The 56,276-nt window shown below is 62.5% G+C and carries 51 protein-coding genes, 1 tRNA gene, 2 rRNA genes and 1 pseudogene; 31 read left to right on the plus strand and 24 right to left on the minus strand.

The features are described from left to right. Nucleotides 1–111, plus strand: a 23S ribosomal RNA gene (locus AB4Y31_RS00005); the annotation flags it as partial. 187 nt (nucleotides 112–298) lie between these two features. Further along, nucleotides 299–411 (plus strand): 5S ribosomal RNA (gene rrf, locus AB4Y31_RS00010). 103 nt (nucleotides 412–514) lie between these two features. Here rrf and AB4Y31_RS00015 read toward each other — a convergent pair. Next, nucleotides 515–1,714: a M20 aminoacylase family protein gene (locus AB4Y31_RS00015; protein ID WP_368672166.1), complete on the minus strand. Its 1,200-nt coding sequence runs from the start codon at nucleotides 1,712–1,714 to the stop codon at nucleotides 515–517. 160 nt (nucleotides 1,715–1,874) lie between these two features. Between AB4Y31_RS00015 and AB4Y31_RS00020 the strand changes: the two genes are divergently transcribed. The 19 genes from AB4Y31_RS00020 to lpxC all read left to right on the plus strand — a co-directional run bounded on the left by AB4Y31_RS00020 (nucleotide 1,875) and on the right by lpxC (nucleotide 25,940). After that, on the plus strand, nucleotides 1,875–3,953 hold the full coding sequence (locus AB4Y31_RS00020) for a molybdopterin-dependent oxidoreductase (protein WP_368672167.1): 2,079 nt from the start codon (nucleotides 1,875–1,877) through the stop codon (nucleotides 3,951–3,953). Nucleotides 3,954–4,086: 133 nt separating this feature from the next. After that, nucleotides 4,087–5,802 (plus strand): long-chain fatty acid--CoA ligase, encoded by a 1,716-nt coding sequence (locus tag AB4Y31_RS00025; protein WP_368672168.1) that lies wholly within the window; start codon nucleotides 4,087–4,089, stop codon nucleotides 5,800–5,802. A gap of 170 nt (nucleotides 5,803–5,972) precedes the next feature. Beyond that, nucleotides 5,973–6,599 (plus strand): 2-polyprenyl-3-methyl-6-methoxy-1,4-benzoquinone monooxygenase, encoded by a 627-nt coding sequence (coq7, locus tag AB4Y31_RS00030; protein WP_368672169.1) that lies wholly within the window; start codon nucleotides 5,973–5,975, stop codon nucleotides 6,597–6,599. A gap of 385 nt (nucleotides 6,600–6,984) precedes the next feature. Beyond that, nucleotides 6,985–7,413, plus strand: a complete 429-nt coding sequence (mraZ, locus tag AB4Y31_RS00035; RefSeq protein WP_368673407.1) for a division/cell wall cluster transcriptional repressor MraZ — start codon at nucleotides 6,985–6,987, stop codon at nucleotides 7,411–7,413. Nucleotides 7,414–7,438: 25 nt separating this feature from the next. Then, a complete protein-coding gene (gene rsmH, locus AB4Y31_RS00040; protein WP_368672170.1) occupies nucleotides 7,439–8,380 on the plus strand; it encodes a 16S rRNA (cytosine(1402)-N(4))-methyltransferase RsmH in 942 nt (313 codons plus the stop codon). Next, entirely contained in the window at nucleotides 8,377–8,760 is a 384-nt protein-coding gene (ftsL, locus tag AB4Y31_RS00045) for a cell division protein FtsL (protein WP_368672171.1), read from the plus strand. Before rsmH ends, ftsL begins: the two co-directional genes overlap by 4 nt. Further along, a complete protein-coding gene (locus tag AB4Y31_RS00050) occupies nucleotides 8,757–10,589 on the plus strand; it encodes a peptidoglycan D,D-transpeptidase FtsI family protein (RefSeq protein WP_368672172.1) in 1,833 nt (610 codons plus the stop codon). Before ftsL ends, AB4Y31_RS00050 begins: the two co-directional genes overlap by 4 nt. Continuing rightward, nucleotides 10,586–12,127 carry a UDP-N-acetylmuramoyl-L-alanyl-D-glutamate--2,6-diaminopimelate ligase gene (locus AB4Y31_RS00055; RefSeq protein WP_368672173.1) on the plus strand — a complete coding sequence of 514 codons (1,542 nt, stop codon included), beginning with the start codon at nucleotides 10,586–10,588 and terminating at the stop codon, nucleotides 12,125–12,127. The genes AB4Y31_RS00050 and AB4Y31_RS00055 overlap by 4 nt, the downstream gene beginning before the upstream one ends. Further along, entirely contained in the window at nucleotides 12,124–13,578 is a 1,455-nt protein-coding gene (murF, locus tag AB4Y31_RS00060; protein WP_368672174.1) for a UDP-N-acetylmuramoyl-tripeptide--D-alanyl-D-alanine ligase, read from the plus strand. Before AB4Y31_RS00055 ends, murF begins: the two co-directional genes overlap by 4 nt. Nucleotides 13,579–13,591: 13 nt before the next feature. Further along, a complete protein-coding gene (gene mraY / locus AB4Y31_RS00065) occupies nucleotides 13,592–14,761 on the plus strand; it encodes a phospho-N-acetylmuramoyl-pentapeptide-transferase (RefSeq protein WP_018442629.1) in 1,170 nt (389 codons plus the stop codon). A 19-nt stretch (nucleotides 14,762–14,780) separates the two neighbouring features. Next, a complete protein-coding gene (gene murD, locus AB4Y31_RS00070) occupies nucleotides 14,781–16,325 on the plus strand; it encodes a UDP-N-acetylmuramoyl-L-alanine--D-glutamate ligase (protein ID WP_368672175.1) in 1,545 nt (514 codons plus the stop codon). Next, a complete protein-coding gene (gene ftsW / locus AB4Y31_RS00075; protein WP_018442627.1) occupies nucleotides 16,322–17,614 on the plus strand; it encodes a putative lipid II flippase FtsW in 1,293 nt (430 codons plus the stop codon). The genes murD and ftsW overlap by 4 nt, the downstream gene beginning before the upstream one ends. Next, nucleotides 17,611–18,717, plus strand: a complete 1,107-nt coding sequence (gene murG / locus AB4Y31_RS00080; RefSeq protein ID WP_368672176.1) for an undecaprenyldiphospho-muramoylpentapeptide beta-N-acetylglucosaminyltransferase — start codon at nucleotides 17,611–17,613, stop codon at nucleotides 18,715–18,717. Before ftsW ends, murG begins: the two co-directional genes overlap by 4 nt. Then, nucleotides 18,714–20,105, plus strand: a complete 1,392-nt coding sequence (murC, locus tag AB4Y31_RS00085) for a UDP-N-acetylmuramate--L-alanine ligase (RefSeq protein WP_018442625.1) — start codon at nucleotides 18,714–18,716, stop codon at nucleotides 20,103–20,105. The genes murG and murC overlap by 4 nt, the downstream gene beginning before the upstream one ends. Nucleotide 20,106: 1 nt before the next feature. Next, nucleotides 20,107–21,045, plus strand: a complete 939-nt coding sequence (locus tag AB4Y31_RS00090) for a D-alanine--D-alanine ligase (RefSeq protein WP_107150212.1) — start codon at nucleotides 20,107–20,109, stop codon at nucleotides 21,043–21,045. A gap of 10 nt (nucleotides 21,046–21,055) precedes the next feature. After that, entirely contained in the window at nucleotides 21,056–21,817 is a 762-nt protein-coding gene (locus tag AB4Y31_RS00095; RefSeq protein WP_368672177.1) for a cell division protein FtsQ/DivIB, read from the plus strand. Nucleotides 21,818–21,843: 26 nt separating this feature from the next. Further along, nucleotides 21,844–23,076 (plus strand): cell division protein FtsA, encoded by a 1,233-nt coding sequence (ftsA, locus tag AB4Y31_RS00100; RefSeq protein ID WP_018442622.1) that lies wholly within the window; start codon nucleotides 21,844–21,846, stop codon nucleotides 23,074–23,076. Nucleotides 23,077–23,181: 105 nt separating this feature from the next. After that, nucleotides 23,182–24,390, plus strand: coding sequence for a cell division protein FtsZ (gene ftsZ / locus AB4Y31_RS00105; RefSeq protein ID WP_018442621.1), 1,209 nt, complete (start codon nucleotides 23,182–23,184; stop codon nucleotides 24,388–24,390). Nucleotides 24,391–25,022: 632 nt separating this feature from the next. Further along, entirely contained in the window at nucleotides 25,023–25,940 is a 918-nt protein-coding gene (gene lpxC / locus AB4Y31_RS00110; RefSeq protein WP_368672178.1) for a UDP-3-O-acyl-N-acetylglucosamine deacetylase, read from the plus strand. A gap of 102 nt (nucleotides 25,941–26,042) precedes the next feature. Here lpxC and AB4Y31_RS00115 read toward each other — a convergent pair whose 3' ends face one another. Then, nucleotides 26,043–26,543 (minus strand): DUF721 domain-containing protein, encoded by a 501-nt coding sequence (locus AB4Y31_RS00115; protein WP_018442619.1) that lies wholly within the window; start codon nucleotides 26,541–26,543, stop codon nucleotides 26,043–26,045. A 238-nt stretch (nucleotides 26,544–26,781) separates the two neighbouring features. Between AB4Y31_RS00115 and secA the strand changes: the two genes are divergently transcribed. From secA to AB4Y31_RS00135, 4 genes are all read left to right on the plus strand, one after another. Further along, nucleotides 26,782–29,613: a preprotein translocase subunit SecA gene (gene secA / locus AB4Y31_RS00120; RefSeq protein WP_368672179.1), complete on the plus strand. Its 2,832-nt coding sequence runs from the start codon at nucleotides 26,782–26,784 to the stop codon at nucleotides 29,611–29,613. A 226-nt stretch (nucleotides 29,614–29,839) separates the two neighbouring features. Continuing rightward, nucleotides 29,840–31,069 (plus strand): bifunctional glutamate N-acetyltransferase/amino-acid acetyltransferase ArgJ, encoded by a 1,230-nt coding sequence (gene argJ / locus AB4Y31_RS00125; RefSeq protein WP_368672180.1) that lies wholly within the window; start codon nucleotides 29,840–29,842, stop codon nucleotides 31,067–31,069. 63 nt (nucleotides 31,070–31,132) lie between these two features. Further along, complete coding sequence (locus AB4Y31_RS00130; RefSeq protein WP_368672181.1) at nucleotides 31,133–31,993, plus strand: ATP-binding protein; 861 nt, start codon at nucleotides 31,133–31,135, stop codon at nucleotides 31,991–31,993. Beyond that, nucleotides 31,990–32,415, plus strand: a complete 426-nt coding sequence (locus AB4Y31_RS00135) for an NUDIX domain-containing protein (protein ID WP_368672182.1) — start codon at nucleotides 31,990–31,992, stop codon at nucleotides 32,413–32,415. The genes AB4Y31_RS00130 and AB4Y31_RS00135 overlap by 4 nt, the downstream gene beginning before the upstream one ends. A 23-nt stretch (nucleotides 32,416–32,438) precedes the next feature. On the opposite strand, the gene AB4Y31_RS00140 is transcribed toward AB4Y31_RS00135, so the two are convergent. The 7 genes from AB4Y31_RS00140 to AB4Y31_RS00170 form a co-directional block, all read right to left on the minus strand. Beyond that, entirely contained in the window at nucleotides 32,439–32,642 is a 204-nt protein-coding gene (locus AB4Y31_RS00140; RefSeq protein WP_368672183.1) for a DNA gyrase inhibitor YacG, read from the minus strand. An 87-nt stretch (nucleotides 32,643–32,729) separates the two neighbouring features. Then, a complete protein-coding gene (zapD, locus tag AB4Y31_RS00145) occupies nucleotides 32,730–33,485 on the minus strand; it encodes a cell division protein ZapD (protein ID WP_018442613.1) in 756 nt (251 codons plus the stop codon). Between the two features lie 89 nt (nucleotides 33,486–33,574). Continuing rightward, complete coding sequence (gene coaE / locus AB4Y31_RS00150; RefSeq protein ID WP_368672184.1) at nucleotides 33,575–34,222, minus strand: dephospho-CoA kinase; 648 nt, start codon at nucleotides 34,220–34,222, stop codon at nucleotides 33,575–33,577. Nucleotides 34,223–34,229: 7 nt separating this feature from the next. Then, complete coding sequence (locus AB4Y31_RS00155) at nucleotides 34,230–35,126, minus strand: A24 family peptidase (RefSeq protein WP_368672185.1); 897 nt, start codon at nucleotides 35,124–35,126, stop codon at nucleotides 34,230–34,232. Between the two features lie 54 nt (nucleotides 35,127–35,180). Continuing rightward, the gene (locus AB4Y31_RS00160; RefSeq protein WP_368672186.1) at nucleotides 35,181–36,413 is read right to left on the minus strand and encodes a type II secretion system F family protein; all 1,233 of its coding nucleotides are present in this window, start codon (nucleotides 36,411–36,413) and stop codon (nucleotides 35,181–35,183) included. A 49-nt stretch (nucleotides 36,414–36,462) separates the two neighbouring features. Next, a complete protein-coding gene (locus tag AB4Y31_RS00165) occupies nucleotides 36,463–37,692 on the minus strand; it encodes a GspE/PulE family protein (protein ID WP_368672187.1) in 1,230 nt (409 codons plus the stop codon). A gap of 91 nt (nucleotides 37,693–37,783) precedes the next feature. Next, the gene (locus AB4Y31_RS00170; RefSeq protein WP_368672188.1) at nucleotides 37,784–39,079 is read right to left on the minus strand and encodes an HlyC/CorC family transporter; all 1,296 of its coding nucleotides are present in this window, start codon (nucleotides 39,077–39,079) and stop codon (nucleotides 37,784–37,786) included. A 229-nt stretch (nucleotides 39,080–39,308) separates the two neighbouring features. Between AB4Y31_RS00170 and AB4Y31_RS00175 the strand changes: the two genes are divergently transcribed. After that, a complete protein-coding gene (locus AB4Y31_RS00175) occupies nucleotides 39,309–42,479 on the plus strand; it encodes a multidrug efflux RND transporter permease subunit (protein ID WP_368672189.1) in 3,171 nt (1,056 codons plus the stop codon). 241 nt (nucleotides 42,480–42,720) lie between these two features. Here AB4Y31_RS00175 and AB4Y31_RS00180 read toward each other — a convergent pair whose 3' ends face one another. The 4 genes from AB4Y31_RS00180 to AB4Y31_RS00195 form a co-directional block, all read right to left on the minus strand. Next, complete coding sequence (locus AB4Y31_RS00180) at nucleotides 42,721–43,134, minus strand: hypothetical protein (protein WP_368672190.1); 414 nt, start codon at nucleotides 43,132–43,134, stop codon at nucleotides 42,721–42,723. Nucleotides 43,135–43,217: 83 nt separating this feature from the next. After that, nucleotides 43,218–44,006, minus strand: a complete 789-nt coding sequence (locus tag AB4Y31_RS00185; protein ID WP_368672191.1) for an ImmA/IrrE family metallo-endopeptidase — start codon at nucleotides 44,004–44,006, stop codon at nucleotides 43,218–43,220. After that, nucleotides 44,003–44,434 (minus strand): hypothetical protein, encoded by a 432-nt coding sequence (locus AB4Y31_RS00190; RefSeq protein WP_368672192.1) that lies wholly within the window; start codon nucleotides 44,432–44,434, stop codon nucleotides 44,003–44,005. Before AB4Y31_RS00190 ends, AB4Y31_RS00185 begins: the two co-directional genes overlap by 4 nt. Further along, nucleotides 44,431–44,997, minus strand: coding sequence for a hypothetical protein (locus AB4Y31_RS00195; protein WP_368672193.1), 567 nt, complete (start codon nucleotides 44,995–44,997; stop codon nucleotides 44,431–44,433). Before AB4Y31_RS00195 ends, AB4Y31_RS00190 begins: the two co-directional genes overlap by 4 nt. A gap of 161 nt (nucleotides 44,998–45,158) precedes the next feature. Here AB4Y31_RS00195 and AB4Y31_RS00200 point away from each other — a divergent pair, with 161 nt between their 5' ends. Beyond that, nucleotides 45,159–45,440: a DUF3892 domain-containing protein gene (locus tag AB4Y31_RS00200; protein ID WP_368672194.1), complete on the plus strand. Its 282-nt coding sequence runs from the start codon at nucleotides 45,159–45,161 to the stop codon at nucleotides 45,438–45,440. A 64-nt stretch (nucleotides 45,441–45,504) separates the two neighbouring features. Further along, entirely contained in the window at nucleotides 45,505–45,786 is a 282-nt protein-coding gene (locus tag AB4Y31_RS00205; RefSeq protein WP_368672195.1) for a hypothetical protein, read from the plus strand. A gap of 309 nt (nucleotides 45,787–46,095) precedes the next feature. Here the strand turns inward: AB4Y31_RS00205 and AB4Y31_RS00210 are convergent. The 3 genes and pseudogenes from AB4Y31_RS00210 to AB4Y31_RS00220 form a co-directional block, all read right to left on the minus strand. Then, nucleotides 46,096–47,027: pseudogene (locus AB4Y31_RS00210) on the minus strand (tyrosine-type recombinase/integrase); the annotation flags it as partial. 22 nt (nucleotides 47,028–47,049) lie between these two features. Continuing rightward, nucleotides 47,050–47,370, minus strand: a complete 321-nt coding sequence (locus tag AB4Y31_RS00215; RefSeq protein ID WP_368672196.1) for a DUF2513 domain-containing protein — start codon at nucleotides 47,368–47,370, stop codon at nucleotides 47,050–47,052. A 66-nt stretch (nucleotides 47,371–47,436) separates the two neighbouring features. Then, on the minus strand, nucleotides 47,437–47,742 hold the full coding sequence (locus AB4Y31_RS00220; RefSeq protein WP_368672197.1) for a hypothetical protein: 306 nt from the start codon (nucleotides 47,740–47,742) through the stop codon (nucleotides 47,437–47,439). 149 nt (nucleotides 47,743–47,891) lie between these two features. Between AB4Y31_RS00220 and AB4Y31_RS00225 the strand changes: the two genes are divergently transcribed. Then, nucleotides 47,892–48,182 (plus strand): hypothetical protein, encoded by a 291-nt coding sequence (locus tag AB4Y31_RS00225; protein WP_368672198.1) that lies wholly within the window; start codon nucleotides 47,892–47,894, stop codon nucleotides 48,180–48,182. A gap of 78 nt (nucleotides 48,183–48,260) precedes the next feature. On the opposite strand, the gene AB4Y31_RS00230 is transcribed toward AB4Y31_RS00225, so the two are convergent. The 5 genes from AB4Y31_RS00230 to AB4Y31_RS00250 all read right to left on the minus strand — a co-directional run bounded on the left by AB4Y31_RS00230 (nucleotide 48,261) and on the right by AB4Y31_RS00250 (nucleotide 53,074). Continuing rightward, nucleotides 48,261–48,347 (minus strand) — tRNA-Arg (locus AB4Y31_RS00230). A 591-nt stretch (nucleotides 48,348–48,938) separates the two neighbouring features. Beyond that, a complete protein-coding gene (locus tag AB4Y31_RS00235) occupies nucleotides 48,939–49,805 on the minus strand; it encodes a hypothetical protein (protein ID WP_368672199.1) in 867 nt (288 codons plus the stop codon). 833 nt (nucleotides 49,806–50,638) lie between these two features. Then, entirely contained in the window at nucleotides 50,639–51,520 is an 882-nt protein-coding gene (locus AB4Y31_RS00240) for an HNH endonuclease (RefSeq protein ID WP_368672200.1), read from the minus strand. 386 nt (nucleotides 51,521–51,906) lie between these two features. Continuing rightward, nucleotides 51,907–52,692: a hypothetical protein gene (locus tag AB4Y31_RS00245; RefSeq protein WP_368672201.1), complete on the minus strand. Its 786-nt coding sequence runs from the start codon at nucleotides 52,690–52,692 to the stop codon at nucleotides 51,907–51,909. A 7-nt stretch (nucleotides 52,693–52,699) separates the two neighbouring features. Further along, nucleotides 52,700–53,074 carry a hypothetical protein gene (locus AB4Y31_RS00250; RefSeq protein ID WP_368672202.1) on the minus strand — a complete coding sequence of 125 codons (375 nt, stop codon included), beginning with the start codon at nucleotides 53,072–53,074 and terminating at the stop codon, nucleotides 52,700–52,702. Between the two features lie 608 nt (nucleotides 53,075–53,682). Here AB4Y31_RS00250 and AB4Y31_RS00255 point away from each other — a divergent pair. Beyond that, nucleotides 53,683–54,312 (plus strand): DUF5343 domain-containing protein, encoded by a 630-nt coding sequence (locus AB4Y31_RS00255; RefSeq protein WP_368672203.1) that lies wholly within the window; start codon nucleotides 53,683–53,685, stop codon nucleotides 54,310–54,312. Between the two features lie 2 nt (nucleotides 54,313–54,314). Beyond that, nucleotides 54,315–54,896, plus strand: a complete 582-nt coding sequence (locus tag AB4Y31_RS00260; RefSeq protein ID WP_368672204.1) for a Swt1 family HEPN domain-containing protein — start codon at nucleotides 54,315–54,317, stop codon at nucleotides 54,894–54,896. Nucleotides 54,897–55,153: 257 nt separating this feature from the next. Here the strand turns inward: AB4Y31_RS00260 and AB4Y31_RS00265 are convergent, their stop codons facing one another. The 3 genes from AB4Y31_RS00265 to AB4Y31_RS00275 all read right to left on the minus strand — a co-directional run bounded on the left by AB4Y31_RS00265 (nucleotide 55,154) and on the right by AB4Y31_RS00275 (nucleotide 56,228). Then, nucleotides 55,154–55,465, minus strand: coding sequence for a helix-turn-helix domain-containing protein (locus tag AB4Y31_RS00265; protein WP_368672205.1), 312 nt, complete (start codon nucleotides 55,463–55,465; stop codon nucleotides 55,154–55,156). A 135-nt stretch (nucleotides 55,466–55,600) separates the two neighbouring features. Continuing rightward, complete coding sequence (locus AB4Y31_RS00270; RefSeq protein WP_368672206.1) at nucleotides 55,601–55,777, minus strand: hypothetical protein; 177 nt, start codon at nucleotides 55,775–55,777, stop codon at nucleotides 55,601–55,603. A 46-nt stretch (nucleotides 55,778–55,823) separates the two neighbouring features. Beyond that, nucleotides 55,824–56,228: a hypothetical protein gene (locus tag AB4Y31_RS00275; protein ID WP_368672207.1), complete on the minus strand. Its 405-nt coding sequence runs from the start codon at nucleotides 56,226–56,228 to the stop codon at nucleotides 55,824–55,826. Nucleotides 56,229–56,276 lie beyond the last annotated feature (48 nt).

Raw genomic sequence — 56,276 nt, forward strand, 5'->3', positions numbered from 1 at the left:
GCTTCGAGCCCCTTGAAGGGTCGTTCAAGACCAGGACGTTGATAGGTCGGGTGTGTACACGCAGTAATGCGCTGAGCTAACCGATACTAATTGCCCGTAAGGCTTGATCCTATAACCGGAGCGTTTTGAAAGGCGACCAGCGAGTGCTTGAGCACTGACTGGGAACCACCCCCGTAGGGGGTAAGCGCAGAAGGTTTGACTCGCGAATTAGTGCCGTAGTCACTACCCATTACTTCCCTTACTCCCCTTCTTCCCAGATTGGCTGTGCCGCCCACCCGCGACACGGCAACAAGTCATGCCTGATGATCATAGCGAGTTGGTACCACCCCTTCCCATCCCGAACAGGACCGTGAAACGACTCCACGCCGATGATAGTGCGGATCCCCGTGTGAAAGTAGGTAATCGTCAGGCTCCCCAACCCCATCAAACCCCCGCCAGCTCCCGCTCGCGGGGGTTTGTGCTTTTTGGACGTCGCGCAATCGGTGTAACGCAAGCAGCGCTACACCGATCGCCGTTACGCCTGAGTTGGCGCGAGGAAGCGCTGCGCCAGCCTTACCCAATAGGTCGACCCGATCGGCAGCAGCTCGTCGTTGAAGTCATAACTGGCGTTGTGAAGCATGCAGGGTCCTTCGCCATGACCTATCTCGCGATGAGCGCCGTCGCCGTTGCCGAGGAACGCGTAGCATCCCGGTTTCTCCAGCAGCATGAACGAAAAATCCTCCGCGCCCATCGTCGGCTCGACGGACGTATTGACGTTCTCCGCGCCGACGATCTCCCGCATGACTTCAGCCGCAAACCTCGCCTCTTCGGCACTATTGACGGTCGGCGGGTAATTGCGATGAAAGCTCACGTTGACCGAGCAGTCGAAGGCGGCAGCCGTCGCTTCCGCGATCTTGCGCATCCTGTCCTCGACCATATCGAGCGTCGCCATCGTGAATGTGCGAACCGTTCCGGCGAGCCACGCGTCGTCGGGGATGACATTGACGGCGTCGCCGGCATGTATTTGCGTCACCGACAGAACGGCCGTCTCGATCGGCTTCTTGTTTCTGGTAATGATGCTTTGAAGAGCACTGGCAATCTGCACGGCGGCAAACACCGGGTCGCGTCCGTTGTGCGGCATGGCCGCATGGGCACCGACTCCCTTGATGTCGATTCGGAATTCGTTGCTCGAGGCCATGATTGGACCTTCTTTGACACCGAACGTCCCCTGCGGCAATCCTGGCCAGTTGTGAATACCAAATACCGCATCAACAGGAAACTTCGAGAAAAGCCCGTCTTCGATCATCGCGCGGGCGCCGGCGCCCCCTTCCTCGGCGGGCTGAAAGATGAAGACGATCGTCCCATCGAACTCGCCCCGACTGGCGAGATATTGCGCCGCTCCGAGCAACATTGCGGTGTGCCCGTCGTGACCACAGGCATGCATTCTTCCGTTGTTTTGCGAGCGATGCTCGAACGTGTTCAGCTCATGGATCGGCAATGCGTCCATGTCGGCGCGCAGACCTACAGCACGCTGGCTCGTCCCGCGCTTCAGCACACCGACGACACCCGTTTTCCCCAAGCCCCGATGCACCTCGATACCCCATTGTTCGAGGCGTTGCGCAACCAGTTCCGCCGTGCGGACCTCCTCGTAGCGCAGTTCAGGATGGGCGTGGATCGTTCGTCGAATTGCCTGAATTTCGTCTCGTGCCGCGAGAACTTCGGGAATGAGCTTCATGATTGGGTTTGCCGACGGAGTATCGAAGATATATGACTGTCTGAGCCATTCTACGCCCAACCGGCAAGACGACGTTTTGGGCCGGAAGGGTGCCGCAAGCGGTTAGAATTTTGGCGTGGCCCGGCAACTTCGCCTGCCCGCTCAAAGATCTAACCCCACGATGAACGCCCCGACCGACTTCGCCCGTGCCGTTTGCCCGCATGACTGTCCCGATACCTGCGCAATGCGTGTGACCGTCAAGGACGGGGTGGCGGTGAAAGTCGTCGGCGACCCCGATCACCCGCCGACGCAGGGCGTGCTTTGCACGAAAGTCAGCCGCTATGCGGAGCGCGTTCATCACCGAGACCGCTTGACCGTGCCGATGAAGCGAATCGGGCGCAAAGGCGAAGGGCGGTTCGAGCCGATCGGCTGGGACGAAGCGTTTTCGATCGCGGCCGAAGGCCTCTCGAACACTGTGCGCCGGGAACCGGAAGCGCTGCTTCCTTACAGCTATGCGGGCACGATGGGCCTCGTGCAGGGCGAAAGCATCGCACAGCGTTTCTTTCACAAGCTCGGCGCGTCGCGGCTCGACCGGACGATCTGCTCGGCGGCCGGCGCGGCCGGTCTGAAGTATACGTATGGCGGCAGTCTCGGCATGCACGTCGAGTTCTTCGAGGAAAGCGAGCTCATTCTCATTTGGGGTGCGAACCCGATCGCCTCCAGCCTCCATTTCTGGACGCGCGCCCAAGAAGCGAAACGCCGCGGGGCGAGGCTGGTTGCCATCGATCCTTATCGATCGCTCACCGCCGAGAAGTGTCATCAGCACATCGCCTTGCGCCCGGGCACCGACGCGGCGTTCGCCCTCGGCATGATGAACGTGCTCATCGACGAAGACCTGCTCGATCACGCGTATATTGAAGCGCATACCTCCGGCTTCGAAGCGCTCGCGGAGCGGGCGCGCGCCTATCCGCCGGCACGCGTCGCCGAGATTTGCGGTATCGAAGAGCGCGAAATCGTCGATGTTGCGCGCCTTTACGGCAAGACTCGCAAGGCCGCGATTCGCCTGAACTACGGCATGCAACGCGTACGTGGGGGCGGCAACGCCACGCGCGCGATCGCTTGTCTCCCATCGCTTACCGGCGCGTGGCGAGACCGTGCGGGCGGCTTACTGCTCTCGTCGTCGAACTGGGCTCCGATCGATCATCAGGCGCTGCAGCGGCCCGATCTGCTGCCGGGCTGGCCGAACCGTCTGCCGCGCGTCGTCAATATGAATGCGATCGGCGACGCCTTGGTTCATCCGGGCGGCGGAAGCTTCGGCCCGAAAATCGAGGCACTCGTCGTCTACAACTCGAATCCCGTCGCCGTCGCTCCCGATTCGGAGCGTGTCGCGGCCGGCTTCGCGAGAGAAGACCTTTTCACCGTGGTGCTCGAGCACTTCCAAACGGACACCGCCGACTACGCCGATCTTCTGCTGCCTGCGACGATGCAGTTCGAGCACCTCGACGTCCACAAGTCCTATGGACACACCTACGTGATGGTCAATCGTCCGTTCATGGCCCCCATCGGCGAAGCGCGGTCGAATACCGAAATTTTTCGGGGAATCGCCCGGCGCATGGGCATCGACGAGCCAACGGTCTACGAGAGCGACGAAGCGGTGGCGCGGGTGTCGCTGCGTTGGGACGATCCGACGCTCGCTGGCATGAGCTGGGAGAAGCTCGCCGCGGCCGGCTGGGCGAAGCTGCGGCTGCCCGATGCGCCATTTGCCGAGGGGGGATTTCAGACGCCCACGGGCAAATGCGAGTTTGCGAGCACATTGCTCGCGGGCCTCGGCGCGGACCCCTTGCCCGACTACCTGCCGCCTTACGAATCGCCGGACGGTTCACCCGAACTCGCCTCACGCTACCCGCTCGCGATGATTTCGCCGCCTGCGCGCCACTTCCTCAATAGCAGCTTCGTGAACGTCGAAAGCCTTCGCGCAACCGAAAGCGAGCCTCATCTGGACATCCATCCCGCGGACGCGGCGCCGCGCGGAATCCATGAAGGCGACTATGTGCGCGTCCGTAACGACCGGGGCTCGCTGACTGCACGTGCCCGTGTCACCGAGCGCGCGCGCGAGGGTGTCGTCGTCGGACTATCAATCTGGTGGAAAAAGCTCTCCCCGGATGGTCGCAACGCCAACCAGGTCACCAGTCAGGCACTGACGGATCTCGGCGGATCGGCCACGTTCTACGATTGCCTCGTCGAGGTCGAACGCGTCTGAATGCGTATGTGGTTCGGCGCCTTGAATTGGAAGTCGAGGTCTAATCCAATTGTTCGATCGAGGGCGACCGGCTAGGATGCCGACTTCCGCACGATCATTCGAAATACATTCAAAAATCACGGGAGGGCGCCGCATGGAAAAAATCTGGCTCAAGTCTTATCCGCCCAGTGTCCCTGCGGAAATCGACGCGTCCGCTTATGCATCGGTCGGCGAACTGCTCGAAGAGAGTTTTCGCAATTACCGGGAAAGGCGCGCTTTTGTTTGCATGGGCAAGGCGATCACCTACGGCGAGCTCGACGATCTTTCGCGCAAGCTCGGCGCCTGGTTCCAATCGAAGGGGCTCGCCCGCGGCGCGCGGATCGCGCTGATGATGCCCAACGTGCTGCAATATCCGGTTGCCACCGCGGCGGTGTTGCGAGCGGGATATGTCGTCGTGAACGTCAATCCGCTCTATACGCCGCGCGAACTCGAGCACCAACTCAAGGATAGCGGCGCCGAGGCGATCGTCGTGCTCGAGAATTTTGCGGCGACGGTGCAGGCCGTCGTGCGCAACACGTCGGTCAAGCACGTCGTCGTTGCGGCGATGGGCGATCTGATGGGCGCGAAAGGCTTCATCGTCAATTTCGTCGTGCGCCGCGTGAAGAAGCTGGTCCCGGCCTGGAGCCTGCCGGGCCATGTGAAGTTCAACGATGCCGTAGCCGAAGGGGCCCGGCAAACGTTCGTGCCGGCCCGGCCGACGCATTCGGACCTCGCCTTCCTGCAATACACGGGCGGCACGACGGGCGTCGCCAAAGGCGCGATGCTCACGCACGGCAACGTCGTGGCGAACGTCTTGCAGTCCGCGGCCTGGCACGAGCCGGCGCATCCGAAAGGGGCCGAGGCGGAGCAGATCATCAACGTCGTCGCGCTGCCGCTTTATCACATCTATGCATTGACGGTCTGCTTTCTGTTGACGGTGCGCGGCGGCGGTCTCGGCATTCTCATTCCCAATCCCCGCGACATAGGCGGCATGATCAAGCAGCTGAAGGGCTACGCGATCAGCACGTTCCCGGCTGTGAACACGCTCTATAACGCTTTGCTCAACCATCCGGACTTCGGCCAGCTCGATTTCTCGAAGCTGAGGTGCGCGAACGCCGGCGGCATGGCCGTGCAGGAAGCGGTGGCGAGGCGCTGGTACGAGCGCACGGGCAAAGCGATCGTCGAAGGGTATGGCTTGTCGGAAACATCGCCGTCCGCGGTCTGCAATCCGGTTACGGCGACCGAATACAGCGGGGCCATCGGCGTACCGCTCCCTTCGACGGAAGTTTCGATCCGCGACGATGGCGGCAATCCCGTGCCGATGGGCGAGGCCGGCGAAGTCTGTATTCGCGGTCCTCAGGTCATGGCCGGCTACTGGAACCGGCCCGACGAGACGGCGAAAGTGATGACGGCCGACGGCTTCCTGAAGACCGGTGACATCGGCGTCATGGATGCGCGCGGATATTTCCGGATCGTCGATCGGAAGAAGGACATGATTCTCGTCTCGGGATTCAACGTGTATCCGAACGAAGTCGAAGATGTGGTCGCGAAGCATCCCGGCGTCTTCGAAGTGGCGGCCGTCGGCGTGCCCGATGTGCACTCCGGCGAGGCGGTGAAGCTTTTTGTCGTCAAGAAGGATCCCGCGCTCACCGAGGCGGACGTGTTGGCCTTCTGCAAGGAGCAGTTGACGGGCTATAAGCGCCCGAAATTCGTCGAGTTCCGCAACGAATTGCCCAAGACCAACGTCGGCAAGATCCTTCGGCGTGAACTCCGTGAAACGGCGGCCTCGGCTCCCGCGAAGGCGCCGCTCGCAACCGCGCGCAACGACTGACGCGGTAGCGACTAGACGCGACTGTCTGGCTTGCTCAACATCGTCTAAAATGCACGGTTAGCCGCCTTTTTGCCAGCAACTTCGCTTTGCGCCGATGCGGCCGCCTGTAGTCGCGGGGCGGACGTGCGTCGTGGAAGGGGGCGTTGGATGGCGGGGCAACGGAGAGATGCATGACGTTGGATGAGTTGATCACCGAATTGGATCGGGGCCTGCGCTCGATGGCGGGCGTGAGCCGGATGAGCCGCCCCGTTCCGTCGCCATCGGCCGAGGCCGGCACGGAAATGACGCTCGCCGAGCAGAACCACGCCGCCGGATTGATGCGAGTCAACCATGTCGGCGAAGTCTGCGCACAGGCGCTTTATCAGGCGCAAAAACTCGCCGCGCGCTCACCTGCGCTCAAGGCCGCATTCGATCGAGCTGCTCGCGAGGAGGAGGACCACCTTGCGTGGACCACGCACCGGCTCAAGCAGCTCGATTCGCGCCCGAGTCTCCTCAATCCGTTCTGGTACGCGGGCTCGCTTGCGATCGGCCTCGCGGCCGGGTGCCTCGGCGACAAAGTCAGCCTCGGATTCATGGCGGAGACCGAACGCCAGGTCGAGCATCATCTCGACGGGCATTTGTCGGCGCTGCCCGAGGCGGATGTCGAATCGCGCGCGATCGTTGAGCAGATGCGCGCCGACGAAACGGCGCACGCAAAGGCTGCAATGGACGCGGGCGGTGTCGATCTGCCGCGGCCTGTCCGCGCATTGATGCGGGTCGCGTCGAAGGTCATGACCCGTACCGCCTACTACGTGTGAACTGTCGTCCCGGCGGTGCGTCCGCGCATCGCTTCTCACTCGCTGTCACTGTTCGTCATCCGCTCATCCTTCCCTCGTTCGAGCCGCTTTCGCGCTTATCACCCCGGCGCTTGCCGCACGCTTCTCAGGTTTCACCTTCAGAACATGCAGTAGTTCATTCATTTATAACGTTTTTCGGTTTGAGCTCTATGTGAGGAAGGGCACGTAAGTCCTTGTTCTTTCAAACAAAATCGCTCGAAAAAACGGTGTTTCTCCCTTGACCCGCCTAGAGCGTTACTCTAAAGTGGGAGACAGTGTGAGAAAGTGTATTTTTGTGGATTGATCGGACCATTTCGGCTGAATTTCGAGAGCGGAGCGGGGCAGGGTGCCCCGAGGGGAAAAGGACGTGTTCCAAGGGGCGTCGGCGCTGACGCTCGATGCGAAAGGCCGTATGTCCGTGCCTTCTCGTTATCGCGAAGCGCTGCAAGGCGAGGCACAAGGACGGGTGACGCTGACGAAGCACCCGGACGGCTGCCTTTTGCTGTTTCCCCGCCCCGAATGGGAAGTCTTTCGCACGAAGATCGCCGCGCTGCCGATGGATGCGCATTGGTGGCGGCGGATTTTTCTCGGCAATGCGTCCGACGTCGATCTCGATAGCGCGGGCCGCATTCTTGTCTCTCCTGAATTGCGTATGGCCGCGGGGCTGGAAAAAGAAGTCATGTTGCTCGGCATGGGAAGCCACTTCGAACTGTGGGATGCGCAGACGTACGCGGCCAAGGAACAAACCGCGATGGCGCAGGGTATGCCGGAAGCGTTGAAGAATTTCACGTTCTGATCGCGGTTTATCGAAGGACGCTGCGATGGGAAACGAGCTGCGACACCAGACGGTGTTGCTCGAGGAAGCGGTAAATGCGCTCGTGACGCGCGCCGATGGCATTTATGTCGACGGCACGTTCGGGCGCGGCGGGCACAGTCGGGCGCTGTTGGCCAGGCTCGGTGCCGCCGGTCGGTTGATCGCGTTCGACAAAGACCCGCAGGCAATCGAGACGGCGCGCTCGATCGGCGATGGGCGTTTCGAGATCGTGCACGACAGCTTCGCCGCGCTTTCGTCCGCGCTTGCCGCTCGCGGTATCGCGCGGGTTTCGGGTGTATTGCTCGATCTCGGCGTGTCGTCGCCGCAGCTCGACGATCCGGAGCGGGGGTTCAGCTTTCGCGCCGACGGTCCGCTCGATATGCGGATGGACCCGACGCGTGGAGAATCGGCGGCCGAATGGCTCGCGCGAGCAACGCAGCAGGAACTGACGGAGGTGATACGAGATTATGGGGAAGAACGGTTTGCTGTTCAGATTGCAAAGGCGATTGTTGCTCGCCGGGCAGAGTCCGACCGTCTCGGGCCTCTCGTCAGCACGGGCGAGCTTGCCGAAATCGTGGCTCACGCCGTCAAGACACGTGAGAAGGGTAAGGATCCGGCAACCCGCACCTTTCAGGCTATACGGATTCACGTCAATCAAGAGCTTGCGGAGCTGCAAGTCGTTTTAGAGGCTGCATTGTCGGTGTTGGAGCAAGGGGGGCGGCTGGTGGTCATCAGCTTTCATTCGCTCGAGGATCGAATCGTGAAGCGATTCATGCAGGCGCACGCGAAAGCGCCTGCCGTCGACCGTCGCTTGCCGATTCGCGCCGCCGATCTGCCGAGTCCCCCGCTCAAAATCATCGAGCGCGTGTTTGCCGGCGCCGCTGAGGTCGAGGCCAACCCGCGAGCTCGTTCGGCCGTGATGCGCGTCGCGGAGCGCGTCGCGCCATGAGCCGTCTCAACATCCTTCTGTTGATCGTCCTTCTGGGTTGTGCGTTGTCCGTCGTCAACGCGACGAACCAGCAGCGGCGTCTTTTCGTCCAGCTGGAGCGCGCGCAGGCCGAGGAGCGTCAGCTTCAGCAGGACTACGCGCAACTGCAATACGAGCAGAGCGCGTTGTCGAAGACTTCGCGAATCGAAGGGCTCGCCTCCGATTCGCTCAAGATGCGCTCGGTCGCGAGCGGCAGCACCCAATATCTGACGCTTGGCGCCGGCGCAGCCGAGGCGCGCGATGCCGCGATCCCGACGGCTGCCAGCGCGCCGACCTTCGCCAATACGGCGCCTCGCGCGACGAAGCGCGCGGCGCCGACGAGCCGCGGAGGCGCCCGATGAAACTGCCGGGCAATCGCAAGAGCGTCACGTTTTCCGCCAGCCCCGTGCTTTCCGTGAGGCTGCCGATGTGGCGTTCCAAGCTCGTCGTGTTCCTGCTGTTCATGGCGTTCGTCGCGCTCGCCGGCCGTGCGTTCTGGATCCAGGGGCCCGGCAACGCGTTCTATCTGAAGCAGGGCGAGAGCCGCTATCAGCGCACGATCGAGCTCGCCGCCACGCGCGGCAAGATTCTCGATCGCAATGGGCTCGTGCTTGCGACGAGCCTACCCGTGCGCGCGATCTGGGCCATTCCCGAATCGGTGCCCGAAGACATCGATCCCGGTAAGCTCGCGGCGCTCGGATCGCTGCTAGGCTTGAGTCAGAAGGAGTTGCGCTCGAAGCTCTCCGGCGACAAGACGTTTGCTTACGTCAAGCGGCAGGTTCCCGTCGATGTCGCCGAGAAAGTCATCGCGCTCGACATTCCCGGTATTTATCAGCGGGACGAATACAAGCGCTTTTATCCTGAAGGTGAGATCACGGCGCACCTCGTCGGCTTCACGAACGTCGAGGACGAGGGTCAGGAGGGAATCGAGCTGGGCGACCAGAAGATCCTCTCGGGGATGCCCGGCATCCGCCATGTCATCAAGGACCGCATCGGCCGCATCGTCGAGGATGTCGACCAGCAGGTCCCGCCGCGCAACGGCAAGGACGTCGAGCTCTCGATCGACAGCAAGATCCAGTACATCGCCTACGCGAACCTGAAGGCGGCCGTCGAGAAGTCGAAGGCTAAGGCCGGAGCCGCAATGGTTATCGACGTGCGGACGGGCGAGGTGCTCGCGCTCGTCAACTATCCGACCTACAACCCGAACGATCGCTCGCACCTGACCGGCGAGCAGTTGCGCAACCGGATCCTGACCGACGTGTTCGAGCCCGGCTCGATCATGAAGCCGTTTACCGTCTCGCTCGCGCTCGACCTGCACCGCGTCACGCCGAACACGCTCGTCGACACAGGTAACGGCCACTTCACGCTCGACGGCGCGACGATCACTGACGATTCCGGCTTTGGCGTGCTGACGGTCGGCGGCGTGATCCAGAAGTCGAGCAACATCGGCGCGACGAAGATCGCCATGACGCTCAAGCCCGAGGAAATGTGGGATATGTATACGAGCATCGGCCTTGGCCAGCCGCCGAAGGTCGGTTTTCCCGGCGCTGCCGCGGGGCGGTTGCGCCCATGGAAAAGCTGGCGCCGCATCGAACAGGCGACGATGTCGTACGGTTATGGGCTTTCGGCATCGCTGTTCCAGCTCGCGCGCGCTTATACGGCGATCGCGCACGACGGCATGTTGCTGCCCGTCTCCATTTTCAGAGTCGATCCGACCCAGCCCGTGACCGGGCCGCAGATTTTTTCCCCGACGACGGCCCGCGAAGTGCGGGCGATGCTCGAATCGGTCGTGTCCGCGCAGGGTACATCGCCCGAGGCCGCGGTGCCCGGCTATCGCGTCGGCGGCAAGAGCGGCACGGCCTACAAACACGCGGGCCGCGGTTACGACCACTCGAAATATCGTGCCTCTTTCGTCGGGATGGCGCCGATGCCCAATCCGCGCATCGTCGTCGCTGTCTCGATCGATGAGCCGACCTCGGGCAGCCACTTCGGCGGCTATGTCTCCGGGCCCGTGTTTGCGTCGATCGTCGGCGATACGCTGCGCACCTTGAACGTGCCGCCCGATATGCCCGTCAAGCAGCTGGTCGTTTCCGACGATACGGCCAAGACGGCCACGATGGCGGCGGCGGCAGGTGGACGGCCGCTCGCCGTATCGGCGAATTCGCGCAACAATCCGGGAGTCGTCCGATGAGCGCGCCGGCCGAACGCCAAATCGCCGACGCGCTCGGCTGGCTGCGCGCGCACGTCGCGCAGGGTTCGCACCTGCATTCGGATACGCGGACGCTCGCCGCTGGGGACGCGTTCCTCGCATACGCCGTCGAGGGCGCCGACAATCGTGCCCATATCGCGCGAGCATTCGAATCCGGCGCGGCGGCCGCGCTCTATCAGCCGGAAGGCTTTACAGGCAACGTCGATGCGACGCGCATGCTCGCGGTGCCCGCGCTGAACGAATGGGCGGGCGAGATCGCGAGCCGCTGGTACGGTTCCCCCAGCGAGAGGCTCTTGACGGTGGGCGTGACGGGGACCAACGGCAAGACATCGTGCTCGCATTGGATCGCGGCGGCGCTGACCGCGCTCGACACGCCGTGCGCGCTGATCGGCACGCTCGGTACCGGGATGCCGGGTCATTTGGTACAGACGGGATTTACGACACCCGATGCGCCACAGCTCCAACGCAGTCTCGCCGAGCTTCTTGCCGGCGGTGCGCGCGCCGTGGCGATGGAGGTGTCGTCGCATGCGCTCCATCAGGGTCGGGTGAACGGAACCGCATTCGATATCGCCGTTTTTACGAATCTCACGCAGGATCACCTCGACTATCACCGGACCTTCGAGGCTTATGAAGCCGCGAAGGCTCGACTTTTCGACTGGCCCACGCTGCGTGCGGCCATCGTCAACCGCGACGACGCGGCCGGCCGCCGTTTGATCGCGCGCACGCAAGGGCGTGTCCGCACGATCGCCTATGGGATCGGCGCCGATAGCGCCGAAAAGGCCCTCGACGAACCGGGCGTCGACGCGCGGCTCATCGCGACGAATGTCCGCGCGACGGCGGCGGCCACGGCGTTTCATCTGTCGTCGGATTGGGGCGACACCGATGTCGAAGTCGGAACGCTCGGCGCATTCAACGTCAGCAATCTGCTCGCGGTCCTCGGCGCGCTGCTCGCGGCCGACGTGCCGCTTGCCGATGCGCTGGTCCAGCTCGCCAAGCTGGAGCCCGTCAACGGACGCATGCAGCGGCTCGGCGGCCGGCCGGCGAGCGACGAGCCGCTCATCGTCGTCGACTATGCGCATACGCCCGACGCGCTCGAGAAAACGCTCGAGGCGCTGCGGCCGATCGCCGAGGCGCGCGGCGGCAAGCTCGTCTGTATGTTCGGCTGCGGCGGCGATCGCGATGCGACGAAGCGCCCCTTAATGGGCGCGATCGCCGAGCGGCTTGCCGACGTGGTCGTCGTGACGAGCGACAACCCGCGCAGCGAGAAGCCCCAGTCGATCATCGAGCAGATCGTCGCCGGCATGCGCGACGCGAGCCGCGCGCGCGCCATCGAGGATCGCGCGAACGCGATCTTGCAAACGGTGCGCGGTGCGGCGCGCGAGGACGTCGTCGTGCTGGCCGGCAAGGGGCACGAAGCAACACAGGAAATCATGGGCAAGAAGCGCGCTTTCTCCGATCAGGACCACGCACGGCTCGCACTCGCGGCCCGGGCGACACACGCGCGCGGAGGCGGCGAATGACGATGCTGACGCTGACCGAAGCAGCGCGTCTCATTCCCGACGCTACGATCGTGGGCAACGGTGCAGCCGCGTTCGAACGCATTTGCACCGATAGTCGCACGGCCGGCCCCGGCGACTTATTCGTCGCTTTGAGAGGCGAGCGCTTCGACGCGCACGACTTTCTTGCCGACGTCGCCGCGCGCGGCGTATCGGCCGTCCTCGCGGCGCGCATCCCCTCGTCCGATTGGAACCTGCCGACGATCGTCGCATCCGACACCCGCGCGGCACTGGCGGACCTCGCGCGCGGCTGGCGCCGGCGCTTCCCGATCCCACTCGTGGCGGTGACGGGCAGCAACGGGAAGACGACGGTGAAGGAGATGATCGCGTCGATCTTCGCGGCGGCGGTGGGCGCGAACGACCGCCTCGCGACGGCCGGCAACTTCAACAACGATATCGGGCTGCCGCTCACGCTCTTGCGCCTGAACGCTACGCACAAGCTCGCCGTCGTCGAGCTCGGGATGAATCATCCCGGCGAAACGGATACGCTCGCGAAGATCGCCGAGCCGACGATCGCGCTCGTCAATAACGCGCAGCGCGAGCACCAGGAATTCATGGAGACGGTCGAAGCCGTCGCGCTCGAGCATGCAAGCGTGATTCATGCGCTCGGCCCGGACGGCATTGCTGTGTTTCCCGCCGACGATGCTTATGCGGGGATCTGGCGTGTCGCGGCGACGGGCAACCGGATCGTCGATTTCGCGCTGCTGACGGCCGGTGAGGCGCAACCCGCGCATGCCGCCGCCGTCACCGGTGAATTCGCCGGCAACCGTTTGCGAGTGCGCACGCCGGCCGGCGAGTTCGAAGCGGCGCTGCAGGTGCTGGGCGCGCACAACGTGCGCAACGCGCTCGCGGCGACATCGGCGGCGTTGGCGGCCGGCGTCGCGCTCGATGCGATTCGTCGAGGCCTGGAGGCGTTCTCTCCTGTCAAAGGCCGGCTGCAGGTGAAGCGTGCCGTTTCGGGCTCGCTTGCCGGCGCGACCGTCATCGACGACACCTACAACGCGAATCCCGATTCGATGCGCGCGGCGATCGACGTGCTAGCCGCCGGACCGGCGCCGCGCGTGCTCGTGATGGGCGATATGGGCGAGGTCGGGGATCACGGGCCGGCGTTTCATCGCGAGATCGGCGCCTACGCGCGCGAGCGCGGCATCGATGCGCTCTTTGGGCTCGGCGACGCGACGCGCGACGCCTGCGCGGCTTTCGAGGTCGGCGCTGCCGCCGCGCAGGCCTCGGCGCGGCGAGCGCGCCATTTCGACGAAGTGGCCGCGTTGATCGACGCGTTGCGGCAGGCCGGCTTCGACGAGAGCGCGACGTTGCTCGTGAAGGGGTCGCGCTTCATGCGCATGGAGCGCGTCGTCGATGCATTGACTCAATTACAACCGAATGTGCCGGGCGCCGAGCCCGGTACGCACTGAGAGAAGGACGAGCATGCTGCTGGTGTTGGCGCAATGGCTGCAGAACGACGCAAGCTTTTTGCGCGTGTTCAACTATCTGACGTTTCGCGCGGTGGCGGCAACGATCACCGCGCTTTTGATCGGGCTCGTCTGTGGCCCGTGGGTCATTCGCAAGCTCACTGCGATGAAGGTCGGCCAGGCGGTACGGACGAATGGGCCGCAGTCACACCTGGTCAAGTCCGGCACGCCGACGATGGGGGGCGTGCTGATCCTCATCGGCATTGCGGTGTCGACGTTGCTTTGGGCCGACCTCACGAATCGCTTCATCTGGATCGTGATGCTCGTGACCTTCGGCTTCGGCGTGATCGGCTGGGTCGACGACTACCGCAAGGTCGTCTACAAGGATCCGCGCGGGATGTCCTCGCGCGAAAAGTATTTCTGGCAATCGGTGATCGGGCTCTTCGCGGCGGTCTACCTCGCATTCAGCGTTTCTGAGGCGAGCAATGTGCGCGTCTTCGATCTGTTCATGGCGTGGGTGCGAAGCGGGCTTTCGATGGGATTGCCGGCGAAGGCGGACCTGTTGTTGCCGTTTCTGAAGTCGGTCACCTATCCGCTCGGCGTATGGGGTTTCATCGCGCTCACGTACTTCGTCATCGTCGGCGCGAGCAACGCGGTCAACCTGACGGACGGTCTCGACGGCCTCGTCATCATGCCGGTCGTGCTCGTCGGCGCTTCGCTCGGCGTGTTCGCCTACGTGATGGGCAGCTCCGTTTACTCGAAGTATCTGCTGTTCCCGCACATCCCGGGCGCGGGCGAGTTGATGGTCTACTGCTCCGCAATGGGCGGCGCGGGGCTCGCCTTCCTCTGGTACAACACGCACCCCGCGCAGGTCTTCATGGGCGACGTCGGCGCGCTGGCCCTGGGCGGTGCGCTCGGCACCGTCGCCGTGATCGTGCGACAGGAGATCGTGCTGTTCATCATGGGCGGCATTTTCGTTGCCGAGACGCTGTCCGTGATGCTGCAAGTGACGTGGTTCAAGTTTACGAAGCGTCGATACGGCGAAGGGCGGCGCATCTTCAAGATGGCGCCGCTGCATCACCATTTCGAGCTCTCCGGATGGAAGGAGACCCAGGTCGTCGTGCGCTTCTGGATCGTGACGTTGATGCTGTGCCTGTTCGGACTCTCCACTCTCAAGTTGCGTTGATAGGAAGGAAAAGCAAGCGATGTTCGGCGAGATGTTTCGTGATCGGCAAAGTCCGACGGTGCTGGTACTGGGGCTCGGTGAATCCGGCCTCGCGATGGCGCGCTGGTGCGCGCGCCACGGGTGCCGGCTGCGCGTTGCCGACACGCGCGAGGCGCCCCCGAATCTGTCGCTGCTCGAAGCCGAGCGTATCGAGGCCGAATTCGTCGGCGGTGCGTTCACGCCCGCGCTCATCGAAGGCAGCATCGAACTCATCGCGGTGAGTCCCGGTCTTTCTCCGCTCGCGCCCGATCTCGCCGCGCTGCTCGAGAGCGCGCGCGAGCGCGGCATTCCCGTGTGGGGCGAGCTGGAACTCTTCGCATCCGCGCTGCGGCATCTCGGTGAGAGCGGCTATGCGCCGAAGGTGATCGCCATCACGGGCACGAACGGCAAGACGACCACCACGAGCCTCACCGGGCTGCTCTGCCGGCGCGCCGGCAAGCGCGTCGCCGTCGCCGGCAACATCAGTCCCACGATGCTCGATACGCTTTCCCAGGCGATCGACAACACGGCGTTGCCCGACGTCTGGGTGCTCGAGCTCTCGAGCTTTCAGCTCGAAACCGCGCTGACATTCGACCCCGACGCGGCCGCCGTGCTCAATATCACCCAGGATCACCTCGACTGGCATGGCAGCTTCGATGCGTATACGGCCGCGAAAGGGCGCATTTTCGGCCCGCATACCACACGCGTGCTCAACCGCGACGACGCTCGCGCGATGACGCTCGCGGGCGCGGCGGATTCGGCGAAAGCAAGCGGCGCCGAGCGCCTGATCACATTCGGCCTCGACGAGCCGCAGCGTGTCGGCGACTATGGCCTCGTGCACGAGAACGGCATCAATTGGCTTGCGCAAGCGCAAGAGCGGGATCCCGCCGACGAGCCGGCCTCGACGTCGCGGCGGCGCAGGCACGAGGGCGCCGCGTCGGCGGCCCCGGTCGATCTCACCCTGAAGCGCCTGATGCCCGCCGATGCCCTGCGCATCCGCGGTTTGCATAACGCGGCGAATGCGCTCGCCGCGCTTGCACTCGCTCGGGCGATCGGCCTGCCTGCCGCGCCCGTGCTGCACGGTCTGCGCGAGTATCGCGGCGAGCCGCATCGCGTGGAGCTGATCGGCTCGCTCGACGGTGTCGACTTCGTCGACGACAGCAAGGGAACGAATGTCGGTGCGACGGTCGCCGCCCTCGACGGGCTCGCGCAACGGACGGTGCTGATCGCGGGCGGCGAGGGCAAGGGGCAGGACTTCGCGCCGCTTGCGCGGCCCGTGGCGCGCTGGTGCCGCGCCGTGATGCTGATCGGCCGCGACGCGCCGCTTATTCGCGCGGCGCTCGCCGAGACCGGCGTCCCGCTCGAAACGCATCCGACGCTCGAAGCGGCGACGCGCGCGGCGGCCGCCGTCGCGCAAGCCGGCGACGCCGTGCTGCTTTCGCCCGCCTGCGCGAGCTTCGACATGTTCAAGCACTACGCGCATCGCGCCGAGGTATTTCGCGGCGCGGTCGACGACATCGCGGCGGAACGGGGGACGATGCTATGAGCTGGACCGAGCGCACCGGACAACGATTCTTCACCGAACGCAGCGGCGCATCGCTACGGCGTGGCGACCCCAAGGCAGGCGCGGAGTCGGACGCGAGCAGGCGCACGGGCGGCCTCGCGAGCGTCGTGAGCGGCATGCGGCCGACGCGCTCGCGCATGCTCGATTACGATCATTCGCTGCTGTGGGCTGTCATTGCCTTGCTCGGGCTCGGCGTCGTCATGGTCTACTCGGCCTCGATTGCGATGCCCGACTCGCCGAAGTACGCGTCGTATCACACGTACGCGTTCCTCGTGCGTCACATTGCTTCGATCGCCGTCGCGACGATCGCCGCCGTCGTCGCGTTCAAGATCCCGATTTCGGTCTGGGACAAGCAGGCGCCGAAGTTCTTCCTGATCGCCCTCGTCGGGCTCGTGATCGTGCTGATTCCGCACATTGGCAAGGGTGTGAACGGCGCGCGCCGTTGGTTGCCGCTCGGCCTCATGAACATGCAGCCGTCCGAGATCATGAAGCTTGCGGTGACGATCTACGCGGCGAATTACACCGTTCGCAAACAGGAGTACATGGGCAGTTTCGCGAAGGGCTTTTTGCCGATGGCGTTCGCGGTCGGCGTCGTCGGCGCGCTGTTGCTGCTCGAGCCCGACATGGGTGCGTTCATGGTGATCGCGGCGATCGCAATGGGCCTGCTTTTCCTGGGGGGCGTGAACGGCAAGCTCTTCGGCGGGCTCGTCGCCACGGCCGTCGGCACGTTCGGGCTGCTCGTCTGGGCGTCCCCGTGGCGGCGCGAGCGGATCTTCGCCTACCTCGATCCGTGGGACGATCGCTACGCGCAGGGTAAGGCTTACCAGCTCACCCACTCGTTGATCGCGTTCGGCCGCGGCGAGTGGTTCGGCGTGGGGCTCGGCGGCAGTGTCGAGAAGCTCAATTACTTGCCGGAAGCGCATACCGACTTCATTCTCGCCGTAATCGGCGAAGAGCTCGGCTTCGTTGGCGTGCTCGCCGTGATCCTGCTTTTCTACTGGATCGTGCGCCGCTCGTTCGAGATCGGCCGGCAGGCGCTCGCGCTCGACCGTACGTTCGCCGGGCTCGTGGCCAAGGGCGTGGGACTTTGGTTCGGCGTGCAGACGTTCATCAACATCGGCGTCAATCTCGGCATCTTGCCGACGAAGGGCCTGACGCTGCCGCTCGTCAGCTATGGCGGCTCGGGCATCGTGCTCAATTGCTTGGCGATCGCGCTCCTGATGCGCGTCGATTACGAAAATCGTGTGCTGATGCGCGGGGGGAAGGTATGACTTCCACGCCACAGCGCACGCTCATGGTGATGGCCGGCGGCACCGGGGGACACGTCTTCCCCGGGCTCGCGGTCGCCCACCGCATGCGCGCCTGGGGCTGGCGAGTGGTCTGGCTCGGCAATCCGGCCGGCATGGAGGCGTCGCTCGTCCCGAAGCACGGGATTCCGATGGAGTACGTGCGCTTCGGCGGCTTGCGCGGCAAGGGGCTCAAGACGCTGCTGATGTTGCCCGTCAATTTGTTGCGCGCTTGCCTGGAAAGCCGGCGCGCATTGCGGCGCGTGCGGCCCGACGTCGTGCTCGGCATGGGCGGCTACATCACGTTTCCGGCCGGCGTCATGACGGCGCTCGAGCGGCGGCCGCTCGTCCTGCACGAGCAGAACTCGGTGGCCGGTCTCGCGAACAAGGTGCTGGCAAAGCTCGCGCGGCGCGTGCTCGTTGCGTTTCCCGACACGCTGCCGAACGCGGAGTGGACCGGCAATCCGCTGCGCGATGCGCTCACGCATGCACCCGAGCCGAAGGCGCGCTATGCGGGCCGCATCGGTCCGCTGAACCTGCTCGTCGTCGGCGGCAGTCTCGGCGCCGCCGCATTGAACGAAGTCGTCCCCCGTGCGCTCGCGTTGCTGCCGCCGGATTCGCGTCCGCGTGTGGTGCATCAGGCGGGCGAGAAGCATATCGACGCGTTGCGCGCCAATTACGAAGCGGCAGGCCTCGCGACGGGCGAAGGGCTCCAGCTCGTTCCATTCATCGACGACATGGCCGCGGCTTACGCCGATGCCGATCTCGTCATCTGCCGCTCGGGCGCGATGACGGTGGCCGAAATCGCGGCCATCGGCGTGGCGGCGCTCTTCGTGCCGTTTCCCTACGCGGTCGACGATCATCAGACGACGAACGCAGAGTTTCTCTCGGAGCGGGAGGCGGCGGTACTCGTGCAGCAGCGCGACTTGTCGCCCGAAGCTCTGGCCGATTGGCTGCGCGCGCAAACGCGCGAAACGCTCGCCGAGATGGCCGGGCGCGCGCGCTCGCTCGCGAAGCCCGAGGCGACGGATCGGGTCGCGCAGGTTTGCGCGGCCGTGGCGCAAGCGCGCCAGCAAGGAAAGCAATGAAACACATCGTCAAACACATCCATTTTGTCGGGATCGGCGGTGCCGGCATGAGCGGCATCGCGGAAGTGCTCGTGACGCTCGGCTACCGGGTGAGCGGTTCAGACCTCGCGCGCAGCGCCACGACCGATCGCCTGGCATCGCTCGGCGCGCGCATCGCGCTCGGCCATGACGCCGCGCATATCGAAGGCGCGGACGCGGTCGTCGTTTCGACGGCCGTGCGCAGCGACAACCCCGAGGTGCTCGCCGCACGCCGCCTGCGCGTGCCGATCGTGCCGCGCGCGGTCATGCTGGCCGAGCTGATGCGCCTGAAGCAGGGTATTGCGATCGCCGGCACGCACGGCAAGACCACGACGACGAGCCTCGTCGCGAGCGTTCTCGCCGCGGGCGGGCTCGATCCGACGTTCGTGATCGGCGGGCGCCTGACGAGCGCCGGTGCGAACGCTCGGCTCGGCACAGGTGATTTCATCGTGGCCGAAGCGGACGAATCCGACGCGTCGTTCCTCAATCTGTTGCCCGTGATCGAAGTCGTGACGAACATCGATGCGGACCATATGGATACGTACGGGCACGACTTCGCGCGGCTCAAGCAGGCCTTCATCGAGTTTACGCAGCGGCTGCCGTTCTACGGCATCGCGGTCCTCTGCGTCGACGACTCGAACGTGCGGGAAATCCTGCCGTTCGTCTCGAAGCCGATCATCCGCTACGGCTTCGCGGCCGACGCGCAGGTGCGCGCCGTCAATGTGCTCGCGCGCGACGGCAAGATGTATTTCACGGCGATGCGCGAGGACGCGCCGGCGCTCGACATCGTGCTCAACATGCCGGGCATGCACAACGTGCAGAACGCGCTGGCGGCGATTGCGATCGCCACTGAACTCGAAGTCGCCGATGCCGACATCCAGCGTGCGCTCGCCGAGTTCACGGGCGTGGGCCGGCGCTTCCAGAGGTACGGCGAAATCGAGATCGGCTCGGGCGGCCGCTACACGCTCGTCGACGACTACGGCCATCACCCGGTCGAAATGGCAGCGACGATCGCGGCCGCTCGCGGCGCGTTCCCCGAGCGCAGGATCGTGCTCGCGTTTCAGCCGCACCGGTACACGCGCACGCGCGATTGCTTCGAGGACTTCGTCAGCGTGCTCTCGAGCGTCGATGCGCTGGTGCTGACGGATGTCTATGCGGCCGGCGAGACACCGATCGTCGCGGCGGACGGGCGCGCGCTGTCGCGCGCGATCCGCGTGGCGGGCAAGGTCGAGCCGGTATTCGTCGAAACGGCCGACGACGTGCCGGCGGCGCTTGCGGCGCTAGTGCACGACGGCGATGTGGTGATCACGATGGGCGCGGGCTCGATCGGCACGGTGCCGGCGCGGCTCGTCCAAGATGCAAAGGCATGACATGAATATCGATCCAAAACGTTTCGGCAAAGTGGCGGTGCTGCTCGGTGGCGAATCCGCCGAGCGCGAGGTCTCGCTCAATTCCGGGCGCCTGGTCTTGCAGGGACTGCGTGCGGCCGGCATCGACGCGCATCCATTCGATCCGTCCGAGCGTCCGCTCTCCGCGTTGAAAGACGAGGGCTTCGTGCGTGCGTTCAACGCACTGCACGGTGGCTATGGCGAAAACGGCCAGCTCCAGGGTGCGCTCGATTTCTACGGCATTCGCTATACGGGCAGCGGCGTGCTCGGCTCGGCGCTCGGTCTCGACAAGTTCCGCACGAAGCTCGTTTGGCAGCAACTCGGCATTCCGACGCCGCCCTTCGAGGCGGTGATGCGCGGCGACGATTACGCGGCGCGGGCGCAAGCCATCGTCGCCAAGCTCGGCTTGCCGCTCTTCGTGAAGCCGGCGAGCGAGGGGTCGAGCGTCGCCGTCACGAAGGTGAAGAGCGCCGATGCGCTGCCGGCCGCGCTCGCGGAGGCGGCGAAGTTCGACAAGATCGTGCTCGTCGAGAAGAGCATCGAGGGCGGCGAGTACACGGCCTGCATCGCGGGCAAGCTCGAGCTGCCGATCATCAAGATCGTGCCGGCCGGCGAGTTCTACGACTATCACGCGAAGTATGTCGCGAACGACACGCAATACCTGATTCCGTGCGGCCTCGCGCCCGAAGAGGAGGCGCGCCTGCAGGCGCTTTCGCGTCGCGCGTTCGACGTGCTCGGCTGTACCGACTGGGGCCGGGCCGATTTCATGCTCGATGCGGCCGGCAACCCGTACTTCCTCGAAGTGAACACGGCGCCTGGCATGACCGATCACTCGCTGCCGCCGAAGGCAGCGCGCGCGGTTGGCATCAGCTATGAGGCGCTCGTCGTCGAGGTGCTCGCGCTGACGCTCGACAAGGACTGACGCATACATCATGTGGAACAACGTTCGCCAGCTCAATCTCGCCGCCAACGCGCTTTATGCGCTGGCGCTCGCCGCGCTCGTCGCGTCGGGCGGGATCTGGCTCGCGCAACGTCCATCGTTTGCGCTTTCCGCCATTCTCATCGGCGGCGACACCGATCACATCAACACGCCGACCGTGCGCGCGAGTGTGATCGGCCACCTGAAGGGCAACTTTTTCACGGTCGATCTCGACGCGGCGAGGCAGGCGTTCGAGCAGATGCCGTGGGTGCGACGCGCAAGCGTGCGGCGTGTGTGGCCGAACGCGCTCGCCGTCACGCTCGAGGAGTACAAGCCGCTCGGAACGTGGGGCAGCGATCAACTCGTTTCCGCCGACGGGGAGCTTTTCACGGCGAACCAGGGCGAGCTCGACGACGAACTGCCCGCGTTCGACGGTCCGCCGGGCACGGCGAAGGAAGTCGTCGCGCGCTACTTCCAATTCAAGCAGTGGCTGGCGCCGATCGGGGCGACGCCGGAGGAAGTGACGCTTTCGCCGCGTTATGCGTGGACCGTGAAACTGTCGAACGGCACCGAGATCGAATACGGCCGTGAGCGTAACGCGTCGACGCTCGAGGAGCGCAGCCGGCGGTTGACCGCGGCATGGAAGGCAGTGACGGCGCGGTGGGGGAACGACATCGAATATGCGGACTTGCGCTATCCGAACGGCTTTGCGATTCGCGCGGCGGGGATGCGTTTCATCGGCGACGCATCGAGCGCCGCGCAGCCCAAGAGGTAAGAGAAAGAACCACACATGAGCACGCTATGAGTAAAGACTACAAAGATCTGCTGGTTGCTCTCGACATCGGCACGGCCAAGGTCGTCGCGATCGTCGCCGAGCTTCGGGGCGAAGGCCATTACGAAGTGATCGGTCTTGGGCAAAGCGAATCGAAGGGGCTCAAGAAAGGCGTGGTGGTCAATATCGAGGCCACCGTGCAATCGATCCAGCGCGCGCTCGAAGAAGCGGAACTGATGGCCGATTGCAAGATCACAAACGTCTTTACCGGCATCGCGGGCAGTCATATCCGCAGTTTCAACTCGAGCGGAATGGTCGCGATCAAGGACAAGGAGGTCACGCAGACGGACGTCGCGCGCGTGATCGAAACGGCCAAGGCGATCAACATTCCCACGGATCAGCAGGTGCTGCACATCCTCACGCAGGAATTCATCATCGACGGGCAGGAAGACGTGCGCGAGCCGATCGGCATGAGCGGCATTCGCCTCGAGGTGAAGGTGCACATCGTGACGGGCGCCGTGTCGGCCGCGCAGAACATCGTCAAGTGCGTGCGCCGCTGCGGCCTCGAGGTCAACGATCTGATCCTGCAGCCGCTCGCGTCGTCGCTCGCGGTGCTGACCGAAGACGAGAAGGAGCTCGGCGTCGTGCTCGTCGATATCGGCGGCGGCACGACCGACATCGCGATCTTCAGCGAGGGCGCGATTCGCCATACGGCCGTCATCCCGATCGCGGGCGACCAGGTGACGAGCGACATCGCGATGGCGCTGCGCACGCCGACGCCCGACGCCGAGGACATCAAGGTCGGCTACGGCATCGCGAAGCAGGCGCTCGCCGATCCCGATGAAATGATCGAAGTGCCCGGGCTCGGCGAGCGCGGGCCGCGCACGCTTTCGCGCCAGGCGCTCGCGGCCGTCATCGAGCCGCGCGTCGAAGAACTCTTCTCGCTCGTGCATCAGGTCGTGCGCGAGTCCGGCTACGAGGAGCTCTTGAGCTCGGGTGTCGTGCTGACGGGCGGCGCATCGATGATGCCGGGCATGGTCGAGCTCGGCGAGGACATCTTCCTGAAGCCGGTACGCATCGGCGTACCCGAGTACGCGGGCGGCCTAGCCGACGTCGTGCGCAATCCCCGCTATTCGACGGCGATGGGGCTGCTCGTCGAAGGCTCGTCGCAGCGCATGCGCGGCCGCAAGGTCGCCGTGCAGTCGGGATCGATGGGGCAGGTCTTCTCGCGCATGAAGGATTGGTTTTTGGGCAATTTTTGAATTTTCGAATTCGCGCCGGTGCCGGCGGCTTGCGCGCGACAGGGGATTGCCCGATCCCTTGCCGAATAACGGCCGAGAGCGGGATTTTTTCTTGACGGAGGCAATATGGAATTCCAGATGTTGGAAACGGAAACCAGCGGCACCATCATCAAGGTGGTCGGCGTTGGGGGTGCCGGCGGCAACGCCGTGCAGCATATGATCAACAAGGGGGTGCAAGGCGTCGATTTCGTCGTCATGAACACCGATGCGCAGGCGCTCGCGCGCTCGCGCGCGTCGCACGTGATCCAGCTCGGCAACACGGGCCTCGGCGCCGGTGCGAAGCCCGAGATGGGGCGCGCGGCGGCCGAAGAGGCGCGCGAGCGGATCGCCGATGCGCTGCGCGGCGCGCACATGGTCTTCATCACGGCCGGCATGGGCGGCGGCACGGGTACGGGCGCGGCGCCCGTGGTCGCGCAAATCGCCAAGGAGATGGGCATCCTGACCGTCGGCGTCGTCAGCAAACCGTTCGAGTTCGAGGGCGGCAAGCGGATGCGCGTGGCGGAGGCAGGTTCGCAGCAACTGGAGGATCACGTCGACTCGCTGATCGTCGTCCTGAACGACAAGCTGTTCGAGGTGATGGGCGATGACGCCGAAATGGACAAGTGCTTCCAGTGCGCTGACGATGTGCTCAACAACGCGGTGGCCGGCATTGCGGAGATCATCAACGTCGACGGTCTCGTGAACGTCGACTTCGAAGACGTGAAGACGGTGATGGGCGAGCAGGGCAAGGCGATGATGGGCACGGCGACCGTGGCCGGCGTCGATCGCGCACGGCTCGCCGCCGAGCAGGCCGTCGCGAGCCCGCTGCTCGAAGGCGTCGATCTGTCGGGTGCGCGCGGCGTGCTCGTCAACATCACGTCGAGCCGTTCGCTGCGCCTGTCGGAAACGCGCGAAGTCATGAACACGATCAAGAGCTACGCGGCTGAAGACGCGACCGTCATCTTCGGCGCCGTCTACGACGATGCGATGGGCGATGCGTTGCGCGTGACCGTCGTCGCGACGGGTCTTGGCCGTACCGCCGCGAGCGCCGCGAAAAAGCAGCAATCGGCGCCGATGACGCTCCTGCGCACGGGCACGGACAACCAGCCCGTCAGCGCCGTGCATCACGGCTATGCGACGCCGCACGCGACGTCGTCGGCCGATTACGGCGCGTTCGACACGCCGGCCGTCTGGCGCAACTCGCGCGAAACCGCCGCTTCGCACGTGCAGGCGCTGCAGGAAAAGGGCGTCGACACGTACGACATCCCGGCGTTCTTGCGCAAGCAGGCGGACTGACGCGCGCGGCGCCGGACGGCGTCGCGCGATGAGCGCTTGCGAGCGCACGAAGGGCTGAGCATGTTGAACGGCAACGGCGCAAGACGGCCGCGTCTTCTCGGACGCGCGGCCGGGGCGACCGTGCGCGGCACATCGGCGAAGCGGGTCGGCAGGCTGTCGGCTCGTATGCGTCCGGTGGCGGCGCGCGGCGGCGCACGGCGCACGCGAGTCTGCGAAGCGCCCTGCGACAGACGGATCTGGCAGCGGGCCGCAAGATAAGTTGGCGGCGCGCGGTCTGCGTCGAGGCTCCCTGCCGTGCGAAAGGCGCGCATCTCGGGCAAGATGCGCGGAGTGCGATCGCGCGGACGGAAGACGTCGACGGCCGTCGGTTCGACGAAAAAACCGGCGCAAAGCGTTGCGCCGAGGCCACGTCTGCCCTGCTCTTTCGAGTCGCTTTCCAACGTTCGATGACCGCAAGCGTTTCGCCGGCGCCCGGGAATGCCTCCGTTCCGGGCGCCGGATGCCGTTACTCCCTCGGGTAACGGGAAGAAACACACTGATACGTACGGCAGCAAGACAGCGGCACGCCAATACGGTATAATCCGTACTATGAAATAAGAAGCGCGATTGAGAATTCCAATCGACGAATGACCATGCTGAAGCAACGCACTATCAAATCGATCGTCAAGACAGTCGGCATTGGCCTCCATTCAGGACGCAAGGTCGATCTGACACTCCGTCCCGCTGCCGCGAACACCGGCATCGTGTTCGCGCGCGTCGATTTGCCGAGCCCCGTCGACATTCCGGCTTCGGCGCTCGCGATCGGCGACACACGTCTTGCTTCCGTGCTGCAAAAGGATGGCGCGCGCGTTTCGACCGTCGAGCATCTGATGTCGGCCTGCGCCGGCCTCGGCATCGACAATCTCTATGTCGACGTGACGGCCGAAGAAATTCCGATCATGGACGGCAGCGCGGCATCGTTCGTCTTCCTGATGCAGTCGGCCGGCATTCAGGAGCAGGACGCGCTGAAGAAGTTCATCAAGGTGACGAAGCCTGTCGAAGTGCGCGGCGGCGACAAGTTCGCGCGCGTCGAGCCCTATTTCGGCTTCAAGCTCAAATTCACGATCGATTTCCATCACCCGGCTGTCGACAAGACGGGACAGGCGCTCGAAGTCGATTTTGCGACGACGTCGTATGTTCGTGAAATTGCCCGCGCACGGACTTTCGGCTTTGCGCACGAAGTCGAGATGATGCGTGAGCTCGGCCTCGCGCGCGGCGGCAGCATGGACAATGCGATCGTGCTCGACGAATACCGCATCCTCAATAACGATGGACTTCGTTACGACGACGAGTTCGTAAAGCACAAGATGCTCGATGCGATCGGCGATCTTTATGTCATCGGCCATCCGCTATTGGCGTCTTACACCGCGTACAAATCGGGGCATGGCCTCAACAATGCGTTGCTGCGCGAGCTGCTCGCTCGGGAAGACGCTTACGAGATCGTCGCGTTCGAGGATGCGCAACACGCGCCGCGCGGGTTCGGCTACGACGCACAGACGGCTTTCGCCTGAAAGCCCTGCGGATTGCCTGTTGCGCGCTTTGCGTCAGTGCCGAGCCACTGATTCGGCGATAGTCATGACACACCAAGGCGGCCTTGCTCCGAGCATCGCCGCCTATTTGTTTTTCTTGCCGTCTCCGGCGGATTGGCCCGCGCCGTGGCGCGCCGCCATGCGGGCGAGCGCCGCCGTCAGTGGCGAGGGCGGCAGCGTTTCGCTCAGCGTGCGCAACGCGGCAGCGCCGATCGGCGTCATGCGTGCCTCTTTCGGTCGCGGTGCCCGCGCCTCGGTCTTGGGCCGCACCTTCACGGCAAGCGTGCGCACGTTCCAGCCGCGTTGCTGCAATTCGGCGACGAGCCGCGGCTCGAGGTGCCTGAGCCGCGCCGCGAGCGCGCTATGCGCGGCGAAGAGCGTCAGCGCGCCGTCCTTGATGAAGCCGGGCTCTACGCTCGTTGCCAGATAGTCGGGCAGCAATTGCGCGAGATCGCGCTCGAGCGCCGAAATCTGCTCGACGCCGGCGCGCAGCGCCGCGAACGCATCGGTACGGCCGAGCACCTCGGCGAGCGGTTGCGGCCGGGCCGGCCCGGCGGGGGGGGATGATCGCGAAAAACGGCTCATGGGCGCGATTGTACCTTCGCCCTCGCTTCACGCCGCGCTCGCCGCCAGAGCGGGGCGCCGCCGTGTCCGGCCTGCCCCGCCACTGACACGGCACATTAAGTCTCGCGTGCTAAAATCCGCGATTCGAATTCACTCATGGATAAGCCGCCGAGGCCATACGATTCGGCATCCCGCGGAGCCCTCTCCGCGAGCCGCACTTCGCGTGCGGACCGACCGAAGCCGCGACGCAAACCGACCGATGACCACCGGTTTTCTCCAAAAGATTTTTGGCAGCCGCAATCAGCGGCTGATCAAGCAGTACCTAAAGACCGTTGCGGTGATCAATTCGCTCGAGCCGCAGATCGAGCAATTGACGGACGAGCAACTGCGCGCCAAAACGGACGAGTTCCGCCAGCGCGTGGCGAGCGGGGAATCGCTCGACAAGCTGCTGCCCGAGGCGTTCGCCGTCTGTCGCGAGGCGAGCCGACGCGTCTTGAAGATGCGGCACTTCGACGTGCAGTTGATCGGCGGCATGGCACTCCATTACGGCAAGATCGCCGAAATGCGCACGGGCGAGGGCAAGACGCTCGTCGCCACGCTCGCCGCTTATCTCAATGCGCTATCGGGGCGCGGCGTACACGTCGTGACGGTCAACGACTACCTCGCGCAGCGCGATGCCGAGTGGATGGGCAAGCTCTATAACTTCCTCGGCCTCGGCGTCGGCGTCAATCTGTCGCAAATGGATCATGCCTCCAAGCAGGAGGCTTATGCGGCCGATATCACGTACGGCACGAACAACGAGTTCGGATTCGACTATCTGCGCGACAACATGGTCTACGAGACGAGCGCGCGCGTGCAGCGCTCGCTCAACTTCGCGATCGTCGACGAAGTGGACTCGATCCTCATCGACGAGGCCCGTACGCCGCTCATCATCTCGGGGCAGGCCGAAGACCATACGGATCTTTACGTCCGCATGAACGCGCTGCCGCCGCTGCTCGAGCGGCAGATCGGCGAGGAGCGCGCCGACGGGACGGGCGTCGAGAAGCCCGGTGACTACACGCTCGACGAGAAGTCGCGCCAGGTCTATTTGACCGAATCGGGCCATGAGAAGGCCGAGCGGATGTTGTTCGAGTGGGGCTTGATCGCCGAGGGCGAAAGTCTTTACGCGCCGCAGAACATCACGCTCATGCACCACGTCTACGCGGCACTGCGCGCGCATACGCTGTTCTTCCGGGACCAGCACTACGTGGTGCAGAACGGCGAAGTCATCATCGTGGACGAGTTCACGGGCCGGCTGATGCCGGGCCGCCGCTGGTCCGACGGGCTGCACCAGGCGGTCGAGGCGAAGGAGCACGTGAAGATCCAGAGCGAGAACCAGACGCTCGCCTCGATCACGTTCCAGAACTACTTCCGCATGTACGTGAAGCTCTCGGGCATGACGGGCACAGCGGATACCGAGGCCTACGAGTTCAACGAGATCTATGGCCTCGAGACGGTCGTCATTCCGACGAACCGGCCACCGAAGCGAATCGATCTTCAGGATCAGATCTACAAGACGGCGAAGGAGCGTTACGACGCGGTGATCCGCGATATCCGCGAATGCTACGAGCGCGGGCAGCCGGTCCTCGTCGGCACGACTTCGATCGAGAATTCAGAGCTGCTCTCGAACCTGCTGACGAAGGCGGGCCTGCCGCACGAAGTGCTGAACGCGAAGCAGCACGCGCGCGAGGCCGGGATCGTCGCGGAAGCGGGGCGACCGAAACGCATCACGATCGCCACGAACATGGCGGGCCGCGGCACCGACATCGTGCTCGGCGGCAATGCCGAGAAGCAAGCCGCGCTACTCGAGGCCGATCCGTCTCTCTCTCCGGAGGAGAAGGCTTCCCGCGCCCAGGCACTTTATGACGAGTGGCAGGCGCTGCACGATCAGGTGAAGGCAGCGGGTGGCCTTCATATCGTCGGCACCGAGCGGCACGAGTCGCGCCGCATCGACAACCAACTGCGCGGCCGCGCGGGCCGTCAGGGCGACCCGGGTTCGTCGCGGTTTTACCTTTCGCTCGAGGATCCGCTGCTGCGCATTTTCGCGGGCGACCGCGTGCGCGCGATCATGGACCGCCTGCGCATGCCCGAAGGCGAGGCGATCGAGGCCGGCATCGTCACGCGCTCGATCGAATCGGCGCAGCGCAAGGTCGAGGCACGCAACTTCGATATTCGCAAGCAACTGCTCGAGTACGACGACGTCGCGAACGATCAGCGCAAGGTTATCTATCAGCAGCGCAACGAGTTGCTCGAGGCGCACGACATCACCGAAACGATCGCGGCAATGCGCCATGCCGTGATTACGGACGTGGTCCATCAATTCATCCCCGCGGGCAGCATCGAAGAGCAGTGGCAGGCGCCCGAACTCGAAGAGGCGCTGCGCAGCGACTGGCAGCTCGATCTCGCGGTCCAGGAGATGATCGGCGAGTCGCAGTCGCTCGATGCCGAAGACATCGTCGAAGCCGTGCTCGCGGCCGCGGACGAAGCCTACGAGGCGAAGGTCACCCTCGTCGGGCGGGAAGCGTTCAGTGCATTCGAGCGCTCGATCATGCTGCAAACGCTCGATCGCTTCTGGCGCGAGCATCTCGCCGCGCTCGACCATCTGCGGCAAGGGATCCATCTGCGCGGCTACGCGCAGAAGAACCCCAAGCAGGAGTACAAGCGCGAAGCGTTCGAGCTCTTCGAGGCGCTGCTCAATATCGTCAAGACCGAAGTCACGCGCATCGTGATGAACGTGCGGATCCAGTCGCCCGAGCAACTCGAGGAGGCCACGGAGCAGTACGAAGAGCAGGGCGGCCACATCGAGAATGTCGAGTTCCGCCACGCCGAGTTCGCCGATGAGGCCGCGACGGCGACGGCCGCGGCCGCGGTCGCGGCGCCCACGGCGGCCGATGCGACGGCCCAGATGGTTGGCGAGGCGATGAGCCACGGTGCTCATGCCACCGCGGGCGCGCAATCCGCCGCGAGCAGCGTGCCGAAGGTCGGGCGCAACGATCCGTGCCCGTGCGGAAGCGGCAAGAAGTATAAGCAATGCCACGGCAGGCTGGCATGAAGTTGCTGAGGGCTGCGCCCACGCTCACTGCGTTCGCTGCCCCCTCCCGCAAGGGGACTTCCTTAGGGAGCCCCCAAAAGGGTGCGCCCTTCGGGGCGCGAGGGGGCGACGCCTCGCTTGGGGCGGCCCGGCCCGAGGCGCTGGCAATCACCCGCATGCACGCATTTGGCCCCTTGAGGGCGCGAGACGTTTTCACCTTTCACGGCTTCCGATAGGTCTTCAGACGATGGCTGTCAATTTTCCTTCGATCGATCCCGAGCAACTTCATCCCGTCGCGGGCGTCACGCTCGGGTGGGCCGAGGCCAACATTCGCAAGCCGAATCGCAAGGACGTCCTCGTGATGTCGATCGAGGAGGGCGCGACGGTGGCGGGCGTCTTCACGGCGAACCGGTTTTGCGCGGCACCGGTGACGGTCTGCCGCGAGCACTTGGCGAAAGGCAACGGGATTCGCGCGCTCGTCGTCAATACGGGCAATGCCAACGCCGGCACCGGCGAGCCCGGTCTCGCGCACGCACGTGAGACCTGCGCCGAGCTCGCGCGCCTCGCGGGAATCGCGCCCGAACAGGTGCTGCCGTTTTCGACGGGCGTGATTCTCGAGCCGCTGCCGATCGATCGGCTGAAGGCCGGCTTGCCGGTTGCCTTGTCGAATCTGCGGGCCGCACACTGGTATGAGGCGGCGCACTCGATCATGACGACCGACACGCAGCCGAAAGCCGCCTCACGCCAAGTGAGCATCGACGGCCATACGGTGACGCTCACCGGCATCAGCAAGGGCGCGGGCATGATCAAGCCGAACATGGCGACGATGCTCGGCTTCCTGGCGTTCGACGCGGCCGTGGCTCAGCCCGTGCTCGACGCGCTCGTGAAGGACGTCGCCGATCGTTCGTTCAATTGCATCACGATCGACGGCGACACGTCGACCAACGACTCGTTCATCCTGATCGCGTCCGGCAAATCGAGCCTGCCGCCGATCACGTCGACGACGACGCCGGCTTATGCCGAGCTGCGCAACGCGGTCGTGGAAGTCGCGCAAACACTCGCGCAATTGATCGTGCGCGATGGCGAAGGGGCGACGAAATTCATCACCGTGCGCGTCGAGGGTGGAACGAGCGTTGCCGAGTGCCGCCAGATTGCCTATGCGATCGGTCACTCGCCGCTCGTGAAAACCGCGTTCTACGCGTCGGATCCGAATCTCGGGCGAATCCTCGCGGCGATCGGCTACGCCGGCGTGACCGATCTCGACGTCGCGAAAATCGATCTCTATCTCGACGATGTTCATGTCGCGAAGTCGGGCGGCCGTCACCCGGAGTATCGCGAGGAGGACGGCCAGCGCGTCATGAAGCAAAGCGAGATCACGATCCGCGTGCTGCTGGGCCGTGGATCGGCCGACGCGACGGTCTGGACGTGCGACCTGTCGCACGAATACGTGAGCATCAACGCCGACTACCGCTCGTAACGCTGGAAGCCGCCGGCGGTGGGTTTTTTCCCATGCCGCCGCGGCACGCAGGCTCTTTCTCTCATGGACAAACTCGAACAGTTTCTCGCTCGCGCCGAGTCCCTGCTCGGCCGCCTCGAGGCGATGGTGCCGCCGGCCGCTCCCGAGGTGGACTGGTCGGCCGCGGTGGCCTTTCGCTGGCGCAAGCGCCAAGGGCGCGGCTATGTGCAGCCCGTCCAGGCGATTTCGCCCATCACGCTCGGCGATTTGCAGAACATCGATCGGCAAAAGGCTCTCATCGAGCAGAACACGCGCCAGTTCGTGGCCAAGCGGCCCGCGAACAATGTGCTGCTGACGGGTGCCCGCGGCACGGGCAAGTCGTCATTGATCAAGGCATGCCTGAACGCGTACGCGGCGGATGGCCTGCGCCTCATCGAGGTCGACAAAGACGACCTGCATGACCTCGGGGACATCACCGAACTCATCGCCCCGCGCCCCGAGCGGTTCATCGTCTTTTGCGACGATCTCTCGTTCGAAGAAGGCGAATCCGGCTACAAGGCGCTGAAAGTGGCACTCGACGGATCGGTTTCAGCACAGTCGGACAACCTGCTGATCTACGCGACCTCGAATCGCCGCCATCTGATGCCCGAGTACATGAGCGACAACGAGACGTACAAGCACACGGCGGACGGTGAGATTCACCCGGGTGAAGTCGTCGAAGAGAAAATTTCGCTGTCCGAACGTTTTGGCCTCTGGGTCAGCTTCTATCCGTTCAAGCAGGACGATTATCTGACGATCGTCGCGCACTGGCTCCGCCATTTCGGTTGCGACGATGCCGAAATCGAGGCGGCTCGCGGCGACGCGCTCGTCTGGGCCCTCGAGCGCGGCTCGCGGTCCGGACGGGTGGCCTGGCAGTTCGCCCGCGATTGGTCGGGCAAGAAATGACGAGCGCAGGCCCGATGCCGGGTGAGAAGTCGCCGAGGCCGGTCACCGAAGTGGCGGTCGGCGTGCTCGTGCAGCCGGACGGTCGCTACTTGCTCGCGCAGCGTCCGCCCGGTAAGCCGTACGAGGGCTATTGGGAATTTCCCGGCGGTAAGCTCGAGATCGGCGAGACCGTCGAAGCGGCGCTCGCGCGCGAGCTGCATGAAGAGCTGGGCATCTTCGTCGAGGAATGCCATCTCTGGCACACGCTCGAGCACGATTACCCGCACGCCTACGTGCGCCTCTACTTCTGCAAAGTCACTCGCTGGCGCGGCGAGCCGCATGGCCGCGAGGGGCAGGCATTCAGCTGGCAGGGTTTGCCCGTCGCCGTCTCGCCGCTGCTGCCGGCGGCGATTCCCGTGCTCGAGCTCTTGGCGGCGGACTGAGCTGGCGCGGCTCGCTTAGCGCTTCAGTTCTTCAAATCGTCGCCGCCTGGGGCATCGTCGGCCGACGGCGCTTCATCATCGTCCGCGCCGCCGATCCGGTACCGCTCGGCGGCCCAGGCGCCGAGATCGATTTGCTTGCATCGCTCGGAGCAAAAGGGGCGGAAGCGGTTTTCAGGTACCCAGCGGACTTCCCTGCCGCATGTCGGGCATTTCACAACGGTGGTCATCGCTCAAGCAATCGTCGAAAAACAGGTTCGGTCGAGCCGTGTCGAGCGGGGCCGCGACCGGCGAACCGGCTATTCTGCCCGCACGCTTCAGAGGCTGCAAAGCGTCAGATGGAACGGCACGTCGACATCGACGGCCCGCGGACGCATGTCGCCGTCCTGCACGGTGAAGCGCACCCAGAGCATGTATTTATTGGCGCTCGCTTCGGGTATGACGCGCAACTCCGGTGAAACCCGAACCTGCATCAATTGATAGGTGCGACCCGACAGCATCTGTTGATAGCTGCCCTGCGTTGCCATGACCTTTGACGCCTGCCCCGATTCACGGGCAAGGCGCAGGACGATCATCGCCGCATCGCGTAACGGCAAAAGCGGCATGATCCATTTGGCGATGTCTTGCCTGCGCTGGTCTGGGTGCGTCTGCTGCCAGGCGTAGTACGACGGCAGATCGAACTTGCACGTCCCACCGGGGATGATGGCGCGGCTGCGAATGCTCGAGAGCCACTCGTTGTCGGTCAGGTGCTGGCCCGTCTTGCCCTGCATCTGCGCTAGGCCGTTCAGGGTCTGCTCGATCTCGGTGAGCACCGTTTCGAGCGCGTTCTGTTCGATGCCGGGATTGCCGCGAAACGGCGCCAAAGTCTGGCGCTGGCGCTCGAGCTCTTTCATCAGGTCCGACTTCAGGTCCGCCCGCCCCGTGACTTCGGCGATTTCGAACAGCGTCGTCAGCGCGACGTGGTGCTCTCTCGCGTCGTCTTGGCTCAGGAAGAACGTGAAGCGCTCGAATAGATCTTCGAGACGCAGCAGCGTGCGAATTCGCTCGTTGAACGGATACTCGTAAAGGATCAAGCGCGCTCGCCTCTGGCGTCGTGGGTGATGGATTGCAGGACATTCTAATGCCGTGCATTGACCGTCGCAATCGCGGAATCGAGCGCTTTTTACGAACCGGGGTGCCGGCGGGACGTGCTTTTCGCCAACGACAAATAGCTTTCGTGCAATCGACGTACCTCGTCGGCGAGGGCTTCCGGTGTCCGATCCTCGTTGACCAGTACGTCGTCGGCGGCTGCAAGCCGGGCTTCGCGGGTGGCCTGACGCGCGATGATCGCCAAGACTTCGTCGCGCGCGAACCCGTTGCGCCGCATGACTCGCGCGATCTGGGTCTCGACGCTGCAATCGACGACGAGAACCCGATCGTAACGCGATCGCCATTCGCCCGCTTCGACGAGCAGCGGAACGACCGTGATGACGTAATGACCGCTTGCCGCAGCGACCTCGCGCTGTGTTTCTTCACGGATGAGCGGGTGCGTGATGGCCTCGAGGCGTGCTTTCGCTTGAACGTCGGCAAACACGAGCGTGCGCATCTTCGCGCGATCGAGCGAGCCGTCGGGCGCGACGAATGCCTCGCCGAACTCGCGAGCGATGCGCGGCATCGCGGCCCCGCGCGGTGCCGTGATACGGTGCGCGATCGCGTCCGTGTCGACGATCGAGACGCCATGCAGGGCGAACAGATCGGCGACGAAGGTCTTGCCGCTACCGATGCCGCCGGTCAGCCCGACAATGAAACGATCAGCGTCTACCGAGCGCATCGTCACCTCAGGTCCCGAACAAGTGAAAGAGCGGCGTTCCGCAAAAGAGCGTCGCCGCGCCGCCCGCCGCGAGAAAAGGGCCGAACGGCAGCGGCTCCTGAAAGCGCATCCGGCCGAGCCCGGTTGCCAGCAGTCCGACGAGCGCCCCTGTCACGGCCGAGATGAGAACGACCTGCGGCAGCGCCGCCCAGCCGAGCCACGCCCCGAGCGCCGCGAGCAGCTTGAAGTCTCCGTACCCCATGCCCTCGATGCCGCGCACGAACCGGAACACCCAATAGACGCCCCACAGGAACAGATACCCCACGATGGCACCGGCAACGGCTTCGCGCAAGTTAGCGAAGGTATCGGCGAAATTTACGATAAGTCCGGCCCACAGCAGCGGCAGCGTGAGGGAGTCGGGCAGCAGACGCGTCTCGATGTCGATCGCGCTCATCGCAAGCAGCGCCGCGCAGAGCCCGAAAGCCGCGAGCGCGGCGCCGGACGGACCGAAGCGGAAGAGCGCGAGCGCCGCCAATGCACCGCTCGCGAGCTCGACAGCGGGATAGCGGACGCCGATCGGCGCGCGACATGCCGAACAACGCCCACGCAGCAGCAGATAGCTGAGCAGCGGGATGTTCTCCCACGCGCGCAGCACATGTCCGCAGTGAAGACAGGCGCTGCGCGGCACCCAAAGGTTGTAGCGGACCGGCAGTCCGTCCGCATCCGGGGGCTCGCCCGTCGCCTCGCTGACTTCCAGGCGCCAGGCGCGCTCGAGCATGACGGGCAGCCGATGCGCGACGACGTTCAGAAAACTGCCGATCACCAGGCCGAAAACGATCGCGAAGGCGTATTGCCAGCCGGGCGGCAAATGGGCGAGGGCCGCGCCGAAGCTCGAGGTCGGCTCCGAGAACGGGGCGCTGAACATGAAGGTGTACACGGATGGCAATGGCGACGAGCAGAGGGTCGAATGGGCTGGATGCTACACCACGTTGCCGAGCTCGATGACGGGCAGGTAGAGCGCGACGACCAGGCCGCCCACGAGCGCGCCCAGCACAACGACGACGACCGGCTCCGCCAGCGCGGTAAGCAGGGTCAGCTTTTGACGCGCTTCGCGCTCGGCGAGCGAGGCCATGTCGAGCAGCATCCTATCGAGCGCGCCCGATTCTTCGGCGATCGCGACGGCTTCGACGATCGAGCGTGGGAAACGGCCCGCGGCTCGTATCGCGGCAGCGAGCCGTTCTCCGCGGGCCAGGCGGGCCGCGATTTCGGTGCCCGCATGATCGAAATGAGCGTTGCCGGTTGCCTGCGTGAGCGCGCCGAGCGCCTCGGCGAGGGGCGTGCCCGCGGCGAGCAGCGTACCGAGCGCGCGGCAAAAGCGTGCGACGGCAAGCGCCGTGCAAAGCGGTCCCACGATCGGTGCCGCCAAGGCCATCTCATGCAACGCAAGACGTGCGCGCCGCGATGTTCGCAGTAGGCGCGCCGCAAGCAGGTAGCACGCCGCGATGGCAGCGGCAATCGCGGCGCCTGCGTCAGCGAGCGCCTCGGACATCGCTATGACCATGCGCGTGGGGGCGGGCAAGCTGCTTCCGAAGCTCTCGAAGACATGCTGAAATGTCGGTACGACCCAGACGAGCAACGCGGCCGTGACGGCGATTGCGAAAAGCAATACGGCCATCGGATAGGCGAGCGCGGCCCACGCTTTGGCGCGTAAGTCCGCGGCGCGCTCGCGCTCTTCGGCGAGCCGCCCGAGCGTCGCGGCCAGCGACCCCGACGCCTCGCCGACTGCGGCGAGCTGGCAGTAAAAGGCGTCGAACTGTACAGGGAACGACGAGAGTGCCGCCGCGAACCGGGTTCCGTCCGTGATGCCGCGTGCGAGCGCCTCGGCGATGCGCGCCATGCCGCTTGCGTCTGACGCTTGCGCGATGAGATCGAGCGCTTGCGCGAGCGGCACACCCGCGTGCAACAGGCTCGCCAGTTGCCGCGTGAAGCCGGTAACTTCGCGCTGGGTCGCTTTCGGTCGAGGGGCTTCGCCGCGCTCGGCGAGCGCGAGCACGACGACGTTGCGCCTGCGCAACCGCGCGCGTGCCGCCGCCGAATCGACAGCTACGACCACGCCGCGCCGGCGCCGGCCGTCGAGTTCGATGCCTTGCCACGCGAAGCGCCGCTCGGCGCGGACCGCGCTTGTTTCTAGCAACTCGCCCCGTGCGTTCATATCGCCTCCCGTCCCGCCGCCCAGCAACGGAATGCGAGCGTGCGCTCGCTCATCCGGCCTCCGTCGCGGCGACCGCCTCGGTCAAGCTCGTCGTGCCGTCGCGCACGCGGGCAAGCGCCGCCTGGCGAAGTGTTTCCGTCCCCTCGGCGCGAGCCTGGCGCGCTAACGGCTCGCCCGTTGCGCGCGCAAGGATGAGCTCGCGCATGGCAGGCGATACGGGCATGACCTGGTGGATGCCGACGCGCCCCTTGTAGCCGATACCGTGGCAGTCTTCGCAGCCACAGGCGACATAAGGCGTCCAGCCGCGGATTTCGTCTTGCGCGAATCCCGCCGCGCGCAGCGAGGCATCCGCCGCTCGAGCAGGTTTTCTGCAGCTTGTGCAAAGGCGCCGAACGAGGCGCTGCGCCGTTACAAGCTTCAGCGCGGCGGCGAGGTTATAGGGGGCGACGCCGATGTCGAGAAGGCGTGCAATCGCCCCTGCCGCGTCGTTCGTGTGCAGCGTGGAGAGGACGAGGTGCCCCGTTTGCGCGGCCTTGAACGCCACGTCCGCCGTTTCTCCGTCGCGGATTTCGCCAACCATGATCACATCGGGGTCCTGCCGCAAAAACGCGCGCAGCGCCACGGCGAAGGTCAGTCCGGCCTTCTCCCGGACATTGACCTGATTGATGCCGGCAAGCTGAATTTCGGCCGGATCCTCGACTGCGCAGATATTGCGCGACTCCGCGTTGAGCATCTGCATGAAGCAATGCAGCGAAAGCGTTTTTCCGCTGCCGGTCGGCCCCGTCACGAGAATGAGGCCGTGCGGTGTGCGGATCGCGGCCTCGACGACGGCGCGTTGCTGCGTCGTGAAGCCGAGCGCATCGAGCGAAAACTCGTCCGGCAACGTATCGAGACGCCGCAGCACGAGCTTTTCACCGAAGAGGGTGGGGAGCGAACTCACCCGGTAATCTTCCGTCTTGCCCGCCGCCGAGGCGAGCCGAAGCCGTCCGTCTTGCGGCACGCGGCGTTCGGCGATGTCGAGGCGGGCGAGCACTTTGACGCGCGTGACGAAAGCGTCGCGCAGATGCGCGGGCGGCCGGGCCGATTCGTGCAGCGTGCCATCGACGCGCAGTCGAATGCGCCAGCCGCGTTCGCCGGGCTCGACGTGGATATCCGATGCGCCGAGTGCGCAGGCCTGCGCGAGCGTCTCGGCGAGGAGCCGGACCGCGGGTGCATCATCCATTCCGGACGACTGCGGCAATGCGGCCGCGATCGAAGAAGAGAGAAGCGAGGAAGACATCGAATGTCGGCAACCGCCGCCGTTGAAACACGATGGCGCGATCATCGCGCGATTGGCGGCGGGCCGGTACTCGGCCGGATGGCCAGGACACTCAGACGCGCGCGCTTTTCGCGACGGCGAGGCCCCTCGGCTTGAAGACTTTGACCGTGCGGATGGTCTGGTCGTCGCTTTGCAAAACCTCGATTTGCACGTCGCCGATCTGCACGCAGACATCGCCCTCGGGAATCTCCTCGAGGGTCTCGAGAATGAGGCCGTTCAACGTCCTGGGGCCATCCGTCGGCAGGCTCAGCTGAAGCCAGCGATTGAGTTCGCGCAGCGGCATGCTGCCCGCGACGATGCACTCGCCTTGTTCGTTCCAGCCGCGTCGCGAGCCGACGCCGCGCGGGATCGACGTCGTGAACTCGCCGATCAGTTCCTCGAGGATGTCCTCGGGCGTGACGAGTCCTTGCAGCTCGCCATACTCGTTGACGACGAGCGCCGTGCGTTGCCGCGACTCCTGAAAAAATTGCAGTTGCTGAAAGACGGGTGTGCCCGCGGGCACGAAGTACGGCTCGGCGAGCAACTCGCGCAGCGATTCCCGCTCGAGCTCCTGCTTGTGCAGGGCGGCGAGCGTCTTGCGCACGTGGAGGACGCCGAGTACACGATCGATGTCGCCCTCGTAGACGATGAGCTTGTTGTGATAGCAGGTTTCGAGCTGATGAAGGATCTCGTCGAACGGCGCGTTGAAATCGAGCGCCTCGATGCGCCGGCGCGGGATCATCACGTCGTCGACTGTGATGTCTTCGAGATCGAACAGATTGAGCAGGATGCTGCGGTGCTTGGTCGGCATGTAGCTGGCCGATTCGAGCACGATCGTGCGCAGCTCGTCGGTGGTGAGCCGTTGTTCCCGTCCTCCCCTCGGATTGATATGCAGCGCGAAGAGGATCGCGTTCGAAAACAGATTGACGAACCAGATCACAGGCTTCAGCACGCGCATGAGCGGCGCGATGACGAAACTGGCCGGGAGCGCGATTTTGTCCGGATAAGTGGCGCCTACGATCTTCGGCGTGATTTCGGCGAATACGATGATGAGAAACGCGACGATGCCCGTGGCGACCGAAAGCACGACGTTGTCGTTGCCGAACGTGCGCAGGGCGATCGAGGTGGTCAGCACCGGGATGATCGTGTTGAGCAGATTGTTGCCGATGAGGACCACGCCGAGCAGCTGGTCGGTGCGCGCGAGCAGGCCCTGCGTCGTTTTGGCGCCGAACGCACCCTTGTTGGCGAGATGTTTCAGGCGATGGCGGTTCAACGCCATCATGGCTGTTTCGGAGATCGAGAAGAAGCCGGAGCAGAAGAGCAGAACGATGACGGCGCCGATCTGCGCCCATAAAGGAATTTGTTCCACGCGTTACGCAAAAAGCGGAAGGGATGAGGATGCACAGAATATAGCAGAGACCTTTTCGTCAGCCCGACTGGCCGAATGGCCAAGTCTGGGAAGACAAGATTTGTTTTCATCAAACTTTGTTTGACGGCGGTAATTTGGCTCGCTAGCATCCACCGAATGCGCTTGCGAGCAACGGCAAGTTCACGTTTTGCGAATGCCCCGCCATTTACTTTCACGGTGAGGTGAGCGCGTGCCTTCTTTCTTTATCGACCGTCCTGTATTCGCGTGGATCGTCGCGCTCGGAATCGTGCTGGCCGGCGTGCTTGCGATGCCGATGTTGCCGGTCATGCAATACCCGAAGCTCACGCCGCCGCGCATTGTCATCAGTGCGTCGTACCCGGGGGCTTCCGCCGAGGTGGTCGACAGCAACGTCGCCAGCGTCATCGAGGAGAGCCTCGATGGGGTCGACGGCCTGCAGTACTACGCGACATCGAGCGACGGTTTCGGCAACCTTGAAATCGACGCGATTTTCGCGCCAGGCACGAATCCCGATATTGCGATGGTCGGCGTGCAAAATCGCATGAAGCAGGTCGAGCCCCGGCTGCCGCAGCAGGTTGTGCAACAGGGTATCGGCGTCTTCAAGGCGACGAATACGTTCCTCATGCTCGTGAGTCTGGTTTCGACCGACGGCACGCGCGATTCGACGGCGCTCGGCGACTATCTGAGCCGCTACGTGCTGCGCGAGCTGAAGCGCGCGCCCGGTGTCGGCAATGCCGAGCTCTGGGATGCCGACGAGGCGCTGCGGATCTGGCTCGACCCAATGAAGCTGCGCGAATATGGTCTTGCCCCGGCGGACGTCAACGCAGCCATTCGCGCGCAGAACGCGGCCGTCACTGCCGGAGCGATCGGCAATACGCCGTCGGGGCCGGGGCAGGCGATCACGGCCTCGGTTAGCGTGCGCGGGCAACTGCGCACCCCTGCTGAATTCGCCAATATCGTGCTGAAAGCCCAGCAAAACGGTGCGCTCGTGCGGCTCGGCGACGTGGCGCGCGTCGAGCTTGGCCGCAGCGACTACACGTTCTGGTCGCGTCTCAATGGGCATGACGCGGCGACGGTCGGCATCTCGCTAGCGCCCGACGGCAATGCGCTCGCGACTTCGAAAGCCATTCGCGCGCGCCTCGCCGAGATCTCGAAACAGTTACCGCCCGGCGTCGCCGTTTCAATCCCGTACGACGGCGCGCACTTCGTGAAGATTGCGATCGACGAGGTCGTCGTCACGCTGCTCGAGGCGATCGTGCTCGTCTTTTGCGTGATGTGGCTTTTCCTGCGCGACTTGCGCTACACGCTCGTGCCGAGTGTCGTGATCCCCGTCGCGCTGATGGGTGCGCTCGCCGCGATGGCCGTATGCGGGCTGTCGATCAACGTATTTACGTTGTTCGGCCTCGTGCTCGCGATCGGCATTCTCGTCGACGATGCGATCGTCGTTGTCGAGAACGTCGAACGCATCATGCGGGAAGAGGGCTTGAGCGCGAGAGCGGCGACGAAAAAGGCGATGGCGCAGATCGGCGGCGCGATAGTCGGTGTGACGGCCGTGCTGACGACCGTATTCGTGCCGATGGCTTTCTTCGCGGGGGGCGTGGGCGGCATCTATCGGCAATTCGCGATTGCGATGATCGCGGCCATCCTCGTTTCCGCGTTCATGGCGCTCTCGCTCGCGCCGGCGCTATGCGCGAGCTTGCGCATGGCGCCCAAGCCGGCGGCCGATCATGCCAAGGGTTTCGGCGGTCGTTTCGTGGCGTCGTTCGATCGCGCTTCGGGCCGCTATCGGAACCTCGTCGCGCGATTGCTCCGGCGCTCACGGCCCGTCTTCGGGGTTCATCTTGCGTTGATCGGTGCGGCGGCGCTGATGTATGCATCGCTGCCCGACGGCTTTCTGCCGACGGAGGATCAAGGTCAGTTGCAGGTCATGGTCCAGCTTCCGCCCGGGGCGACGCAAGGGCGTACGTTCTCGGTCATTCGCGAAGTCGAAGACGTCCTTCGGCAGGAATCGGCGGTCTCGAACGTCACGACGGTCATAGGCTGGAGTTTCAACGGGAGCGGGCAGAATGTCGGTATGGCGTTTGTCGACCTGAAGGATTGGAAGAATCGCGACATCGACGCTCAGACGTTGCGCGACCGGCTCAATGCGAAGTTCGAGAAGATTGTCGCAGGCCGGGTAATCGCACAGTTGCCGCCCTCGGTGCCAGGGCTCGGCAAGTCGGACGGCTTCACGTTCCATCTCGAGGACAGGGGTGGCGTCGGCAATGACGTGCTCGATACGGCGCGCGAGCAGCTGTTGCAACTGGCCGCGCGAAGCTCCGTTCTCGCGGACGTGCGTTCGGAGACGCAGCCCGACGCGCCGCGCGTCGTACTGAACATCGACCGCGCGAAGGCTTACGCGATGAACGTGTCGTTCGACGCGATCGACGATGTGCTTGCCAACACGTTCGGCACCTCATATGTCGATGACTTTCCGGCGGGCGGCCGCATGCTGCGCGTAATGGTCGGCGCCGACGCGTCGATGCGCGCGACCGATGCCGATCTGCTCAAGCTCGATGTGCGTAACGCGAATGGACAGATGGTGCCGTTTGCGGCGTTCGCGTCGCTCGAATGGACGCGCGGGCCGACCATGCTCACGCGCTACAACGGCTACCCGTCGCTAGACGTGACGGGCCGCGCGGCGGACGGCTACAGCTCGGGCGAGGCGATGGCCGAGATGGAACGGCTCGCCGCCCGTCTGCCCGAGGGCATCGCGTATGACTGGGCCGATGCGTCGCTCGCTCAGACACAGGCGACGCGTGAGACGCCGCTCTTGATCGGCTTGTCGATGCTCGCCGTATTCATGGTGCTGGCCGCGCTTTATGAGAGCTGGACGATTCCATTCGCGGTGCTGATCGTCGTGCCGCTCGCCATGACGGGTGCCGTGGCGGCCATGTTCATGCGCGGTCTGCCGAACGATATCTATTTCAAGATCGGCATGGTGACGGTCATCGGCTTGGCGGCGAAGAACGCGATTTTGATCGTGCAGTTCGCGCGCGATCTGCATGCGCGCGGCATGCCGCTTGTCGACTCGATCGTCGAAGCATCGGCGATGCGCTTCAGGCCGATCGTGATGACATCGGCGGCATTTCTGCTCGGCGTCGTGCCGCTCGTGCTTTCGCAGGGCGCGGGTGCGGAAAGCCGGCATTCGCTCGGGACTGGCGTGTTCGGCGGCGTCATCGCCGCGACGTTGCTCGGACTCGTCTTTACGCCGGTGGCCTTCTATCTTGTGATGCGCGTCACGCAGGGACGGCGAGCCGTGCAGAAGGAGGTTGCCGATCGGACCCACCGTGAAGGTGACGATGCCGAGGCGCTACGCGGTCCTGAGGTCGAGGCGTCGTGACGAATCCGCGCAGCGCGCGATAAGCAGACAGAGATTGCCAGTGATTGCGGCACAAACAAAAACAGCGAGTTAAATAACTCGCTGTTTTTGAACAGAAACCTGGTCGGGGTGAGAGGATTCGAACCTCTCTGTATCGACCATGGAATAAGGCTTTCCGGGCACTTCGTCAATGTCAAACGCGCGTCGAATTGACAAGGTAACTGGCCGTCAGCTTACCACGGAAGGCGCCGGTTTTTCCGGGTTAGTCGAGAAGGCGGTATGAGATTTTTTCATTGATGTCGCGCGGGATTTTCCAGCCGCTGGGCTGGGAAACCCAATGGCCGGCTTCATTCTTGACCGGTTGCCGGGTTTCCAGACCCGGCGCAAACGCTGCCTGATAGCGTTCGAGGATGCCTTTGCTTGTACTTGCGATGATCAATCTGGTGAACAACGGCGCATGGCCCGTCTGAGCTTCGTCCCTGTATAGCTGCATGGTTGAGTCGTCGACGAACTTGAGCAGGTCATCGCCGTGCTTATCGCTCAACTCGACCTCAACCCCTACAACTTCCCCACCTGGCAGGTGCCACAGCACCTCGGGACGTTTCTCGTTTTTCTCTGACTTTTCACCGAACTCGGCCTCGGTCCGTAAGTCGATAATCTCACCATAGCGCGGCACAAAGGCGCTGGCTGTCTCCGCAATGGCACTTACTGCGTGAGCGGGCCTAACTTCAAAGTTTTAACGCCAGCTCATCAAACATTTCAGTATCGGCCGCTGTCGTCCAACATCTCATTGTCTTCAATCCACAGCAAGGCGAGCACCTGCCCATTCGAAATGCGAATTGCGTCTTCCACGATATTGAATCGCTCAGCCCCTCTCCGATCGAACCAGGCCTCTGCCCCAATTTTCTGGGCCCGGGTCCGGTCCTTCTCGCCAAACAGACGGTCGAATGCGAGCGAATCCGAATCCAGTTCGCCCTGGGGAAACCAGCGGTCTGGGACATCGCGCGAACGTTTGAACCAGAGCCGCCCCCCCTTGGCATGACAAACGAGAAGCAAAGGCCAGACATTGACATCAACCATCCGTATGGCTGTTGCGGTAATGCTGGTATTGAACTTCTCGGCGAGCTCGCTTACAGCGTCAAACGTCGGCCGTTTAACGTTGCGCACGAGCGGCTGAAACATGTATGCGGGCATGAGCAGGTCAGCGGCATAGCTGTCCGCCTCGCGCTCCTCTATTGGCTTGCTACTGAATTTCTCGACCATATCGTCGGCGCGGCACTCGAACGATCGGCCCCGGTGATAGTTCCAATGCCCCAGTTCATGCGCCAGAGAAAACCTCTTGCGTCGGTCATCCGTTGAAGAACGGATGGTGACGATCGCACGGTCGCCAACGCCGACGAGTCTTGCCTCACAGCCGCTCAAGTCACTGTATTGAACCCGGACCCCTTCGTCCCAGGCGATTGCCTCGAGATCGATGTCCTCAGGCGCCGAAATACCAAGCGCCTGCAGGCGTTGCTCCGCGCGTGAATATGGGTTGATCGCACTCATTGGTCGGCATCGTCAGGCAGTACGCCCAGACTCCTAAGATCCGTCATGATGGAAACGATCTCGACGTCGCTCAGTTCTTCCAGATTGCGGGCCGCCAGTGTGAATTTCCCCTTGAATGCAGGGTCGTTGGCGGAGATTCTCTTTAAGAGTGTCCGGGCCTTCTCTATGTCGACAGCGGGCAAAGGTTTGGTGCCGTCCGATCTGTGCTGGTCCACAGCCTGCCGAGCCGCTGCCAGTCTATGCTTGCCCGCTAGCTTCTGAGCCTGCAGGTACGCCTCCCTAGCCATTATTCCGGCTATGCCCAGCGCCGGGTCTGATCGGGCATCGTCTAGCAGGTCTTTTTCGGGTGTCTTCAGAAGCTCGTCGATATAGAGATCGGCGAGCTTCCTGAGCGCTTCTCGAGGGTCCACCGGTTCGATAGCCATCATGCATTTCCCCCCAGGTTCAATTTATCAAGCCGGCGCCGGATCAACCGCAAAACGCTTGCGTATTGCACCGGCTCGAGTCCAGTAATCGCCTGGATTTCCTGGGGACTCAGGCCATCCGCCTGCCCCATCAAGACCAACTGCGCCGTCTCATGATCGCTAAACGCCTCTTCGATCGCGGCCATGGTTTGTTTTGCCATCAGGATCTCGTCAGGGGTTGCGATATCCTGCTGCTGCGTCAGCAGCGCCGCGTTGGCCTCGTCATCCGGATCGACCGTTACCGCCTGTGTCAGGACATCCGCCTCTCGCGCCCGGAGCAGGGCGTCGAGATGGCTTCTCATCGCGTTGACCAGGAAAACCGTCACCGGCACAGTTCGAGGGCAGCGCCGCGTGCCTGCTAGGGCCCGCGTGATGACCTCCTGCAGCATGTCCTTTCCTTCCTTCGCGAGTCCCCAGCATAGGGCGTCCGCAACCTTCCCCAGTTTGATCCAATCGCCTTCCGAAAAGGCTTCGAGCATGCTTTTCAGCTCGGACGGCGAATAAGTCCCGTCTTGTTCTTCACTCATGGCCCCCTCTCTCTATTCTTGGCTCTCCCGCAGGTCTTTACGGACAGACGAAGAGATTTCCTGCCCCGATGTCTGAATCAGCCTTCCGCCCAAGCCATCGCTTGTAAGGGCTGCTCTTTCCTGCCCTCCCTGGATCGTATATCTATTGCCGAGGAACCGCTATGGCTGACGTTCGAATCACCTGCATTACCAAATCCATCCCGCACGGGGGCCACGAACACATCACGCATGTGGGCAATCCGGCTGGAAACTGGAGATGGCCAATCGAAGACGTCATCAACAGCATCGACAACAGGAGCAACACGTTCTTTGTCCTGGACCCGCGTACGGGAAAACGTGCTGACGTTGGCGTGGTCAGGCCTACCGGGTACCGTCCCTTCCTGCGAACTCACGCCGACGGCGTGTGGAACGACAATTTGCTCGCGCAATCGCAGTGCGCTTGAGCTAGCTCATTGCCCGAACGGGGCGGCAAAACCGCCCTGTTACAACCCGTCTAACGAGGGTGCTATGCCGCGTTTTAGAGTCGCACATGTCCGAGAGCAAGGTATCGACCTGATCATCGTCCCGCTAGCCGCATCGTTCGGCCAGAAGGCGAACACGGAGCAAAGAGAGATCATTGCGGAGCTGCAGGGCCAAGCGCGATCTGCCGGTCTTGCAGGAACCGTAGTACCGGTATGGAGCTCTGGCGGCCGATCGCATTTCATCGCGCCGTCCAACTGGCACCCCTTCTTCCGGAGCCTGAGCCCGGCTGCCATCGAAGCCAGCATCAACAAAGAAATCTACTGGTAGCGAATCGTTTCGCGCAGCTGTGTATGTGCGCCAATGGTATGCATCGCAGCGATTCCTTGTGAGAAAAGAACCCCATCCTTGAGAGGTAGCCATGTCAACTGGAAAGAAAGCAGCATCCGATGCTGGCAAGATCCTGCGTGACCCGAAGTCGACGAAGAAGCAAAAGGAGGTGGCGGCGTCCGACCTGGTTCAGCGCAAGGGCGCTAAGCCAAGCAAATCGAAGCGGAAAAAATAAGTCGTCGACGTATACAGTGTGCCGGTTTCAGCCGGATACGCGGCGTGGCACCCATCGTGATGGAACGCTCCCCATAGGCGGATGCGCTCGATCTCGTCGGGGCTGACGTCGTCGCTACGGCGGTCGTAGAGCTGCGTGGTGCGCGTCGAAGCGTGGTTGGCCATCGCCGCGGCGTTCTCGATCGTGCCGCCGTTCTTCAGGTAGGTGGTGATGCCGGTCGCCCTGAACGTGTGGTCGCCGATCTTGGTCGCGATGTCGGCGGCCACCGCGCGCCGGCGCACCATCGCGTGCGCGTTCGCCTGCGGCAGCGGCGCATCGCTGAGCCGCCCGGTGCCGCTCGCAATCATGCGGAACAGCGGCCCCTTCGGATCACCCGCGAGGCCGGTGCCGCTCAGATGCTCTAGGTAGGCGTGCAAGTAGATCTCAAGCGTGTGGTGACACGGCATCTCATGGCGCCTGCCGCCCTTTTCGTGCAGGCGCACCCACAGGCGCCGGTTCTGTATGTAGACATCCTCGACGCGCATCGCCACGGCCGCGCCCACCCGCGCGAACGAATACACCATCAGCCCGATCAGCGCGCGATCGCGCAAGCCCACCGACGAGCTCACGTCGATCGCGTCGAGCAGCTGCCGCGCCTCGGCCGCCTTGAGCATCGGTGTCTTGCCCTTCTTCACCACGTGGCGCGGCCCGCGCACCGGCGCGGCAGGATTCACCGCCACCACCTGGCCGGTCACGAGCCAATCGAACAGGTGCCGCACGGCGGCTAGGCGCTGCTTGACGGTGGGAGCCGCGTGCGCCTGAGTCTGGAGCTCGGCCCAGGCCGCCATGGCAGCGGCCGCAGGGCCGCGAGCGAGGCGACGCCCGCGCCTGCGCACCAGGCGAGGAAGTCGGCCGCGGCGCGCGCGTAGGCACTGCGTGTGTGCGGGTTGCGGATCGCCGAGGCGAAGAACTCCAGAAAGCGCACGCTGGCGCGCTCGCCAGCCGACGCAACCAGCACCTGCACCACGACACCGGTCGGGACTAGATGGTCAGTGCGAACCACCCATCAGCTCCTTGAACTTGAACTCGAGGTACGCCTTGGCGGAAGCGGCCAGGAGATCCATCGTCCAGCCTCCGGCCGCCGAGGCGACGCGCTTCGTTCGGTCCCACACGTCGGGGCTGCGCACGCTATCGAGAAAGTCATGGCCGGCCCAGCTCAGACGCCGGAAGCCGTACCCGGTCATCGAGCCTGCGTCCGCGGTATCAATCAGGCCAGCTTCCTCGATCAACGACAGGTGGTAATCGATCTGGTTGCCCGTTGTAGCCCGGTATCTGAAGCGCCTCATCGTCCGCGCTGATGTTGAAGACATCGCCACGCTCGATGGGCAAACTTTCGAGCTTAAGCAGCAGCTCACGGATCAGGTCCACGTCACGCTTCATGGCTGTCCCGTGACGACGGCGCCATGTGCAATTACGGTCCTGGATGACGGCGCTGTATCTGCGACCGCGCCAACCATACCGTGGATCTCAACGGTGCCGCCTTCATTGATCACAGTCCCGTTGACCTTGCCATGAACCGTAGCGTGCGCACCCGGCTCAACCACCAGATCGCTTGTCGCCATCCCGTGCAGTAAGAGCTTGCAACCTGGGCGCACCGTGGCGCGTCCAGCAACCATTCCGTGAATCGTCAGATCCCGGTCAACCGTGAAAGGCCCTTCGATTTTGCCGCCGTGAACTTCCATAGGTCACTCCGTTTATGTTTGATAAAGGACATTATCAGACGTAAGATCGGGTGGTTGGCGCCGCTTGAACATCCTTTTTTCGGCGCAACGCAGGCAGGGCGAGGTATAGCCACACTCGTGGTTAGCCGCCGACATGACAGGAGGCCTCCATGGGCGTAGTCAATGCAGAACTTTTGAGCAAAAATCTGGAGCGTTTGAATCGCTTGGCAGAAGATTTCTCGCCTGAAACTATCGCGAGCGCCGCCCGCGACAGAACCGGAAATAACGCGATCACGCCAGCCGCAATCGAAAATTTTATTGAAATTGGGAATTTGGCGTCCAAGAAGATGCTCGTGTCTGCGAAGCAGGAACGTCGCCTAAAGACGTTTGCGCGTGAGCTAACGGAAGAGACCCTGAAGGCTACGCAGGAGCATCCTGCCGAAGACGAGATCAAGAAGTAACACTCGACAGCAGCACCGCTAGCAAGGCTTGGTGAGTCGTAAAAACGACGAAGGGCTGCTCACTGAGCAGCCCTTCTAAATAAGATGTGGGATTCGAACCCACGAAGCGGTTTCCCGCTCGGCCCTTTCGTAGAGGGCTGCCTTCGACCACTAGGCTAATCTTCCGTTTTTAATATCTCATAAAAACACTATTGTGTCAATAGTCTGATAGGGGCTCGTCATAGTTGTCGCTCCTTCCGATTCGGGTTGGGGTAATTGACGCCCCCGCGCGCTGACTCGAAGGGGGTACAAGAATTTCAGCGCGACTGCGCGGTGCCTGAAAGAAGCCAACCGCATCGTCGCGACCATCGAGTACGCCTTGGCATCGTTGACCCGGTTGAAGAGGAAGTCGCGGCTGAGGTCGCAGGTTTCGTGACGTGGACGAAATAGCGGCTGCGGTTGTTGATGCTCGCCACGCGAGTCTCTCCGGTAGTGGAAAAACTCGTGTAGGGAGCGCGGGTTATACCGCGCCGATGCGATGAGAAGGCGGGGCAGGGCGGTTCACGCAACCGCCAAAAACAAAAAAGCCGCCCAGCTGATTGGACGGCTTTCGCCTTGATTGCTCAAGAAAATTCTGGTCGGGGTGAGAGGATTCGAATCTCTCTGTATCGACTATGGAATAAGGCTTTCCGGGCACTTCGTCAATGTCAAACGCGCGTCGAATTGACAAGGTAACTGGCCGTCAGCTTACCACGGAAGGCGCCGGTTTTCCTCTAGTTAGTCGAGAAGTCGGTACGAGATTTTGCCAACGATGTCGCGCGGGATTTTCCAGCCGCTTGGCCGGGAAACCCAGCGGCCTGCTTCATTTTTTACCGGTTGCCGGGTCTCCAGACCCGGCGCAAACGCTGCCTGATAGCGTTTGAGGATGCCTTGGCTGGTACTTGCGATGATCAACCTGGTGAACAGCGGCGCGTGGCCCGTTTGGGCTTCGTCCATGTACAGCTGCATGGTGGAGTCGTCGACGAACTTGAGCAGGTCATGGCCATGCTTTTCGGTCAACTCGACCTCAACCCCTGTGACTTCCCCACTTGGCAGGTGCCACAGCACGTCGGGGCGTTTCTCGTTTTTCTCCGATTTTTCGTTGAATTCGGCCTCGGTCTGGAAGTCGATAATCTCGCCGTTTGAGACGGCGTTCAGTGTCATCAACTGGGCATAAAAATAATGCCTCAGATGGAGCAGATTTATGCTGCTAAAGCTGCCCTTGTACTTGACCAAGTTAGTGGCTTTTTCCACTGCAAAACAGAGGCCCAGATCGGTCAGGGTAAGTATCTTTTTGGGCCGGTTTTTGGTGCCGTCCCAGCCCGTTTCTGTGGTCTTCAGAAGGCCCTTTTTGACCAGGTTTGTGGACGTGTTTCTATTCGCCGCGCCGCACCACAAATCAATAATTCCTGGCGTCGACCAGCCCCATCTGTACACCCAATTTAATGCTTTTTCCTCCTTGATTCTTCCGCGAGCACGCATATTGCCCCCGGTCGTTTCAACGATTTCCGCCAGCCGAGCCCGCGCGGCCTGAGTCTGCTCTCGGCGCTCGTTGTCTTTTGCCATGGCTTCGCGGAACGCGGCCTGTCTGTCGATATTATCCATACGCGTTATGTGCTCGATCTTATGTTAAGCATGTACTGGATCATACACAATAATACGGACAATACGGCGGGGCCGATGCCGGCCCCTGCGCCCTCCGGGAATCGACCACAAAGGCGCCTTCGGCGTCCGGCCGAGAGGGCCGGATTCCCTTTGCTGGCGGGCTGGACGCCCGCCTCGATTCCCTCCAGTTGCCTTCACAGCCGCGCTCGTTGGCGCGGCTTCCAGCGGGCCGCTTCGCGACCCTCGGGGGAGCGCCGGCCAAAGCCCGGCTACCTGCTTGTTTTTGAGGTCTGGACGACCTCACCGGTACCCACAGGTGGGCACCTAAAACAAGCAGGTAGCCGGGCTTCGCCCAGCGCTCGGGCTCCGCCCCCACCAGACTGCCGGCCGCTAGGGCGGCCTCTGGGCGCTGGGGCGCCCAGCGTCTGGCGGCTCCCCCATCTGCCCGCGAGGCGGGCAGAGCTTCGGGCCGCTTGGCCCTGCGCCCCGCTTCGCGGGTCCCCGGTAAACCAGCGGTACACGAAACTTGTACCAAAGAAATAACGTAATCGAGTCGCCGGCATCAGCGGACGGCTTGTTCTTGCTTCGGATCGTACGTCTCTGTGTTTGCTCTTCCAGAATGACGACGATTTAGAGCGGTCGTGCGGCCGTCTCCGCCTGGCCGGATATCACTTGGCGGGCTTCGCATGAGCCAAGGTGCCATCGAAGTAGGGCGGCCGGCTGAGGTGCGACTCGCTACCGCCGTTCGCTTTGACTTTTCCTCGACTCAGCTTCTCGAGAGCGGCCAATCGCCCCGTTGCCTCACCAGCGTTCCCCGAACGACTATTCCCATACTAGAACGGATTGACGGGCGACCAATGTTCCTTCCCGCGTGTGTCTAAGACTATGTTCTCTGCCCCCTCTTTCTGCTCTAGCTTGTGCATAGCGCGACGCACGTTTTCCTCTCCGCTAACGTCGCCAACCACAACGTGATAAGCAGGTGACGCGGTGTTGGCATAGAGACGTATGGTGGCAACGAGAATCAATCGCTGTAGGCTGCCGAACCCCGCCGTTTGCAAGCTATACCCAACATCCATTGGGGTTTGGTCATCCATTGAGCCACCAACAACAAACGATACGTTCGTCTTCGTGCCGAGGATGTACGGGAGGCAAATAGGTCTGAAATCGCCGGGATCGAGCGAAGTCAATATCTGTCCGTACCCGATCTTGGCCAGCATCCGGCCAAAGTCATACGGTACATGCCGAAATTTTAAGAGCAGGTTGTCCGGGTGCTTTTCCAGAAAGCTCTCGCGACGGTCAGAATCGTCAATCACGGACATCTGCCAATGAACGGTCAGATCTATATCGTCGGGCAGGTCCAGAAGAAACCCTGCCTTTGTCATCTTGTAAAAAACGAAGCCAGCGGGATATTCACCTACGGGGAACTTCAAGGTCCTACCGAGATTCTTACGGTCTTCAACTTCGATGTGCGTCTTACGCTCTTTCCTTCGTCGGGTCGGAGCGTTGAACGCAGCGCGCGCATCTCCCCAAAGGTCTCGGCTAACCTTCTGTTCGAACTTCTTTGTGATATCGGCGCATCGAGCACAACTCGCCTTCCGCAGGACGTGCGCGCCACCCAATGAAAACGGGACGATATGCTCGTCCGACAAGTTTTTTGTCGCACTGCAATATATGCAAAATCCCCGGCTTTCGTAGTAGGTCGGCCCGTGCGTCATTTGCTTCGCCAATAAGTTGAATGGACAATCCTGCATGGCCCGCGGTGTCAGCGAGTCTGCCGTGAAGTATATCCGACGCGAAACACGTAAGCCCTCCCAAATCGGCGCTCATTGCGGAAGTGCCGACGGTCGAATTGACGTCCCTTTAGGGGACGGAGCGGCCAAGCGAGCGCGCCGGCGAGTGCCAGAAATTGCCGACCAGTGCCCTACGGAGTTTGCCAGAGGCGACCCCATTCCGGCCGTTCTCGTAGACAGGGCTCTAACGGCCGTTGAGTTTCTCTATTCAGGCATTCGTACCCATGTTGGGTATTTGTGGAGCGGGTCGTAACGTTATGTCTGCCGCCCGCTATTTTTCAGCATGAATATTCAGGGCCGCTGCGGGCACCTTAGGTACCTAGTACGTTATTCTGAGTTCGGCGTTGCTGAAGAACCGTCCTCAAAAGCATATCCTTTAATTTTTGTGATAAATCGCCGACGTCTTTGTAAAGAATGATGCGCTGTGATTGAAGATCAAATGTTAAATCCGCTTTGTCGCGGGAAACCAAAATCGCAGATTTCCCCAGCGCTTGGGCAATGCCTAGCTCGTAATAGACATTCGGATTTCGAGAGCTTATGTTGGCAATCACGAAATCTGACTTCGCGATTAATTTTAGAATATGAGAAAAAATATCTCCAGACGCGTGCTCCTCGTCTCCTCGAACACATCGAAGGCCAACCGATTCGCACGTCGATTTTACAGAGTAGAAATCGTCAATAAATTCCTTGTCGAATGGAGTAAGCACAAAAACGAGATCCGTTTCTACGTCGATCTGAGTGTCTCCAACCCCCATTTCTTTAAGGAAATCAGGAACTGACGACGACCGCCGATTATTCTTGATCGGCTCCCTTTCGAAGGTTTTTGCTTGACGCTCTTGCGCGGATATCAATAGATGGTTGACTTCGCGCCAGCGCTGTTCACTCGATAGTAGCTGCGCCGTAACCATTTCTAGTCGTCGCTCGAATGACTCTCGCATCGCAGAGAGCTCCGCTCGCTGCGTCTCGATGTTGTAGTCAGATTTGGACCGATCGCGCATGGTACGCATAAGGATCACCATAAGCATTGACATTATCGCTGTCAATGCCGAAACAACCGCGATCAGCGTTCCCCACTCTCCACTGTCAAAGGTCTTCATGCTCGTATCACTGGATATAGATTGAATATGCAAGAACGCTGAATGCCAGCAGGTAGTTTCCTGTTGCCCAAGCTATGGGGTTTCCATTCTGATCTCTGTTGAAGAGAATGTCAGACCATCGGCAAATCAAAGCTATTGCGGATGCGAATACAATATATGAAAAAAAGGCGAGACAAACGGTTTCCGTCGATGCGGATGGATGATGCTTGGTCTGCATTGTCAGAATATAGACGACGCCAAAGGATAAGCCCAAAAAAGCGAGATCTAAAGGAAAGTTCAATATGGCTTTGAGTATATCGACTCGGTTCATCGAGCGTCCCGTCGCCACTTTTAGTATCAATTTGAAAACGACAAGCAAAATCGCAAAAATATAGTGCGTCATGTCCATATTCTCGTGGTACGGTGTCGACCGACGGTCGCTCAAAGTGCGATTGCTAAAATTGAGGCTGGCAAGTCGAGTCAGGAGTATAGCTTACGCTGTGCGGCGTCCCGTACCGCTTGGTAGTTCCTGCAGCCCACGCGCACAGTTGACTCCGAGCAGTCGGCTAGCCGAGGATAAATGTCTAATGCTTGATGCCGAGCAGCCACGCAAATGGCGGCCTCGGTGACGCTGCGAGCTTCCGCACTTGGCCGAACCCGGTCCGACGCGGGGTCGACAAACGTATCTGCCCCGGACCGACTTCGTCCGGCAGAAGTCGGACGCGTTCCAGCCGGTCGAGCAGTTGTCGCTCTGAGGGCCGGAATCAGACGGGGAACGGTCCATCACGCAGGAACAACTCGTCGACCGTTGCGGATGTTCAGCCATATTGCCTTGGCTGGAACTTCATCGTCCGTTTGATTGGGTGCGGCCGCACGTGTCTAAGGCATAATGTGTCAGGCTCTCATGCCCCGCAGAGTGTTTTTTAGCTACCACGACGCGGGAGGTAGTCGAGAAAGCTTGAGGGTGAGAAGCGAGACTGGAAACCAAAGAAAGTCCATTTCGGGAATACCATGGCAAAAAACTATCCGGCATTTATGAATTCCACGGGTCTGACCAAAAAGATACTGGAAAAAATCAAGGTCGCTGCAACGCCTGAACGCTTCACTCAAGACTTCTTGGCAACGGAACTTGGGTTTTCTAGTGGAAGCGCACGAGCCTTTGTTCCTCTCGCTAAGAGGTTGGGTCTTATTGCTACCGACGGAACCCCAACAGATCTGTATCGACAATTCCGGAATACGAATCAGGCGGTTTCAAAATCTGCCATGGCGAAAGCCATTAAGACTTGTTATGGCGATATATATTCGCGAAACGAGTATGCTCATAGTCTAAGTAGGCAGGATCTGGAAGGACTCGTGGTTGAAATGACTGGTCTTGAGAAAGGTAATGGCACAGTTACCGCGATCGTTGGGACATTCGAGGCAGTTAAAAGCTTTGCTGATTTTTCGACAGACAGCGAGCCTCAGCATAATAACAAAGAGGAGCCAATCGAGAATCCCCCAGCGTTGCCAAATGGCGCCGGAATCGAAGGAGTCAAGCTTGGTTTAGCGTACACAATAAATCTAGTGTTGCCGAAGACAGATGATGTTGCTGTCTTCAATGCGATTTTCAAAAGCTTGCGTGATAACCTCCTTCAGAAATAGCTATGCACGAAAAAGTGAAAGTCTTTGCCTTGTCCAATCAAATGGCCGAGCGAGCTTTGGATTCCGTTGAGAAGGAGTTAGAGCTGAATCTTGGTCGCGACTCTGTTTTCGAGGCCGAGGAAGAAGATGACGAATACTATCCGCAGTTCGATCAAGCGATTCGGCGACAGGCCAGGTTTATGGCAGTCCACTATGATTTGTTTTATTGCCTTGAAGTATCAATTCGCAGCCTGATCAAAGAGAAACTCCGAGCCGAGTTAGGCGAAGACTGGTGGTCAAAAGCAGATATTCCAGAAAACACCCTAAAAAACGTCAGAGATAACATGCAGCGTGATATTGATTCTGGGTTCACGCAGCGATCCGAAGACGAACTGGATTACACAACGTTTGGTGAACTTGCCGATATTGTCAGAAAAAACTGGGTGCATTTCGCGGACATTTTTAATAGTGAGAAAGCGTTTAATCGTGTGATGCACAGTTTGAACCTGCTTAGGGGGCCAATTGCGCACTGCAGCATGCTAGCTGAGGACGAAGTGGTCAGGCTGAGGCTAACGGTAAAAGACTGGTTTCGCTTGATGGAGTAGTAATGATAACGTCAGTGAAACAATGGGAACTGGTAGCCCCTCGCGGAACTGCGATCAATGTCGGCCATAGTCGACAAGCTCCTTCTATTTGCCGTGGGGCAGCGTCCGAAGCGAATCGGCCATTGGAATGAAAGTCTTCGGTGTTGCGTGAAAGGCAGCTCTTGGGCCGTTCCGAGACATCCAGCAATCCTGCCATTCTCATCGAATTATTGCGTTGTGCAATAGCAAACCGACCGAAAAATACAGATATCCGTAATCTACAGCTCGCGCGCAAGAGTCAGCAATATTGATCGCGTTTTCTCAGTGGCCTGTCCATAGAGCAAAATCAATTCGGCGAGCTGATCGTCCTCGGCATAAAAGTAGGCGGCGGGCACTGATAGCGCAGCAGCAAGCTGGCGGGCAAACGCATAGTCCACCTTGTGGAGACCCAGTTCGTAGCGATTGATGCGGGTGCTGGCGACAGAGGGATCAAGGCCAGCGACGATGCCGAGCTTTTTCTGCGACAGGCCCGCGCGCAGGCGGGCTTCCTTGAGCCTGCCTCCGAAAACGGTATGTCCTGCTGCAGCCATTGCGTAACCCTGTGAACTGAGTTACGAATGTCGTAGCTAGGTGATTTTTTGCATACTGCAAATATCGTAGCGTTTTAGGGGCTCGCGGCCGTGAAAATTCGCGCAAAACAGCCCATGCGCGTATGAAAATCCGCTTCAGCGCTGATCGTCGGTGGTCGAGCGGGAACTGGTGCTCCCTAGTTCGCGCAGGTTGCCGTTAGTTAGATGATCCATCTCGCGACGGACGGCCTTAATGGCGCCGACCAGCGGTGCAAAGAACAGCCTCGGGCTTTCTTTCGCTGCCTCGACGATTTCTCGCATGAGGGCATTCATGTCGATCCTTTTTGGGTGAGGGGCGGTCCACATCGTGTCGCAAGCGTCACCAGCCGCCGTGGTGAAGGTTTCCAGAAATCGATGAACACGCAGGAGTGGTAAGCCGATCAGTCATGGTGCGATGATCTTGATATAAATCCAACGTTCCATCGTCATCCCACCTGCTGAAGGGATCATATTGCCAGCTTGGCTGTGGCCTGACCGATCGCTCTCCGTCAAAGAACTGGGCGAGGAAAGGCAGCATGGGCGCAATCAGCAGGCCTACGATGGGCGCGGCTATCGCCTGCACGAAGCGGTCAGCGATAGCGGGGTTGATGTGGAAATGCGTCCAGACAACATCAAGAAAAACCTCGATCAGAACCGCTGCTGCAAACGTCAGCAGGCCCACCAGCGCACGCGTCATGAACGGAGCCCGGGTCAATCGACCATAGGAAAGTACCAGCGACTTCATATTGGTCCTCGCATGCTTTGAGTCTCTGGGTCGTCTTGCAGGAAGCTG

The sequence above is a fragment of the Trinickia sp. EG282A genome, assembly GCF_040965455.1.
In the GTDB taxonomy this organism is placed as follows: domain Bacteria; phylum Pseudomonadota; class Gammaproteobacteria; order Burkholderiales; family Burkholderiaceae; genus Trinickia; species Trinickia symbiotica.

Bases quoted from the DNA above. Each gene is read 5' to 3' on its own strand.
- murG (WP_368672176.1), top strand. From the start codon at position 17,611: ATGACTTCCACGCCACAGCGCACGCTCATGGTGATGGCCGGCGGCACC.
- AB4Y31_RS00215 (WP_368672196.1), bottom strand. From the start codon at position 47,370: ATGTCTTCAACATCAGCGCGGACGATGAGGCGCTTCAGATACCGGGCT.
- murF (WP_368672174.1), top strand. From the start codon at position 12,124: ATGACGATGCTGACGCTGACCGAAGCAGCGCGTCTCATTCCCGACGCT.
- AB4Y31_RS00195 (WP_368672193.1), bottom strand. From the start codon at position 44,997: ATGAGTGAAGAACAAGACGGGACTTATTCGCCGTCCGAGCTGAAAAGC.
- mraY (WP_018442629.1), top strand. From the start codon at position 13,592: ATGCTGCTGGTGTTGGCGCAATGGCTGCAGAACGACGCAAGCTTTTTG.
- AB4Y31_RS00090 (WP_107150212.1), top strand. From the start codon at position 20,107: ATGAATATCGATCCAAAACGTTTCGGCAAAGTGGCGGTGCTGCTCGGT.
- AB4Y31_RS00135 (WP_368672182.1), top strand. From the start codon at position 31,990: ATGACGAGCGCAGGCCCGATGCCGGGTGAGAAGTCGCCGAGGCCGGTC.
- AB4Y31_RS00155 (WP_368672185.1), bottom strand. From the start codon at position 35,126: ATGTTCAGCGCCCCGTTCTCGGAGCCGACCTCGAGCTTCGGCGCGGCC.
- AB4Y31_RS00095 (WP_368672177.1), top strand. From the start codon at position 21,056: ATGTGGAACAACGTTCGCCAGCTCAATCTCGCCGCCAACGCGCTTTAT.
- AB4Y31_RS00165 (WP_368672187.1), bottom strand. From the start codon at position 37,692: ATGTCTTCCTCGCTTCTCTCTTCTTCGATCGCGGCCGCATTGCCGCAG.
- AB4Y31_RS00055 (WP_368672173.1), top strand. From the start codon at position 10,586: ATGAGCGCGCCGGCCGAACGCCAAATCGCCGACGCGCTCGGCTGGCTG.
- lpxC (WP_368672178.1), top strand. From the start codon at position 25,023: ATGCTGAAGCAACGCACTATCAAATCGATCGTCAAGACAGTCGGCATT.
- AB4Y31_RS00190 (WP_368672192.1), bottom strand. From the start codon at position 44,434: ATGATGGCTATCGAACCGGTGGACCCTCGAGAAGCGCTCAGGAAGCTC.
- AB4Y31_RS00260 (WP_368672204.1), top strand. From the start codon at position 54,315: ATGCACGAAAAAGTGAAAGTCTTTGCCTTGTCCAATCAAATGGCCGAG.
- AB4Y31_RS00185 (WP_368672191.1), bottom strand. From the start codon at position 44,006: ATGAGTGCGATCAACCCATATTCACGCGCGGAGCAACGCCTGCAGGCG.
- ftsZ (WP_018442621.1), top strand. From the start codon at position 23,182: ATGGAATTCCAGATGTTGGAAACGGAAACCAGCGGCACCATCATCAAG.
- argJ (WP_368672180.1), top strand. From the start codon at position 29,840: ATGGCTGTCAATTTTCCTTCGATCGATCCCGAGCAACTTCATCCCGTC.
- AB4Y31_RS00130 (WP_368672181.1), top strand. From the start codon at position 31,133: ATGGACAAACTCGAACAGTTTCTCGCTCGCGCCGAGTCCCTGCTCGGC.
- AB4Y31_RS00225 (WP_368672198.1), top strand. From the start codon at position 47,892: ATGGGCGTAGTCAATGCAGAACTTTTGAGCAAAAATCTGGAGCGTTTG.
- AB4Y31_RS00275 (WP_368672207.1), bottom strand. From the start codon at position 56,228: ATGAAGTCGCTGGTACTTTCCTATGGTCGATTGACCCGGGCTCCGTTC.
- AB4Y31_RS00245 (WP_368672201.1), bottom strand. From the start codon at position 52,692: ATGAAGACCTTTGACAGTGGAGAGTGGGGAACGCTGATCGCGGTTGTT.
- ftsL (WP_368672171.1), top strand. From the start codon at position 8,377: ATGAGCCGTCTCAACATCCTTCTGTTGATCGTCCTTCTGGGTTGTGCG.
- ftsA (WP_018442622.1), top strand. From the start codon at position 21,844: ATGAGTAAAGACTACAAAGATCTGCTGGTTGCTCTCGACATCGGCACG.
- AB4Y31_RS00270 (WP_368672206.1), bottom strand. From the start codon at position 55,777: ATGAATGCCCTCATGCGAGAAATCGTCGAGGCAGCGAAAGAAAGCCCG.
- AB4Y31_RS00020 (WP_368672167.1), top strand. From the start codon at position 1,875: ATGAACGCCCCGACCGACTTCGCCCGTGCCGTTTGCCCGCATGACTGT.
- AB4Y31_RS00235 (WP_368672199.1), bottom strand. From the start codon at position 49,805: ATGGATAATATCGACAGACAGGCCGCGTTCCGCGAAGCCATGGCAAAA.
- AB4Y31_RS00140 (WP_368672183.1), bottom strand. From the start codon at position 32,642: ATGACCACCGTTGTGAAATGCCCGACATGCGGCAGGGAAGTCCGCTGG.
- coaE (WP_368672184.1), bottom strand. From the start codon at position 34,222: ATGCGCTCGGTAGACGCTGATCGTTTCATTGTCGGGCTGACCGGCGGC.
- AB4Y31_RS00015 (WP_368672166.1), bottom strand. From the start codon at position 1,714: ATGAAGCTCATTCCCGAAGTTCTCGCGGCACGAGACGAAATTCAGGCA.
- murD (WP_368672175.1), top strand. From the start codon at position 14,781: ATGTTCGGCGAGATGTTTCGTGATCGGCAAAGTCCGACGGTGCTGGTA.
- AB4Y31_RS00115 (WP_018442619.1), bottom strand. From the start codon at position 26,543: ATGAGCCGTTTTTCGCGATCATCCCCCCCCGCCGGGCCGGCCCGGCCG.
- AB4Y31_RS00205 (WP_368672195.1), top strand. From the start codon at position 45,505: ATGCCGCGTTTTAGAGTCGCACATGTCCGAGAGCAAGGTATCGACCTG.
- AB4Y31_RS00240 (WP_368672200.1), bottom strand. From the start codon at position 51,520: ATGACGCACGGGCCGACCTACTACGAAAGCCGGGGATTTTGCATATAT.
- AB4Y31_RS00160 (WP_368672186.1), bottom strand. From the start codon at position 36,413: ATGAACGCACGGGGCGAGTTGCTAGAAACAAGCGCGGTCCGCGCCGAG.
- ftsW (WP_018442627.1), top strand. From the start codon at position 16,322: ATGAGCTGGACCGAGCGCACCGGACAACGATTCTTCACCGAACGCAGC.
- AB4Y31_RS00255 (WP_368672203.1), top strand. From the start codon at position 53,683: ATGGCAAAAAACTATCCGGCATTTATGAATTCCACGGGTCTGACCAAA.
- AB4Y31_RS00220 (WP_368672197.1), bottom strand. From the start codon at position 47,742: ATGGAAGTTCACGGCGGCAAAATCGAAGGGCCTTTCACGGTTGACCGG.
- murC (WP_018442625.1), top strand. From the start codon at position 18,714: ATGAAACACATCGTCAAACACATCCATTTTGTCGGGATCGGCGGTGCC.
- AB4Y31_RS00050 (WP_368672172.1), top strand. From the start codon at position 8,757: ATGAAACTGCCGGGCAATCGCAAGAGCGTCACGTTTTCCGCCAGCCCC.
- coq7 (WP_368672169.1), top strand. From the start codon at position 5,973: ATGACGTTGGATGAGTTGATCACCGAATTGGATCGGGGCCTGCGCTCG.
- rsmH (WP_368672170.1), top strand. From the start codon at position 7,439: ATGGGAAACGAGCTGCGACACCAGACGGTGTTGCTCGAGGAAGCGGTA.
- secA (WP_368672179.1), top strand. From the start codon at position 26,782: ATGACCACCGGTTTTCTCCAAAAGATTTTTGGCAGCCGCAATCAGCGG.
- AB4Y31_RS00265 (WP_368672205.1), bottom strand. From the start codon at position 55,465: ATGGCTGCAGCAGGACATACCGTTTTCGGAGGCAGGCTCAAGGAAGCC.
- AB4Y31_RS00200 (WP_368672194.1), top strand. From the start codon at position 45,159: ATGGCTGACGTTCGAATCACCTGCATTACCAAATCCATCCCGCACGGG.
- AB4Y31_RS00250 (WP_368672202.1), bottom strand. From the start codon at position 53,074: ATGACGCACTATATTTTTGCGATTTTGCTTGTCGTTTTCAAATTGATA.
- AB4Y31_RS00025 (WP_368672168.1), top strand. From the start codon at position 4,087: ATGGAAAAAATCTGGCTCAAGTCTTATCCGCCCAGTGTCCCTGCGGAA.